Consider the following 55,715-nt stretch of genomic DNA (forward strand, 5'->3'; position numbering starts at 1 on the left):
GACCGGCTGGACGGGCCGGTCTCCCATTGCCATTGCCACACCTGCCGCAAGGCGCATGCCAGCGCCTTCGTCACCACGGCGGGGGTGGAGCGCGCGCATTTCCGCTGGACCGCCGGCGAGGAACTCCTGCGCAGCTTCGAATCCTCGTCCGGCAAGCAGCGCCATTTCTGTTCCGGCTGCGGCACCCATCTGGTGGCCGAGCGCGCCGGGCAGGCCGTCCTCATCCTGCGGGTCGCCACGCTCGACGACGACCCGGCGGCGCGCCCGTCCTTCCACATCTGGACCAGGCACGACGTGCCCTGGCTTGCCGAGGAGGACGAGGCGCCGCGCTACCCGGAATGGCAGCCCGGCCGCTGACGCCGCGCGAATAACCTTGGGTCACTTGCTCGCCACCACACCCGCCGGCTATCATCCCCTCCGGCTGGTGCGGCCGGCCGCTCGCGTCCCGTCCGGGGCATGGTGAACGCACCGATTGACGACCTGTCGACATCCTCCGTCACCCGGCGGTGCCGTCAGCAAGGCGAGCCCTGACACCACGCATCGCCGCAGACGCAGGATCGACCATGTCCGCTCCGTCCGTTCTCCACACACGCCTGGAATCCCTCGCCGACGCCAAGTTCCTGGCGAAGGCGCTGCGCACCGCCCTTGCCGCGCGCGGCATCGATATCCCCCATGGCCACGCGCTCGATCTGGTCGCCACCCAGTTCGGCGCGCGCGACTGGAACGTGCTCGCCGCGCAGGTGCCGGAGGAGCGCGCCGCCGGCCCGCTCTCGTTCCGCACCACCGCGCCCATCATGCGCATCTTCGACGAGCCGAAGGCGCTCGACTTCTATGTCGGCTTCCTCGGCTTCACGCTGGATTGGGAGCACCGCTTCGCGCCCGGCCTGCCGCTCTATGCGCAGGTGTCGCGCGCCGGGCTGGTGCTGCACCTGTCCGGCCACCACGGCGATTCCACGCCCGGCTCCACCGTCTTCGTCGCGATGGAGGGCATCTCCGCCTACAACGCCGAGCTGCTGGCCAAGGAGAACCCGAACATGCGACCGGGCGTCGAGACCCTGCCATGGGGCCGGCAGATGGAGGTCATCGACCCGTTCGGCAACCGCATCCGCTTCTGTGAGCAGCGCGGCGGCGGCTGATCCGGCGCGGCGTCCCCGCCCCTCACGGCCTCACTGCACCGAGATCAGCGCATAGGGGCATTGCAGGGTCGGGGAATCCGCGCCTTCGCGCCAGCACACCACATTGTGGCTGAGATCGACGATCAGCTGGGTCGGGTCTTCCTCGCCATTCGCGCCGGGCCGGCGCACGAACAGCATGCGGTCCGGCTCGATGGTGCGGACGAGGTGGTAGTACTCGGCATTGCCGTCCGGCCGCTCCTGGAACTCGCGCCACACCTTGTCGCCGAGATTGATCACGCTGGCGTCGAGCAGGCGCATCGTCTTGGTCTGCTCGTTGTAATAGGGCGTCTTGAACTGGATCAGCCGGGCGTCGGCCAGCGCCAGCGGCCGCTTGGCGCCGGTATAGAGCGCCACCACGGCGAGGCTCATCGTGCCCAGCATGAACAGCGCGAAGGTGAGGAAGCCGATCCAGGGATGGCTGCTCTGGGTGCGGGCGAGATAGATCACCCCGCCGCAGCCGATGATGATGCACACCAGCGCGACGATGCCGAGCCCGGTCTCGCTAGCGGCCCGGATGATCGCCGGGCCGTTCTGGAACAGTGCGTTCAACCACTCCATGCCACGCCTCCCCCTTCGGCACGGCACGGCGCGCCCCCCGCGCGCCATGGGTCTGGGCGGGAGAGTGCGCCGGAATGCGCGGCGGCGCAACGGTTTCAATGTCTTGCGGCAGATCAAGGCCGGCGGGGACGGCCTGCGTCAGGCTGCCCGGCGCAGATGAGGAGGCGACAGATGCGCATCGACACCATCGACGAACGGCTCGCTTTGTTCCGGCACATGGCCGGCCATATGGGCCTGCACGAGCTCGATCCGGCGGCGATTCCGCTCGGCGAGCTGCGGGCCGGCGCCCAGCGTTGCCTCGGCTGCCGCACCGGCGAGGCCTGCCGCGACTTCCTCGCCCGCGAGCCGGAGAACGCGCCGCCGCCGGAGTTCTGCCGCAACGCCGATACGTTCCGCCGCTGGGTCGAGGCCGCGATCGAGGGCGCCCCCTCGCGTTGATCCGCGCTCAGCGCAGGCTGATCAGCGCCGTGCCGAGGATCGCCACCATGGCGCCGATCCAGGCGGCGGGCGACGGCGCGACGCGGGTGCGCAGCCACACCATCGGCAGGATCGCCACCGGCGCCATCGAGGACAGCGTCGAGACCACGCCGACATCGCCGCCGGCCAGCGCCGCCATCAGGAGCGCCATACCGAGCACGGTGCCGAAGAAGGCCGACGTCACCGCCGTGGCGACGTTGCGCGCGGTGGCGGGAGCGGTGTCGCGCCGCGCGAAGGGAAACGCCATCAGCGCCAGGAAGAACGCCGCCGCGAGGCCGGAGCGCACCGCCATCGCCGCGAACGGCTCCACCCCCGCCGCCATGGCCGGGCGGGCGAACAGATTGCCCAGCGCCTGGCCCATCGCCGTCACCACGCCGAGCCCGATGCCGGCCCAGCCCGGCCCGGCTCCCCAGCGGGCCTTCGGACGCGGCGCGCCTTCCGGCGCCGGCACCACGAGGCTTTCGGCCTTCGTCCCCCGTCCGCGCGGCTGCCCGACCGCCAGCGCCACCCCGGCCAGCACCAGCGCGACGCCGAGCCCCTGCCGGGCGGTGATCGTCTCGCCGAAGACGAGATAGCCGAGCGCCAGCGCGAAGGGCGAGGTGAGCGCGAACAGCAGCGCGGTGACGCGCGGCCCGGCGGTGTAGATGGCGGCGAAATAGGTGGTGCTGGCGATGACGATGCCGAACAGGCCGGAAGCCGCCAGCTGCATCAGCTGGGTGCCGCCGAGGCTGCTCCAGCCGCCGAGCGCGGTGGCGACGGCCGCGTTCATCAGGAAGGCGGCGCTCATCTGCCAGCGGGTGAGGCGGAACAGGCCGACGCGCCCGTTCAGCTCGCTGATGAACATGGCGCTCAGCGCGATGCAGCTAGCCGCGCCGACGGCCATGAGTTCGGAGAGGAACACGGATCAAGGTCCTCGGCGGCCCGCCGCCGTTCGGAAGCCCGCCGACCGGAGGGAGCCGGCTGCGGTCACGCACGATGCGGCATGCTCAAAGCATGGCGACGCCGCCAAGACCATTAGACCTTTACCAGTCGACCTTCGCGGCAGATCTCCGCGCGGCAGATCCTCGCGCCCGACCGGCTGAGGGGCATCCGATCCAGCGATGACCGGAGGAGCGACCCGCCCCCTCTCCCCACGCAGAACTCGGCTGTTGCCGGGTTCTGTGGGAGGCAGAATCAAAGCCGGGCATTTCCGACTTTGACGGGAGAGGGTTGGGGTGAGGGGTCTTCGACGCTTCCCGATCGCGCCTCCCCTCGCCCACCCGCCGCGCGGCCACCTCTCCGCCGAAGCCGGATGTTTCCGACCCCGGCCCTGCCGCGACCGAACACAGCAATAGCCGGGTTCGGGTGGCCGGATGTTTCCGACTTCGGCCCTGCCCGAACCGAACGCGGCAACCGCCGGATTCAAACGACCAGACGTTTCCGCCCTCGGCCCCGCCGGAACCGAACGCGGCAACCGCCGCGTTCGGTTCCGGCGGGAAGAGCGCCGCCGAGAGCAACCCCTGCCCCGCCGCCCGCGTTAGCCGAGCCGCTCGTTCTCGTAGTCGACCACCCACTGGATCAGCACCCGCCACAGCTTCTCGGCGAGTTCGGGCGGCACGCCCTTGGTCTCGGCGCTGGCGGTCACCTTCTCCACCACGTCCTCAACCCGCTCGGGCAGCAGCGCCGCGAGCCCCTCGGCCCGCTTCACCGCGATGACGTGCTTGACCACCTCGAAGCGCCTGGCGAGCAGCTCCACCATCTGCGCGTCGAGGGCGTCGATCTCCGCCCGGAAGGGCGCGAGGGCACTCTCGTTCTCGGGGAGCAGGCGCGCCATCACCGCCACCAGTCTTCCGGGCAGGGGAAGCGGCCGGCGGCCTCCTCGATCACCTGGCCGAGCGAGAACAGCGCCTCCTCGCCGAACGGCCGGCCGATCAGCTGCAGCCCGAGCGGCAGCCCCTCGCCCGACAGCCCGGCCGGCACCGCGATGCCCGGCAGGCCGGCCATGTTCAGCGTCACGGTGAACACGTCCTGCAGGTACATCTCCACCGGGTCGGCACCGGACTTCTCGCCGATGCCGAAGGCCGGCGACGGGGTGGCCGGGGCCAGCACCGCGTCGACGCCGGCGGCGAAGGCGTTCTCGAAGTCGCGCTTGATCAGCGTGCGCACCTTCTGCGCCCGCACGTAATAGGCGTCGTAATAGCCGGCGGAGAGCACATAGGTGCCGATCATGATGCGCCGGCGGACCTCGGCGCCGAAGCCGCTGGCGCGGGTCTTCTCGTACATCTCGATGATGTCGCGGCCGGGCACCCGCTCGCCATAGCGCACGCCGTCATAGCGGGCGAGGTTGGAGGAGGCCTCGGCCAGCGCGACGATGTAATAGGCCGGCAGCGCGTATTTGCTGTGCGGCAGGCTGATCTCGACCACCTCGGCGCCGGCGTCGCGCAGCCATTGCGCGCCCTCGTCCCACAGGGCGGCGATCTCGTCCGACATGCCGTCGACGCGATACTCCCTGGGGATGCCGATGCGCATGCCCTTCACCGAGGCGCCGACCGCCTGCTGATAATCCGGCACCGGCAGCTTGGCCGAGGTCGAATCCTTCGGGTCGTGGCCGGCCATGGAGCGCAGCAGCAGCGCCGCGTCGTTCACCGAGCGGGCGATCGGCCCGGCCTGGTCGAGCGAGGAGGCATAGGCGATGATGCCCCAGCGCGAGCAGCGGCCATAGGTCGGCTTGATGCCAACCGTGCCGGTGAACGCCGCCGGCTGGCGGATCGAGCCGCCGGTGTCGGTGCCGGCCGCGCCGGCGCACAGATGCGCCGCCACCGCCGCCGCCGAGCCGCCGGAGGAGCCGCCCGGCACCAGCGGCTGGGACGAGCCCTCGCGCCGCCAGGGGTTCACCGTGGCGCCGAAGGCGCTGGTCTCGGTGGACGAGCCCATGGCGAACTCGTCCTGGTTCAGCTTGCCGAGCATCACCGCGCCGTCGCGCCACAGATTGGCGGTGACGGTGGATTCGTACTGCGGCACGAAGTGCTTGAGGATGTTGGAGCCAGCGGTGGTGCGCACGCCGTCCACCGCGTAATTGTCCTTCACGCCGAGCGGGATACCCTCCAACGGTCCCGCCTCGCCGCTGGCGAGGCGCGCGTCGCTGGCCTTGGCCATGTCGAGCGCCTTTTCCGGCGTGGTCAGCACGAAGGCGTTGAGGTCGCCGGCCGGCTCGATGGCATCGAGATAGGCCTGGGTCAGCTCGGTGGCGGAGAAATGGCCCTGCGCCAGCCCTTCGCGGGCGGCGGTGAGGGTGAGACGGGTCAGTTCGCTCATGGGGCTCACTCCACCACCTTGGGCACGGCGAAGAAGCCGTCCTCGGTCACCGGGGCGTTGGCGAGCACCCGCTCGGGATAGAACCCGTCGGTCACCACGTCCGCGCGCAGCGGCAGCGTCATCGGGGTGACGCTGGTCATCGGCTCGACGCCGGTGACGTCGACCTCGGCCAGCTCGTCCACGAAGGCCAGGATAGCGTTGAGCTCGCCCTGGAGATGGACCACTTCTTCCTCGGTGACGGCGATGCGCGCGAGATGCGCGACCCGCCGGACCGTCGCCTGATCGACCGACATGAGATTACCCGACACGACATGAATTGCTGCCGCGCCGTATAGCAGGCCGGCGGCGCGTCCCGCAACGCGCCACCGGCCCTTCCCCCGCACTCCGGCGCCGCAATCCTGTTCCCGGGCGGGAAAGGAGTGAGGCGCGGCAACGGGCGACAGAAACCCGCCGGACAAATCCCGCCCGTGGGAGACCGCCTGCGGGCGGCTCCCGGGCGGTCTCCCACCGGCTTGCTGCCCACCGGCGGCGACGGCCGCGTCACCCCCGCGCTTCCCTGTCGAGAGAGGAACCGCGGATCGGCCGGTGAACCCCGGCCCGCGGGTTCAACCCGCCGGCCTTGTTCGTCGATCTCAGCTCTTCACCATCGCCAGGCACTGGCCGGCGGCCTCGGCATTGGTGCGCGCGGCGCCGCGATCGATCTTGCCGCCCATGGCGAGCGAGCGGGTCTTGTCGGTCACCACGTCGCGGACATCGCCGCCCGAGCTGATGCCCGGCAGCGAGGCGACATAGATCGCCTTGCCGTCGGCATTGAGCCCAGCGGCGCAGGAATCGGCGGCGGCCTTGTCGGCGAGCGCCGGGGCCGAGGCGGCGATGAGCGCCCCGAGGCACAATGCGGCGGCCGTGCCCCGGCGGAGCCCGGTAGGGGAAATGGACATGCGACTCTCCTGTTACAAAACGGCTCAGCGCAGGCCGGGATGATTGACCGGCCCGCCCATATTCACCCCCGGTCCCGGCCGCGCGACGGCACGGGCATTCGGGTTGGCGACACATCCGACCGGGTAGCCCGGGCGGGTGCAATAAATGGCCGCGCGTACGGCGGGCGCCGGCGCGGGGCGCACCACGCAACCGCGCGGATAGCCTGGCCCGGTGCAGTACACCACCGCGGCGGCGGGGGAGGCGCCGGCGATCAGCGCGCCGGCCGCCAGCAGGGCGCCGGCGGCAAACGCCCCGGCCGCATGGCGGAGTGACGGGATTCCCTTGCAGCGCATGACACGTCCTCGCTCGGGACGGTTGTCCCTCCGGGCGCGGAGTGAACGCCCGGCGCTGCCCTTGCGCAATGCCGAATTTTGATCGCGTCCGATCCCGATACCGCCGGGCAGCATCCGCCACGGGATTTTCCGGTCGCCCGGCCGGTTCCGGCGGGTTGAAGCGGTGGCGCACACAATGTCATAACGCTGCGAAATTCGGATCGATGGAAGCCCATGCTCGATACGGCCACATGGCGCGCGCCCGCGGCGGAACGCCGGCCAGACCTTGAGGCCCTGCGCGCCCATCCCGGCTTTCCGCAGGCGGCGCGACAGGCGGCGGCCGGCATCGTCGAGACCTATCGCGGCAGCGCGATCATGAACCGGCTGCTCAATGATCGCGGGCGCTTCATCCTCTCCATGCTGGCGCTCGCCCTGCATCTCGAATCGCCCGGCAAAGGCAATGCCGGCGCCGGCAGCGGTCTCAGCGCCGGGCGGCTGAAGGCCGAGGCCGCCGCCCTGAAGGTGTGCAGCCCCGGCCGCGTCGTCGCGGTGCTCGGCGCCTTCCGGCTGCTCGGCCTCGTCGAATCCGTCCCCGGCCCGGACCGCCGTCTGAAGCGGCTGGCGCCGACCGACCGCCTCCTCGGCATGCACCGCGCCCGCTGGCGGCATCTGCTGGCCGCCATGGCACCCATCATGCCGGAGGGCGAGGCCGGTCTCGCCCGCCTCGGCGATCCGGCATTCCTGCCGCCCTATGTCGACGCCCTGCTCCAGCCGTTCCGCGACGGCTGGCGGCTGCTCGACGACGTGCCGGAACTCGCCCCCTTCGCCGACCGCGACGCCGGCATCGTCATCGCCCTGTCGCTGATGGAGACCGAGTTCGACCGGCCGGCGCTGCCGATCACCCATCTGGCCGGCCGGTTCGGCGTTTCGCGCTCGCACGTGCTCGACCTGCTGCGCGCCGGCGAGGAAACCGGCCTGCTGCGCCGTCCCGATCCGCGTGGCGGCGCACTCGCCGAGCCGGCGCTGGTGGAAGCGCTCAACGATTTCGTCGCCGTCGCCTTCCTGATGCAGGCGCAGGCCGTGCGCCGGGCCTGCGCGGCGCACGGCTAGAGACGCGTCGCCCCTCCCTCTCCCTCCGGGGAAATGGATCGGGGAGAAGGTCGGCGCGGCCCCGCGCCGCTCCCCTTCACCGCCGCGGCCGAGAAGCGATCTCTGCGCGATGGAAGAAGAGGAGGCGTTTGAGGGCCGGCCGTTCGCGTTGCGCCCGCCTCAGCCCTTGGCGAATTCCTTCGGCGTGCCGCTTTCCAGCACATGCACGCTCGCCTCGTCGCCGACGAAGCTGACGAAGCGGTCGGCCGTGGGCTCCAGCGGGGGGAAGGAACCGTAATGGCAGGGGATGATGGTCAGCCCCGGCAGGAAGCGCTTCACCGCCAGCGCCGCCGTCTCCGGCCCCATGGTGAAGCGGTTGCCGATCGGCACGATGACGATCTCCGGCCGGTGGATCTCCGCGATCAGCTCCATGTCGGAGAAGATGTCGGTATCGCCCATGTGCCAGATGGTCGGCTCGCCGGGAGCATGCACGATCAGCCCGTTGGCGTTGCCGAGATAGGCGGTGGCGCCGTCGACCACCATGCCGGAGGAATGATCGGCCCGCACCATGCTCACCGAGAAGCCGTCAAGGCCGATGGTGCCGCCGGTGTTCATCATCTCCAGCTTCTTCACCCCCTGCAGCCCCAGCCAGGAGGCGAGGTCGGCATTGGCGACCACCGTCGCCCCGGTCGAGTCCGCGATCGCGACGGTGTCGCCGACATGGTCGCCATGGCCATGGGTCAGCAGCACATGGGTGGTGCCGAGCACCGCCACGTCGCGGCCGGTCGCGAAGCTGGGGTTGCCGGACAGGAAGGGGTCGATCAGCACCACCTTCCCGGCGAAGTCGAGGCGGAAGGCTGCGTGTCCGAACCACGTGATCTTCATGGAGTATCTCTCTGGCTGCCGACGATGAGCGCAACATAGGGCGCCCGCCGGCGGGCTCAAGCTGGACTTTTCGGCCTCATCGGCCATCCCGCAGCGGAAATCGGCCGCATCGTCCACCTCACTGCACTGACCGGACGCTCTGGCGCGCCCCCTCCCGGCGTGGTAGCGCAAGGGCATGAGCGCCCCCATTCTCCGCATCGAGGAAGCCGCCGGCCAGCTGCCCCCGCGCGGCGGGCTGCTCGGCCTCGATCTCGGCACCAAGACCATCGGCATCGCCAGCTGCGACCCCGACCGGCGTCTCGCTGCGGCGGTGGAAACCATTGCACGCAAACAGTTTACTCCCGACGCGGCGCGCGTCCTCAAGCTGGCCGGCGAGCGCGGCGCGGTCGGCTTCGTGCTCGGCCTGCCCGTCAACATGGATGGCAGCGAGGGCCCCCGCGCCCAGTCCACCCGCGCCTTCGCCCGCAACTTCGCCAAGCTGACCGAATTACCGATTATGCTGTGGGACGAACGGCTTAGCACCGCCGCCGTCGAGCGGGACCTGATCGGTGCCGATGTCAGCCGGGCGAAACGGGCCGCCGTGGTGGACCAGCACGCCGCCGCCTTCATCCTTCAGGGCGCGCTCGACCGCCTGCGGTTCCTCGCGAGCGCCTGACCATGGCCGGCGTCCTCAGCGCGCTCGTCCCGGTGTTCTTGGTGATCGCCCTCGGGGCCGCGCTGAAGCGGGGCCTCCTCACCGAGGACAGCCACTGGATCGCGTTGGAAAAGCTCACTTATTTCATTCTTTTCCCGGCGCTGATCATCGTCTCCATCGCCCGCGCCGACCTTGGCGGGGTGGCGGTGCTGGAGGTCGGCGCCGCGCTGCTGCTGGCGATTCTGGGCCTCAGCGCCGCGCTGGCGCTGCTGCGCCGCCCGCTCAGCCGGGCGCTCGGACTGACAAGTCCTTCCTACACCTCGCTTTTCCAGGGATCGGTGCGCTGGAACTCCTATGTGGCGCTGGCGGTGTCCGGGGCTCTGGCGGGTCCGAAGGGGCTGGCCGTCGCCGCCGTGGCGCTGGCGGTGATGATTCCCGCGCTCAACGTGCTGTCGGTCGCGGTACTCGCCCGCCACGGCGCCCGCTCCAGCGCCGCGCCGCCGCGCATGCTCGCCCAGATCGCCCGCAACCCCTATGTCTGGTCGTGCGCCATCGGGGCATTGCTCAACGAAATCAACGTCATACTTCCCGCCGTGCTGATGACGTTCGTCGACATTCTCGGCCGTTCCTCGCTGGCGCTCGGCCTGCTGGTGGTCGGTGCCGGGCTACGGATCGACAGCCTGCGCCGCCCGCACGCGGCGACGCTGGTGTCCTGCTTCTTCAAGCTGGCGCTGCTTCCCGCCATCGCCATCGCCCTCGGCGTGGCGCTGGGGCTGCACGGCGTCGACCTCCTGGTGGTCGCCATCGCCTCCTCGGTGCCCTCGGCGCCGAACGGCTATGTGCTGGCGCGGCAGATGGGCGGCGACGCGCCGCTGCTGGCGGAGATGCTGACCGTGCAGATGATCGTCGCCACCGTCACCATGTCGGCGGCAGTCGCCACGGCGACCTATCTGTCCTAACAAGGCCTTAGGCAGAAAAACTCATGCAAAACGCGAACGGCAGGCCAGCGGCCCGCCGTCCGGCGATGGCGTGAGGCGCGAAACTCGGCAACGGCCGGCGCCGTGCACGTCAATTGTCGTAGCGCGGCCCGTAGTAGCGCTCCCGCCCGTAATAGCCATAGCGCGGCCCAGCGTAGTAGCGCGGCCCATAATAGGCGCGCGGGGCGTAATAGCGGTAGCGGGCTCCGTAATAGCGCGGACCATAATAACCATCATAGCCATAGCGCGGCCCGTAATAGTAACCGCGATTGGCATTGGCGATGGCCGCTCCGGCGACCACCCCGGCCGCGACGCCGCCGGCCACCCAGCAGCCGGTGCAGTCCACCCGTTCGACCGGCACGCCGTCAGCCCCGGCGAGTGCCGGATCGAAGCGGAGCGGGGCCGCGGAAGCCGGCACTGCGGCGAGCGAGGCGGCAAGCACGAGTCCGACCACGCCGAGACGGGCCTTCCGGCTCGACATCCCTGTCATGGCATCCTCCTGTCCTTTGAGCCCCCAGATCCTCGACGGAATAACGTCGGCGAACGGCACCGGGTTCCGGCGGTGCCGCGACGCGATTTCCGGGACAGGTGCCGATAAGCGCTTGCGAGGAGCCACATCAGCGTCTATCCAGCCGACTTCGATATGACATCGAACCCGACTGCCTCCTTCACGCTTGCCCGCCGGCACCTTCTCGGCATCGAGGGCCTCGCCCCCGACGAGATCACCGGCCTGCTCGACCTCGCCGAGGAATTCGTGACCCTCAACCGGCAGGTCGAGAAAAAGCGCGCGACCCTGCGCGGCCGCACGCAAATCAACCTGTTCTTCGAGGCTTCCACCCGCACGCAGTCGTCCTTCGAACTGGCCGGCAAGCGCCTCGGGGCGGATGTGATGAACATGGCGGTGGCCAATTCCTCGCTGAAGAAGGGCGAGACGCTGATCGATACCGCCGCCACCCTCAACGCCATGCACCCGGACGTACTGATCGTGCGCCACAGTGCCTCCGGCGCGGTGGAACTGCTCGCCCGTAAGGTCGACTGCTCGGTGGTGAATGCCGGCGACGGCGCGCATGAGCACCCTACCCAGGCGCTGCTCGACGCGCTGACCATCCGCCGCAATAAGGGGCGCATCGAAGGGCTGACCGTCGCCATCTGCGGCGACATCACCCATTCGCGGGTCGCCCGCTCGAATATCCTTCTGCTCCAGGCACTTGGCGCGACGGTGCGCGTGGTGGCGCCGCGCACGCTGCTGCCGCGCGACATCGATCGCTTCGGCGTCGAGGTGCATAACGACATGCGCAGCGGCCTCGCCGACGTCGACATCGTCATGATGCTGCGCCTGCAGCGCGAGCGGATGAACGGCTCCTTCGTGCCGTCGGTGAAGGAGTATTTCCACTTCTGGGGTCTCGACGAGGCGAAGCTGCGCTACGCCAAGCCGGACGCGCTGGTGATGCATCCCGGCCCGATGAATCGCGGCGTCGAGATCGATTCGGCGGTGGCCGACGGTGCGCAGTCGCTTATCCGCGAGCAGGTGGAAATGGGCGTGGCGGTCCGCATGGCCGTCCTCGATGCGCTGTCGCGGAATCTGCCAAATGCCTGATATTCGTCCGGTTCTTCTGGCGGGAGCCCGCATTCTCGACCCCTCGCGCGACCTCGACATCGTCGGCGACATCCTCGTCGCCGACGGCATCGTCAAGGATCTCGCACCCGGCCTCGCCGCCGCCGGCCTGCCGGAAGGCACCGAGCGGGTGGACTGCCGCGGCAGGATCGTGGTTCCCGGCCTCGTCGACATGCGCGCCTTCATCGGCGAGCCGGGTGCCGAGCACCGCGAGACGCTTGCCTCCGCCAGCCAGGCGGCAGCGGCGGGCGGCGTGACCACCATCATCTGCCAGCCCGATACCGATCCGATGATCGACGAGCCGGCCATCGTCGATTTCGTGCAGCGCCGCGCCCGCGATACCGCGATCGTGCGGGTGCACCCGATGGCGGCGCTCACCAAGCGCCTCGAAGGCCGCGAGATGACCGAGATCGGCCTGTTGCAGGCCGCCGGCGCGGTCGCCTTCACCGATGGCGCCCGCTCGGTGCGCTCGGCGCAGGTGCTGCGACGCGCCCTCACCTATTCCCGCATGTTCGACGCGCTGATCGTCCACCACACCGAGGATGCCGACCTCACCGGCGAAGGGGTGATGAACGAGGGCGAGCTCGCCGCCCGGCTCGGCCTCGCCGGCAGCCCCAAGGCAGCGGAAGCCATCGTGCTGGAGCGCGACGTCCGCCTCGCCGCCATGACCGGCGGGCGCTACCACGCCGCCTCGCTCACCTGCGCCGAATCGCTCGAGGTGCTGCGCCGGGCCAAGGACGCCGGGCTGAACGTCAGCGCCTCGGCCTCGATCAACCACCTGACCCTGAACGAGCGCGACGTCGTCGGCTACCGCACCTTCTTCAAGCTGGCGCCGCCGCTGCGCGCCGAGGACGACCGCCTCGCCTTGGTCGCGGCCGTGGACGAGGGACTGATCGACGTCGTCGTCTCCGATCACAACCCGCAGGACGTCGAGGTGAAGCGCCTGCCCTTCTCCGAGGCCGCCTTCGGCGCCATCGGGCTGGAGACCATGCTGGCCGCCGGCCTGCGGCTGGTGAATGACGGCACGCTGGGGCTGATGCCGCTGATCCGTTCGCTCTCCACCCGGCCCGCCGAGCTGCTCGGCCTCGAGTCCGGCACGCTGCGGCCGGGCCGGCCGGCGGATATCGCCGTGATCGCCCCGGACGAGGCGTGGATCCTCGATGCGACGGCGCTGAAGTCGCGCTGCCTCAACACGCCCTTTGACGAGGCGCGCTTCGAGGGACGGGTGGTGCGCACGCTGGTCGGCGGCCGCACCGTGTACGAATACGTGTGAATTGCCGCCACCGCGCGCCGTGGTCGCCATCGCCATGGCGCGCAGCGGCCTCTAAGGTCAACGCATGACGTGGTCGCTGCCTCCCCTCACGGGCCTTCTGGCCCTGGCGCTTGGCTATCTGCTGGGCTCGATCCCGTTCGGGCTGATTCTCACCCGTCTCGCCGGCACGCAGGACATCCGCTCCATCGGCTCCGGCAATATCGGCGCCACCAATGTGCTGCGCACCGGCCGTAAGGGACTCGCCGCCGCCACTCTGCTCGGCGATGCGCTGAAGGGTACGGTGGCGGTGCTGCTCGCCGCACGGCTGTTCGGCTTCGAGGCCTCGCTGGTCGCGGCGCTCGGCGCCTTTCTCGGCCATCTCTTCCCGGTGTGGCTCGGCTTTCGCGGCGGCAAGGGCGTGGCGACCTTCCTCGGCGTGACGCTCGGCCTCTACTGGCCGCTGGCGCTGGTGTTCGCGGTAGTCTGGCTCGGCGTCGCCCGGCTGTTCCGCTACTCCTCGCTGGCCGCACTCTGCGCCACCGCCGCCACCGTGCTCGCCGCCCTTGTGCTGGCGAGTACGGCGCTCGCCTTGCTGCTGGCGCTGCTGGCCGTGCTGCTGTGGTTCATGCACCGCGCCAATATCCGCCGCCTGCTCGCCGGGACCGAAAGTCGCATCGGCGCGAAAGGCTGACCATGGCGGGCCCGGGCGTGCGCCTCGACGACGGGCAGCGCCGCGACTGGCTGCGGCTGATCCGCACCGAGAATGTCGGCCCGCGCGCCTTCCGCAACCTCGTCAACCGCTTCGGCGGCGCCCGCGCCGCGCTGGAGGCGCTGCCGAGCCTTGCCCGGCGCGGCGGTAGCCTGATTCCACCCCGTATCCCCTCGCCGGCCGAGGCGGAGGACGAGATCGCCGCCCTCGCCCGGCTGAACGGGCGTTTCATCGCCATCGGCGAGCCGGATTATCCGCCGCCGCTGCGGGCGATCGACGACCCGCCACCGCTGATCGCCATCCGCGGCCGGGCAGAATTGCTGACGGAACCGACGGTAGCCATCGTCGGCTCGCGCAATGCCTCAGGCGCCGGCCGGACCATGACCGCGCGTCTCGCGCGCGGCCTCGGCGAGGCCGGCTGGGTGGTCGCCTCCGGCCTCGCCCGCGGCATCGACACCACGGCCCATGAGGCGAGCCTCGCCAGCGGCACCATCGCGGTGGTCGCCGGCGGTCACGATCGCCCCTATCCGCGCGAGAACGAGGCGCTGCAGGCGCGAATCGCCGAGCAGGGCGTGGTGCTGTCGGAGATGCCGATGGGCTGGGAGGCGCGCGCCCGCGATTTTCCTCGCCGTAACCGTCTGGTCTCCGGCCTGTCGCTCGGTGTGGTGGTGGTGGAGGCGGCCGAGCGCTCCGGCTCGCTCATCACTGCCCGCATGGCCGGCGAGCAGGGGCGGGAAGTGTTCGCCGTGCCGGGATCGCCGCTCGATCCGCGTGCCGGCGGCACCAATGCGCTGATCAAGCAAGGCGCGGCGCTGGTGACGGAGGTCGCCGACATCGTCGACGTGCTGCGGCCGCTGGTCGGGCGCATGGAGCCGCCCGCCGGCACGCATGAGGACGGCGAGGAGGCTGACTACGGCGAACCGGCCGACGATGCCCGCGGCCGGATACTGGCCCTGCTCAGCCCTGCCCCGGTCGGCATCGACGAACTGGTGGTGCTGTCGGGTCGACCGGCGGGCGAGGTGCAGGTCGTCCTGCTCGAGCTCGAACTCGCCGGCCGGTTGGAACGTCACGCCGGCAACGCGGTGTCGCTTATCTGAGCGAGCGTCCGGCCGCCGGATTGTCGCGGCGCGCGACGTTGGCGGCTTCCTCGCGGGCCATTTGAAGCAGGTAATGCAGCATGTGCAGCCGGTTCGCGGCGGCGATCCGCGCCAGCTCGGCAACGAGCGCTTCGATATAGGCGGCCGTCTCGTTCGGCCCCCCAGGTTGATTGCAATCTTCGTCCGTCACGGTCTTCTCATCGGCTATGAGACGACAGCCTAACATCGAAGGTGGAGGTATTTCTATCCCTGATTATATAATCAATTTGATACCACCTATACGCGTACCTGAGTAATGACGATGGGACACCGCCGACACCCACCTCGCTGTTTTCCTCCATCGTCCATTTGACAGCTTGGACCGCCTACCCCATTTTCCCGGCCGTTTTCTGGGCTGGACACTGAACCGAAGGACGTCACGGGCGCATGCAGGTCGTCATCGTCGAATCCCCTGCCAAGGCGAAGACGATCAACAAATATCTCGGACCGGGATATGAAGTGATCGCCTCCTATGGCCATGTGCGCGATCTGCCCGCCAAGGACGGCTCGGTCGACCCCGAAGCGGATTTCCGCATGCTGTGGGACGTCGACCCCAAGGCGCAGAAGCGCCTGTCCGACATCGCTCGCGCGGTGAAGGGGTCCGATGGCCTCATCCTCGCCACCGACCCGGATCGCGAGGGCGAAGCGATTTCCTGGCATGTCCTTGAAATCCTCAAGGAAAAGAGGGCACTCAAGGACCAGCCGATCTCCCGCGTGGTCTTCAACGCCATCACCAAGCAGGCGGTGCTCGACGCCATGCGCCATCCGCGCATGATCGATGCAGCGCTGGTGGACGCCTATCTCGCCCGCCGCGCCCTCGATTATCTCGTCGGCTTCACCCTGTCGCCGGTGCTGTGGCGCAAGCTGCCGGGCGCCCGCTCGGCGGGCCGGGTGCAGTCGGTGGCGCTGCGCCTCGTCTGCGACCGCGAGCGCGAGATCGAGACCTTCGTCAAGCGCGAGTACTGGTCCATCGCCGCCAAGCTGGCGACGCCGCGCAACGATGTGTTCGAGGCACGCCTCGTCGGCGCCGACGGCAAGAAGATCGGGCGCCTCGACGTCGGCACCGCCGAGGAGGCCGCCGCCTTCCGCGCCGCGCTGGACAAGGCGGATTTCACCGTCCGCTCGGTCGAGGCGAAGCCCGCCCGCCGGCATCCCTATCCGCCCTTCACCACCTCGACCCTGCAGCAGGAGGCGAGCCGCAAGCTCGGCCTTGCCCCGGCGATCACCATGCGCATCGCGCAGAGGTTGTATGAGGGCGTCGATATCGGCGGCGAGACCGTCGGCCTCATCACCTATATGCGTACCGACGGCGTCGACATGGCGCCGGAGGCGGTCTCCGCCGCGCGCTCGGTGATCGGCCGCGACTATGGCGACCGCTACGTACCGTCCGCCCCGCGCAAATACACCGCCAAGGCGAAGAACGCCCAGGAAGCGCACGAAGCCGTGCGCCCCACCGACCTCGACCGCCGGCCAAAGGACGTCCTGCGCTATTTGGAGGGCGACCAGGCGAAGCTCTACGAGCTGATCTGGCTGCGTACCATCGCCAGCCAGATGGAATCGGCCGAGCTGGAGCGCACCACCGTCGACATCGACGCGACGGCCGCCGGCCGCAACATCGAGCTGCGCGCCACCGGCCAGGTGGTCAAGTTCGACGGCTTCCTCACCCTCTATCGCGAGGGGCGTGACGACGACGAGGAGGACGACGAGAACCGTCGCCTTCCCGCCATGTCGGCGCAGGAGAAGCTCGCCAACAAGGGCATCGCCACCGATCAGCACTTCACCGAGCCGCCGCCGCGCTATTCGGAAGCCTCGCTGGTCAAGCGCATGGAAGAGCTCGGCATCGGCCGACCTTCGACCTATGCCTCGGTGCTCGCCGTGCTGCGCGAGCGCGAATATGTGAAGCTCGACAAGCGCCGGCTCGTGCCGGAGGACAAGGGCCGGCTGGTTACCGCCTTCCTGGAGAGCTTCTTCGACCGCTATGTCGAGTACGACTTCACCGCCGATCTCGAGGAGAAGCTCGACCAGATCTCGGCCGGCGACCTCGACTGGAAGCAGGTCCTGCGCGACTTCTGGCGCGATTTCTCCGCCGCCGTGGGCGAGACCAAGGATCTGCGCGTCTCCGAGGTGATCGAGCGGCTCGACGATTTGCTCACCGCCCACATCTTCCCGCCCAAGGAAGATGGCAGCGATCCGCGCCTGTGCCCCACCTGCGGCACCGGGCACCTGTCGCTCAAGGTCGGCAAGTTCGGCGCCTTCATCGGCTGCTCGAACTATCCCGAATGCAAGTACACCCGCCCGCTGGCCGCCCAGAACGGTGAGAATGGCGAGGCCGAGACCAACGGCACCCGCGTGCTCGGCACCGATCCGGTCACCGGGCTGGAAGTCACGCTGCGGGACGGGCGCTTCGGCGTCTATCTCCAGCTCGGCGAGGGCAAGGACGGCGAGAAGCCCAAGCGCTCCAGCCTGCCCAAGGGACTCGCGCCGGCCGATGTCGACCTCGAGACCGCGCTCGCACTGCTGTCGCTGCCGCGCGAGATCGGCCGTCATCCCGATGATGGCACGGCGATTCTCGCCGGCATCGGCAAGTTCGGCCCCTATGTGCAGCATGGTCGAATCTACGCCAATCTCGACGCCGGCGACGACGTGCTGGCCATCGGGCTCAATCGGGCGGTGTCGCTGATCGCCGATAAGCAGAACAAGGGTCCCCGGCGCGGCGGCGCGGCGGCGGGCGGACGCGAGCTCGGCGAGCACCCGACGCTCGGCGGGCCGGTAACGGTGCGCCCCGGCCGCTTCGGGCCCTATGTCAATCATGGCAAGGTCAATGCGACGCTGCCCAAAAGCCTCGATCCGGACAGCGTGACGATGGAGCAGGCCGTCGAATTGCTGACCGCCAAGGCTGGCTCGGCTCCGGCCAAACCGGCGCGTCGAAGCGCGGCCAAGACCACCAAGGCCGCCGCCGCGGATACCGAGGGCGGCGCCAAGAAGACTGCCGCCCGGAAGGCTCCCGCGAAAGCCAAGAGTACGGCGGCCAAGGCTCCCGCCAAGCGCAAGGCGGCCGCTAAGGCCGACTGACGCCGCAGGGCGCGGCGCCGGTCACTCGATCGGCGCCGGCCCGCTATGGCTGCGCAGCGGCCGCTCCTCCATGAAGATCAGCCCGACGAGGCCGATCGCCAGCGCCAGCGACGCCCCGGCGAAGACGAAGCGGAACGCCTGCGTCAGCGCGCCAGCGTCGACCGTGCCCTGCCGGAAACCGTCCAGCAGCTGATGCCCGGTCAGGCCGGAGGCGCCGAGCACGATGGCGCCGAACACCGCGGCCAGCACCACGCCGCCCAGCGAGCGGAAGAAATTCTGCACCCCCGTCGCGGTGCCGATCTGCGGCAGCGGCACCGCGTTCTGCACGCTCACCGTCACCACCGGCAGCACGGTGCCGAGGCCGGCGCCGGTGACGGCCATCAGCACCGCCAGGCCGGCGAAGCTCACGTCGCGGGGAAACAGCGCCAGGATCGCCAGCGCGACCACCGCGCTCGACATGCCCACCAGCGGCACCCGCTTGTAGTGCTGCACGCGCCCCATCATCCGGCCGGTGCTGGTGGCGCCGACCACCACGCCGGCCAGCAGCGGAATGAGCGCCGAGCCGGACTGGCTGGCGGTGAAGCCCAGCACGCCCTCGAAATAGAAGGGCAGTTCGACCGACAGGCCGATCATCGAGCCGATCGCCATCGCCGCCGCCAGCACGCCCGGCCCGACGACGCGATTGAACAGGATGGAAAGCGGGATCAGCGGCTCACGCGCTGTCGCGAGCCGCAGGCCGAGCAGGCACCACAGCAGCAGCGAGCCGGCGAGCAGGCCCAGCACCTGCATCGATACCCACGGATAGACCTGGCCGCCCCAGCTCAGCGCCAGCATCAGCGCCATCGCCGCCGCGCAGAGCAGCAGCGCGCCGATGATGTCGAGCCGGTGCGGATGGTGGTGCGCCGGCAGGCGGTGCAGCACGCTGTCGCTCATATAGGCGGCGGCGAGGCCGAGCGGCACGTTGAGCCAGAAGATCAGCGACCAGTGCAGGTGCTCGGCGAAGAAGCCGCCCAGCACCGGCCCGGCGACGCTGGAGGTGATGAACACCACGGCGAAGAACGCCTGGTAGCGGCCGCGCTCCTTCGGCGCCACGATCAGGCCGATGATAGTCTGGGCGAGCGCGATCAGCCCGCCGCCGCCAAAGCCCTGCGCCGCGCGGCCCAGTATCAGCCAGATCATGCTCGGCGCCAGCGCGCACAGGATCGACCCGCCGATGAACAGGCCGATGCTGCCCAGAAGGATCGGTCGCGGCCCATGGATGTCGGCCAGCTTGCCGACCAGCGGCGTCACCGCCGTGCCAGTCAGCAGGTAGGAGGTGACGATCCACGGCACGTTTTCCATGTCGCCAAAGGCGAGGCCGATGGTCGGCAGCGCCGAGGCGACGATGGTCTGTTCCAGCGCGCTGAGGAACATGGCCAGCATGACGCCGATCAGGATGCTCCTTATTTCGGCGTGCGAGAGCTGTCCCGGCTCCGAAGCGGACGAGCGGGCATCCATTGATGCGGTTCCTTCCCGGCCCCCCGGGTGATGGCGGCGCAAATTGGCTCCCTCGCCACCGATTGGCAAGGGTTGGACCGCCTTCGGCGCCATCACGAAGCGGAAAAAGCGGTCGGGTGATAAATAGCGTCCCGCGCGGAAAGGTCGACGCGGCGGGACGTAACGTTTAGCGTCGGCGGAACTCTTCGAGGAATGCGAGAATCGTGCGCAAGCCCATCAAGCCGAAAGTCCGCAAGCCCGCCGCCCCCCGCCTGCCGAAGGGGCTACCGAGCAAGGACGACCTCACCGCCTTCATCGCCTCCCATGGCGGCGAGGTCGGCAAGCGCGAGATTTCGCGCGCCTTCGGGCTCGACGGCGGCGACCGCATCGCGCTGAAGGCGATGCTGCGCGAGTTGTCCGAGGAAGGCCTCGTCGGCCGCAAGCACAAGAAGCTGCACCTCGCCGGCGCCCTGCCCGCCGTGGTGATGGCCGAAGTGGTGGAGCGCGACGAGGACGGCGAACTGATCGCTGAACCCATCGACTGGGATACGGAAGAGCATGGCAAGGCGCCGCGCATCCTGGTGAAGCTGGCACGTCGCGGCCGTCTCGCCGGCCCGGCCCCTACCATCGGCGACCGGGTGCTGCTCAAGACCGAGGAAATTCCCGAGGCGGATGGCCGCATCCGCCACACCGGCCGGGTGCTGAAGCTCATCGAGAAGGCGCGCGCGCAGGTGCTCGGCATCTACCGCGCCGACAAGAGCAGGCCGGATGCCGGCGGGCGCATCATTCCGGTCGACAAGCGCCATATGGGCCGCGAGCTCGCCGTGCCCCCCGGCGCCGAGGGCGAGGCGGAGGACGGCGATCTGGTGGCGGTGGAGATCACCCGCCACCACGCCTACGGCCTACCGACCGCCAAGGTGAGGGAGCGGCTCGGCTCGATCTCGACCGAGAAGGCGATCAGCCTCATCGCCATCCACGCGCACGGCATTCCCAACGTGTTCCGTCGCGAGGCGCTGGCCGAGGCGGAGAAGGCGCGGCCAGCCACGCTGCGGGGCCGCGAGGACTGGCGCGAGCTGCCGCTGATCACCATCGACCCGCCCGACGCCAAGGACCATGACGACGCCGTCCACGCCGCGCCGGACGAGGATCCGGCCAATGAAGGCGGCTATATCGTCACCGTTGCCATCGCCGACGTGGCGCATTACGTCCATCCCGGCAGCGGGCTCGACAAGGAAGCGCTGGCGCGTGGCAACTCGGTCTACTTCCCCGACCGCGTAGTGCCGATGTTGCCCGAGCGCATCTCCAACGATCTATGCTCGCTACGTCCACTGGAAGACCGGCCGGCCATGGCGGTGCGGCTGGTCATCGGCGCCAATGGCCGCAAGAAGAGCCATACCTTCCACCGGGTGATGATGCGCTCGGCCGCCAAGCTCGCCTATGCGCAGGCGCAGGCCGCCATCGATGGCCGGACGGACGACATCACCGACACCATCGTCGAGCCGATCCTCAAGCCGCTCTACGCCGCCTATGCGCTGGTGAAGAAGGCGCGCGACGCCCGCAACCCGCTGGAGCTCGACCTGCCGGAGCGCAAGATCCTGCTGAAGCCGGACGGCACGGTCGACAGGGTGGTGGTGCCCGAGCGGCTCGCCGCGCACAAGCTGATCGAGGAATTCATGATCCTCGCCAATGTCGCCGCCGCCGAGACGTTGGAGGAGAAGCACATCCCCCTCGTCTACCGCGTGCACGACCAGCCTTCCATGGAGAAGGTGTCGGCGCTGCGCGACTTCCTGAAGACGCTCGACATCGCTCTGCCCAAGACCGAGACGGTGCGCCCGGCGCATTTCAACGACATCCTCGCCCGCGTCGACGGCACCGAGCTGGCGCCGCTGGTCAACCAGGTGATCCTGCGCAGCCAGGCACAAGCGGAATACGCCAACGAGAATTACGGCCATTTCGGCCTGCATCTGCGCCGCTACGCGCATTTTACCTCGCCGATCCGCCGCTATGCCGACCTCATCGTGCATCGCGCGCTGATCCGCGCCCTCGACCTCGGCCCGGACGGGCTGCCGGAGAACACCACGCCGGAGCAGCTCGCCGAGATCGCCGCCCGCATCTCGGCCAGCGAGCGCCGCGCCATGACCGCAGAGCGCGAAACCATCGACCGGCTGATCGCCCATCATATGGCTGAGCAGATCGGCGCCACCTTCAAGGGGCGCATAGCCGGCGTCACCAAGGCGGGGCTTTTCGTCGCGCTCGACGACACCGGTGCCGACGGCTTCATCCCGGCGGCGACGCTCGGGCAGGACTATTACTGGTACGACGAGAGCCGGCACGCGCTGATAGGCGAACGGACCGGCGAGATGCACCGGCTCGGCGACCGGGTGGAGGTGAAGCTGGTCGAGGCGGCGCCGGTGGCGGGCGCCTTGCGGTTTGAGCTTCTGAGCGAGGGCGACTATGTAAAGGCCGGTAGGGGCGCGCCGCCGCGCAAGGGACCGCGCGGCATCCGTCGGGACGCCGGCCCTGCACGGCGCGGCCCGCCCAAGATCGGCAAGCGCCGCTGATCGCGCTGAGAACCGGAAGCCCGGCAAGGAGTGCCGTCCGCATGAGCATTCAGCCGCACCGGCCGGTCGGCCCGGCGATGAAGAACGGCTTCCGCCTGCGCTGCCCGAAATGCGGCGAAGGCCCGCTGTTCAGCTCCTATCTGAAGGTCAATGAGCGCTGCGCCGCCTGCGGCGAGGAGCTGTGGCATCACCGCGCCGACGACGCGCCGCCCTACATGGTGATCACCATTGTCGGCCACATCATCGTGCCGTCGGTGCTGGCGGTCGAGATCGCCTGGCATCCCTCGCAATGGGTGCACATGGCCGTATGGCTGCCACTCACGCTCATCCTCAGCCTGCTGCTATTGCCGCCGGTAAAGGGGGCGTTGATCGGCTACCAGTGGGCGCTGCGCATGCACGGCTTCGACCCCGCCAGCGAAGAGCACGACCCCGTTCCCCCCAGCCGCCGCACGCCAGGACTCGCTCGTCCCACATGACCGCCATCGACGTTTCCGCCCGCTTCGCCGTCGCCCGCCCCGACACCTCCCACCCCTATCGCCGCCCGGTAGATGCCGCGACGCTGATCCTGGTTGATCGCTCGGCGCGCACCCCGCGCGTGCTGCTCGGCCGCCGCAACCCGGCGCAGAAATTCATGCCTGGCAAGCTGGTGTTTCCCGGTGGCCGCGTCGACCCGCAGGATCGCAACGTGCCGGTCTATGGCATGCTCGACAGCGTGTCGGAGCGTCGGCTGCAGGAGCGCGTGGTGCGCCCCAGCCTCGCGCGCGCCCGTGCGCTGGCGCTCGCCGCCATTCGCGAGACCTGCGAGGAGACCGGCCTCGTCATCGGCTCGCGCGAGGCCGGCGCGCCCGACGCGATGCCCGCCGGCTGGGAGGCCTTCGCGCAGGCCGGCGCCTTCCCCAATCTGGAGGCGCTGAGCTTCGTCGCCCGCGCGGTTACCCCGCCGGGACTGTCGCGCCGCTTCGATACCCGCTTCTTCATGGCGGACGCCTCCGAGATCGCCCACCGCCTGCCCGACGTGGTCGGACCGCAGTCGGAGTTCGTCGAGCTCGCCTGGCTGACCCTCGCTGAAGCCAAGAAGGCCGAGGTACCGACCATCACCCACGCCATCCTCGAAGAGGTGGAGACCCGCCTCGCCGGCGGCAACAAGCCCTGGCTGCCGGTGCCGTACTACGTTACCCGGCATGGTCGCATGATGCGCGAGGCGCTGGAGTGACCGCAGGTCGCAACCGGCGAATGTGATCACAATAGTCATTCAGTTTTCGCCGGACATGTTCTAAAGCCGACGGCCTGTCCCTTGGTGAGCCGTCGCGTCCCATGCATGCCGATCTATCCGTCGAACGCACCAACATCGCCTCGCTCGCGGCGGCGATCGCCGCGATCTCGGTCGTGGGGCTCGGCCTTGCCCTCTCGATCCCGCTGCTCGCCTTGGAGCTCGACGCGCGCGGCATCTCCAGCACCTGGATCGGCCTGAACACCGCCATTGGCGGCATCGCCACCATCGTCACGGCGCCGTTCCTGCCGGATCTGGTGCGCCGCTTCGGCGCCGGGCCGATGATGATGGGCGCGGTGGCGCTCGGGGCCGCCAGCCTCATCGCCTTCAAGGTCACCGACGCCTTCGTGCTGTGGTTTCCGCTGCGCTTCCTGTTCGGTGCCTCGCTCTGCGTGCTGTTCGTGGTCAGCGAGTTCTGGATCAACGCCGCCGCCCCGGCCAACCGCCGCGGCCTCGTCATCGGCATCTACGCGACGACGCTGGCCTTCGGGTTTGCCGGTGGGCCGGCCATCCTCTCGCTGGTCGGCACCAGCGGCTGGGCCCCTTATCTCGTCGGTGCCACCTTCTTCGTCCTCGCCTCCATACCGGTGATGATCGGCGCCTCGCAGGCCCCGGTGATCGAGAAGGAAGGCTCGCGCGGCGTGCTGAGCCTGATGCGGCTCGCCCCCGCCGCGACGCTCGCGGCCTTCGTCTTCGGCGCGGTGGAAACCGGCCTCGTCAACTTCCTGCCGCTCTACGGGCTGCGGCGCGGGCTCGGCGAGGGCGAGGCGGCGCTGCTGCTGACCATCGCCGAACTCGGCAATGTCGCTTTCCAGATCCCGCTCGGCCTCATCAGCGATCGCATGGACCGGCGCAAGGTGCTGCTCGCCTGCGCGCTGGTCGGATTCGGCGGCGCGGCGCTGATTCCCTTCCTCGCCATCGGCAGCGTCGCGCTAATGGCGACGATGTTCACCATGACCGGAATCGTCTGCGGCATGTACACGGTCGGCCTGGCGCTGCTGGGGGAGCGGTTCCATGGTGGCGCCCTCGCCACCGCCAATGCGGCCTTCGTGATGCTGTATTCCATCGGCCTCATCGCCGGCCCGGTGACGGTGGGCACCGGCATGGGCCTGATGGGACCGGACGGCTTCGCCTTCACCCTCGCGGCGATGCTGGCCTTCTACGTGCTGGTGGTCGCGATCCAGCTGGTCCGCGACCGTTCCACCGCACGCATTCCTTGACAATTGGGCGCCGATCAAGGATACGGACGCTCAACGAGCGGCATCGCTGCCGCGCGACCCCGATGATTTCGACGCGATCCCGACACTGGGTCGCGTGCCACTTTCAGGAGGCCGGTCATGGCCAAGGCAACGACCATCAAGATCAGGCTCAATTCGAGCGCCGACACCGGCTTCTTCTACGTGACGAAGAAGAACTCCCGCACGATGACCGACAAGCTGGTCGTGAAGAAGTACGACCCGGTCGCGAAGAAGCACGTCGAGTTCCGCGAAGGCAAGATCAAGTGATCCTGCCGCTTCTGCGGAAATGACAAAGGGCGCCTCGCGGCGCCCTTTTCTTTTGTATCTCAGACGGTTGATTCGGCTTCTTCGATTCGCGCCTGAAGCGCGGCCCACCACAAGGGCGGGCCGCCTCGTCGCTCAGTTCAGCCGCTGGCCGGTCGCCTCGTCGAAGATGTGCAGCTTGGCCGCGTTGCCGCGCACATGCACCTTGTCGCCGACATGGATCTCGGCGTCACGCGGGCATTCGATGGTCAGCATGCGGGTGTGGCCGATATCGACATAGGCGTAGGTCTGGCTGCCCAGCCGCTCGGCGACGGCGATCTCGCCGGCGAACCACGCCTCGCCGCCTCCGCAGAGCGAAAGATCCTCCGGCCGCACGCCGAGCACGATCGGTTGGCCGTCACGAATCGACGCCTCCTGCTCGAGCGCGATCGTGCCCCGGAGCACCTCCAGCGCCCTGCCGTCCGCCGACACCGACGCCACGCCCGGCAGCGTGTTCATGGTCGGGCTGCCGATGAAGCGGGCGACGAACAGGGTCTCCGGCTTGTGATAGAGCTGTAGCGGCGCGCCGATCTGCTCCACATGGCCGGCATTCATCACCACGATGCGGTCGGCGAGCGTCATCGCCTCCACCTGGTCGTGGGTGACATAGACGGTGGTCGCCTTCATGCGGCTGTGCAGCTTGGCGATCTCCAGCCGCATCTCCACCCGCAGCGCCGCGTCGAGATTGGACAGCGGCTCGTCGAACAGGAAGGCCGCCGGCTCGCGCACGATGGCGCGGCCCATGGCGACGCGCTGGCGCTGGCCGCCGGAGAGCTGCGACGGGCGGCGCTTCAGATAGTCCCGCAGCTTGAGGATGTCGGCCGCCTGCCCGACGCGCCGCTCCACCTCATTCTCATTGGCGCCGCGCATCTTGAGGCCGAAGGACATGTTGTCCTCCACACTCATATGCGGATAGAGCGCGTAGTCCTGGAACACCATGGCGATGTCCCGCTGGGCCGGTGGCAGCGCATTCACCCGCGTGCCGGCGATGACCAGATCGCCGCCGGTGATCTCCTCGAGACCGGCGATCATGCGCAGCAGGGTCGACTTGCCGCAGCCGGACGGCCCCACCAGCACCAGGAACTCGCCGCTCTCGATCTCGATGTCGATGCTGCGGATCACCTGCACGTCGCCATAGGACTTACGCACACCCTTCAGGGCTATGGCCGACATCGTTTTCCTCCTCGACTTGCCGTTTCGTGCTTGACTGAATTATCGTTATCATTATCGATAATGATAATCTGCCCCTGAGGCAACACGGAACCGGCACGCCCGATGGTGTATTTTTCCACCAAATCCCCGAGCAGAGGCGCCAGCAGGCCGCCCAAGGCCAGCGCGGCGTTCAACGCGCTGAAGCGCGACATCATGCTCGGCACGCTGCCGGCCGGCACAGGCCTCACCGAGCTCGACCTCGCCGCCCACTTCCAGTGCAGCCAGGGCACGGTGCGCGAGGCCCTGCTGCAGTTGCAGGAGGAGGGACTGGTGCGCCGTCAGGGGCATCGCGGCACCCAGGTGTCCGACTGCACCGAGGACGAGGCGGTCGAAATGTTCCGACTGCGCGACCACATCGAATGCGCCGGCCTGCCGCGCGTCATGCGCTCGCCCAGTGCATCGCTGATCGATGATCTCAACGCCATGATGGCGCAGATGCTCCAAGCCGCCGATGCCGATGACGAGTTGCTGCTCGCCTCCATCGACCGCGACTTCCACCGTCGCATCCTCCAGGACGCCCGGCTGCCGGCGCTCGATCCGATCCTGCACCGCTGCTTGGTGCACAATCACCGCTTCAAGATCTCCCGCAGCCGCGGCGTCCGCGACCTGCAGGCAACGGCTCACCGCCATCGCAGCCTGATCGACGCGATCGCCAGCGGCGACATCGCCCGCGCCTCCGCCGCCATGCGCCGCCACATCGCCACCATCGTCGACTTCGGACCCGACGTGTTTCCGGAGACGCAGCAATGACCCTCGATCCCGGCGTCCTCTCCGCCGACATGCGGGCGCTGCTCGACAAGGTCGCCGCCGAAACCGGCCCGCAGCCCGACGCGACGCTGCTGCCGGCGGCGGAGGGCCGCGCCCTCGCCGCTCAGAACAACCGGCGCTGGAACGTCAACCTGCCGGAGATGGCTGGTGATCGCGAGGCGATACTCCCCGCCGATGCGGCGCTCAGTTCCGCCGAGGTCCGCCTGCGCATCCTGACGCCGCACGGAGCCGAGCCCGGCACCCTCCTGTTCGTGCATGGCGGCGGCTTCGCCTTCTGCTCGCCGGCGACGCATGAGCGCTGCGCGCGGGTACTGGCGAACGAGGCCCGCATGCGCGTCGTGCTGCCGGATTACCGTCTTGCGCCGGAGAACCCCTATCCCGCCGGCCTGCTCGACACAGTGGCGACGCTGCGAGCGGTGCTCGCCGGCGCAGTCGAGGGAGCGGAAGGGCCGGTGCTGGTTTCCGGCGATTCCGCCGGCGCCAATCTCGCCCTCGCCGCCATGCTGCACGAGCAGGCCGCCGGGCAGGATCTGCCGGACGGCGCGCTGCTGTTCTACGGCAACTACACGACCGATCTCACCGGCTCGTCCTATCGCCGCTTCGAGAACGGGCCGGGCCTCACCACCGCGCGGATGGGCCGCTACTGGGACTGGTATGTCGCCGGGCGCGATCTGGTCGGCGATCCCCTCGCCTGCCCCCTCGCCGCCTCCGATGCCGCGCTGGCCGCGTTGCCGCCGCTCTATCTGATGGCGGCGGGCGTCGACCCGCTATTTTCCGACACGGTCGCGCTCGATGCCCGGCTGAAGGCGCTGGGCCGCGCCGACCGTTTCGACGTCGTGCCCGGCGTCACCCACGGATTCCTGCAGAACACGAACGAACTCGCCGCGGCGCGTGAGGCGCTGAAGGTGGCGGGCGAGGTCGCAACAACAATCAAGAACCAAGCAAAAATCTGAACCAATGGAGGAAGCGCATCATGGGACTTCTAAAGAAATTTGCGGCCGGCCTCGCCGTCGCCGCCACATTCGCCGCCGCGATGGCAACCGGCTCGGCCAACGCTGAGACGGTCCGCTTCTGGTACCACTTCGACAATCCGGCCAATCCGATGTCGGAGCTGGTGGCGAAGTTCGAGAAGGCCAATCCGGGGATCAAGGTCGAGGCCGAGAACGTTCCCTGGAACAGCTATTACGACAATCTCTACACCGCGCTGATCGGCGGCAACGCGCCGGACGCGGCGATGGTGAAGCTGTTCGCGCAGCCGCGTCTCGTCGAGATGGGCGCGCTCGAGCCGCTGGGCGATCGCATCAATGCCTGGCCCGGCAAGGCCGACCTGCTCGACAACCTGCTGGAGCTGAACAAGGGCCCGGACGGCACGCAGTACTACCTGCCTGTCCAGTATGTCGTCCTGTACCTCTACTACCGCACCGACATGTTCGCCGCCGCCGGCCTCAAGCCACCAGCGACCTGCGAAGATTTCCGCGACGCGGCGATCAAGCTGACCAAGGCGCCGGATGTCTATGGCTTCGGCCTGCGCGGCGGCAAGGGCGGCTGGGACCAGTGGGGCGCCTTCGTGTTCTCGCAGGGCGGCGCGCTCAAGCCGGGCGGGCTGACCAACCCGCAGGCGGTCGCCGCCAACCAGTGGGTGATCGACCTGTTCCGCAAGGACAAGGTGATCCCGCCCTCGGCGCCGAATGACGGCTTCCAGGAGATCATCGGCGCCTTCAAGGCCGGCAAGACCGCGATGACCATCCACCACATCGGCTCGTCCAAGGATCTCGTGGCGGCGCTCGGCGACAAGGTGTCGGCGGTGCCGGTGCCGAAATGCGGCGACGGTCGCTGGACCTCCTATGGCGATGAATCGCTGGCGGTGTTCTCCGCCTCGCCGCACAAGGACGCGGCGTGGAAGTGGATCTCCTTCCTTGCGGAAGGGCAGAACAACGTCGCCTTCAACAGCGCCACCGGTCAGATGACGGTGACCAAGAGCGGCGCCAAGGACTGGAAGCTGCATGAGCGCCGTTTCGTCGACGCCACGGTAGAGTCCCTGCCCTTTGCGCATGTGCTGCCGCAGAACGCCGCCACCTCGGAGTTCGTGAACACCGCCTGGCAGACCGCCATGCAGCGGGCCCTGACCGGGCAGATCTCCTCGCAGCAGATGATGGAAGAGCTGAACGCACTCGTCGCGCAGTGATCCCCCGGGTTCGGCCCCACGCCGACGCCCCGTGATGCATCAGGTTCCGGCCGGTGGCCGGAACCTCTCTCCACGCGCGACAGCCACGGAATTCAGTATGTCGATCGTCACCCCCACACGCGCTGCCGAAAGCCCCGGCCCCTTCTGGCGCCGGGCGCATCTCACCCCCTATTGGCTGCTGGCGCCGGCCGTGGTGGTGACCGCCGTCATCGTCTTCCTGCCGATGGCGCAAGCCGTGATCACCAGCTTCTACGACCTGATCCTGTTCCGGCCGAATGCCAGCCGCTTCGTCGGGTTCGGCAACTACATCAAGCTGTTCAGCGACCCGGTGTTCTGGACCGCGCTGTGGAACACCGTGATCTGGATCGGCCTCACCGTGCCGCTGCAGATGGGGCTCGGCCTCGTCACCGCTATCCTGCTGAACCGCGAATTCCCCTGGCGCAGCGTCGCCCGCGCGCTGATCATCATTCCCTGGGCGCTGCCCAGCGTGGTGATCGCGCTGATGTGGCGCTGGATCTACGATCCCAATACCGGCGTGCTCAACGATCTGCTGATCTATCTCTCGGTCGTGCAGGGCGCCGTGCCGTGGCTGGCCGACCCGCATCTCGCGCTCTATGCGGTGATCGCCACGCTCACCTGGCAGGGTTTCCCCTTCTTCGCGGTGATGATCCTCGCCGGTCTGCAGGGCATCCCCAAGAGCCAGTATGAAGCCGCTTCGCTCGACGGCGCCTCGTCCTGGCGGCAGTTCCTGCACATCACCCTGCCCGGCATCATGCCGGTGCTCGCCACCGCCGGCCTGCTGCGGGTGATCTGGGTAGCGAACTCGATGGACGTCATCTTCGTGATGACCGGCGGCGGGCCCGGCTACTCCACCCACACTCTGCCGCTCTACGCCTTCATCAAGGCGCGGCAGAACCTCGATTTCGGCTACGGCACCGCCATCGCCGTCACCTTCACCATCCTGCTCGGCAGCTTCGTCGCCGTCTATCTGGCCCGCACCATGCGCGAGGTGGAGAAATGAACAAGCCCTCGACGCTGCGCCGCATTCTCACCACCGACCTGCCGGTGGCGCTGATCGTGCTGTTCGCCATGGCGCCCTTCGCCTGGATGATCCTGACCTCGCTGACCCCCTCGGCGCAGATCGTCTCCAGTGGTGTCTCGCTGTCGCCGGCCGGCTGGAGCCTCGACAATTACTGGCGGCTGCTCGGGCAGACCTCCTTCCTCACCAACATGCTGCACAGCCTGATCATCGCCACCGGCACCATGGTGCTCGGCCTGGTGGTGGCGGTCGCCGCCGCCTATGCCTTCTCGCGCTTCCGCTTCCCCGGCCGGCGGTTGCTGATGCTGCAATTCCTGCTCATCAACATGTTCCCGGTGGTGCTGCTGATCCTGCCGCTCTTCGTGCTGATGCGGCGCTTCGGGCTGCTCGACACCCATTTCGCGCTGATCCTCGCCAATTCGACTGTCGCCATTCCGTTCGCGGTGTGGATGCTGACCAGCTATGTCGGCGCCATCCCGAAGAGCCTCGACGAGGCGGCGATGACCGATGGCTGCTCGCGGCTCACCACGCTGCGCCGGATCGTGCTGCCGCTGATGGTGCCGGGCATCATCTCCACCGGCATCTACATCTTCATCACCGCCTGGAACGAATATCTCTACGCGCTGACGCTGGGCGGGCGGAACGTGCGCCCGGTCACCGTCGCGATCCAGACGCTGATCGGTGAGTACCAGATTGAATGGGGCCTGCTCGCCGCCGGCGCGGTGGTCGGCGCCCTCCCCGCCACCTTGCTCTTCCTCTTCGTCCAGCGCCACCTCATCGGCGGCATGACCCAGGGCGCCGTGAAGGGCTGACGCAACACCCCCGCCGCCGCAATCTCGCGACGCGGGCTCGACCGAGGACGTCTGCAATGAACCCGATAGGGTTGATCTCCATGCAATATGCCCGGCCCTTCACGGCCGAGCATTTCCCGCTCTTCGCCCGCATGCGCGACCACGGCTACGATTTCGTCGAGCTGCTGGTGCCCGAGGTCGGCGAGATCGATGCCAAGGTGGCCCGCAAGGCGCTCGACGAGGCCGGGCTCGATGTGGTGCTCGCCGCGCGTGTCAATCTCCAGCGCAACCTCTCCTCCGCCGAGGCGGACGCGCACCGGGCCGGCATCGACTACCTGAAATACACCGTCGACCAGGCGGTGGCGCTCGGCGCGAAGATCGTCGGTGGCCCGCTCACCGGCAACCCGCTGGTGTTCGCCGGCCGGCCGCCGCAGCCGGTGGCGGAGGAGGAACGCCTCGCCCGCAAGCAGCGCTGCGTCGACGGACTGCGCGAGGCCGGCGACTACGCAGCGAAGCACGGCATCCTGCTCGCCGTCGAGCCGCTGAACCGCTTCGAAAGCGACGTGCTGTGCACCACCCAGCAGGCGATCGAGCTACTGGATGCCGTCGATCACCCCGCCATCCAGCTGATGCTCGACACCTTCCACATGCACATGGAAGAGAGCTCGATCCCGGAAGCGATCCGCCTCGCCGCCGGCCGTGTGGTGCATTTCCAGGCCAACGAGAACCATCGCGGCTTCCCCGGCACCGGCGCCACCGACTGGGTGGCGGTGTGCCGCGCGCTGCACGAGATCGGCTATGCCGGCCCGATCTCGCTGGAGCCGTTCCGCCGCCGCGACGACCGCTTCGGCGTGCCCTTCGCGCAGTGGCGCGCCCCGCATGAGGACGAGAGCGACCGCCTCTCGGCCAGCGTCGCCTTCATGAAGTCCCACATCACCCTCACGGAATACCGTCGATGACCCTCAATATCGGTTGGATCGGCTGCGGCATCCACGCCACCCAGATGCTGCTGCCGCAACTCGTCCGCCATGACGTGAAGCTCACCGCGCTGTGCGACATCGACGGCGCCCGCCTCACCGATGCCGGCCGGCAGTTCGGCGTGACGAACCTCACCAGCGATGTCGAGACGCTGCTGGCCACCCCCGGCCTCGACGCTGTGGGCATGGCTGTTGGTCCCGACCAGCACCTCGCCTTCGGCAAGAAGGCGCTGGAGCGCGGGCTCGGCGTCTTCATGGAGAAGCCGCCGTCGGGCACCGCCGCCGGCGCGCGCGAGCTGCTCGCCGCCTCGGAGAAGGCGAAGAAGCCGCTGCTGGTCGGCTTCATGAAGCGCTATTCGGTCGGCAACAAGATGGCCGCGAACATCGTGCGGTCCGGCCGCTTCGGCGACGTGCTGGGCATTACCGGCTACTACATGACCGCGCCGGGATACTTCGTCGGTAACGTCGACTATACCGGCTTCTTCCTGCACCACTGCGTGCATTACATGGATCTCGTCTCCTTCCTGGTCTCGCCGGTGAAGACGATTTCCGCACGGAAGGTCGAGAAGACCCCCGGCCGGGTGCTGTTCCATGTCGGCTTCGAGTTCGAATGCGGGGCGATCGGCAACATTGCCATGGGTACCATCCAGTCGCGCGGCACGCCGGTGGAGCGGATCGAACTGATGGGCGACCATCAGCGCATCGAGGTCGAGGACGTCATCGAGATCCGCTGGCACCGCAACCCGCCCTTCAAGATCGCCGATCCGGCCGCCACCCTCGCCGACGACGTGGATTCCCTCACCTGGAAGCCGAACTTCACCGCCGCGGCGAATGAGGATCCGAAGGGCTATCACTCGCTGCTCGCCGACGTGGTGCCGGCACTGGCGGGGATTGAGACGGCGGCGCCGACCATCGCCGACGGCGTCATCGCCATGGAGCGGCTGGAGACGCTGCGGCGCGAGCTGGCGCTCTGAGAGGAGCGGAGCGCTCCCGTTCGGGGGCGCTCCTTCCGGCCTGCCGGCAGATTACCTAGCGTCAGATCACTTGAGACATGCGACAAAGACGGCGCGCCGGCCGGCACCTGAAGGCGAGACCGCGCCCGGGCAATCGTGCCTGGGCAAAATCGCGGCCGCCACCGTCCCGAGCCGAGAGTGAACGTCGCTCATGCCGGCAGTACGAAACTCGCCGGCGGCATTGGAAGCTCGGGTCCAGTGTTCAGTCCCGGCATCTGGTGGATCGGATCGAGGATGAAACGATCCGGCTCTGAGGTTCGGACTTTGCAGATGTATTCCTAGGGCGTCAGGCCAGCGAAAGAGCCGCAAGATCGCCTTGCGTGGCGAGATGTACCCGTTGCTCCCGCCAGCAAGGGAGTATCTGGAGCCTCCGGCCGGCAAAAAGCGGTCAGGATGCCGGCCATTTGATCGACTTGGCGATTGAAGCCAAATGCAAAAAGCCCAGCGAGGGAGAGACATCGCGTCTTCCTCGCCGGGCTTTTGTCGTTCTGGGTACAAGGAGGACGGCCGCCTGGGCAGCGGCCATCCTCGGAACTGGCGCGGCGGCGCCATTACGCTCCGCCGCCCATGTGCTCCGGTCCGATCAGGCCGCGACGTTCCGGGCCGGGGCCAGACGCTCGGCCGCGTCCTGCACCCGGGCGCGGATCGAGGCCGGCAGCTGGCGGGCGCTCTTCACGCGCGGCAGGTCGAGCTCGGCAATGGAGGCCGGCGACGTGCCGAACAGCGCCTCGAACTCGGCGTAGTTGTCGAAGTGCTTGCGCGCGACGTTGTCCACGAAGGTCTCGGCGTCCACGCCTTCGGCGACCACGAGCTCATGGTTCTCGAGCTCGATGTGGTAGACGACGAAGCGTTCGCCGAGCTCGGCCGCGGTCATGCGGCGGATGGTCGTGCCGTTGACCAGCGCGCCGGCCTGCACCAGCGCGCCGTCGAGCAGCAGCGCATGGTCGGGGGTGACGCGCAGGTCGCACGCGGGCAGGTTCTCACCCAGTGCACCGGCGGCGATGACAACCGGACGGCGGGCTTCCGACATGCCGAACATCGACACGATGGTCTGCCGGCCCATCCACTTCACCGGAACGGTGCGGCCTTCGCTGGTCAGCACGAGATCGCCGATGGCGAGGTCCTCGACCGCCACGAGACCTTCCGGCGTCGCGATCAGCGTGCCGGCGAGGAAGCAGAACGCCTCTTCCGTATAGGCTGGGGCGTTGCTGGCGCCGTTCGTATATTCCGTGCTGGAGCCGAAATAATATTGCCCTGAAACGGTGAAATACGGGTCTCCAGCGTCCGAAATACCCTGATAAACTCCGGTAACGGTGCCCGAGCCCACCGTAAGCGTGATGGATTCACCAACCTCGAGCGTATCGCCATCATCGATGGTGAACGATACAGGACCTTCGTTCGAGGTATTGATGTTCGTCCCGTGCTCGCCGCTCACGCCATAATAGTATTCGTAAGTATACGTAGCCATGATTTCCCCTTATCAATAGCCGAACGACGGTGGGGCCCGCAGGCTCCAACCAACATGTGGAAACGAGAAACGAACGCACTCGCGGCTCGCCGGCCACAACCCTCGCTCGGCAAGCCGTCTCTCTCCACCCATCCGAAACAGATTAAATTCGAAATTACTTCGAATATGCTGCTTTAGATGGTCATTCTCGTTGGTCGTAGACGCTCCCCCATATCGAGCATAGATCCACGATACAACAAAACGGAGACTCGGCAATATAGTAAGGCTCGCGGAGCGTTACACGACCGCGACAAGCCCGCCGAACTGTATCCCAAAAGCTGCATCCTCCACCCGCCACCACTTCTGACGGCATAATGTCACCGCAGAACGGGACCGTCGTAACGGAGGCAGCTTCCGCCCCCCGAGTAATCTGCGGGCCCGGAGGCCGGCGCCGCCGGGCATCCCTCCGCGCGCCACAAGCGCTCCATCTTGCCGGGATATCTCCAAGCGGTCTTTATGGGGGCCGTGAAACAGGAGTCGTCGATGTCACCTCGCGCGCGTTCCCTCCTCGCCGCCGCCCTCGCCACCGGCCTGGCGATCGCGCCGGCAGCGTCCTTCGCCTGCACGCGGCTCGTCTATCTCGGCACCGACGACAACGTCATCACCGCCCGCTCCATGGACTGGTCGCAGGATATACTGACCAATCTCTGGATCTTTCCGCGCGGCATGGAGCGTGACGGCGCGGGGGGGCCGAACTCTCTGCACTGGACCTCGAAATATGGCAGCGTGATCGCTTCCGGCTACGACATCTCCACCACGGACGGCGTCAACGAGGCCGGGCTGATGGCCAATATGCTGTGGCTGACGGAATCCCAGTACCCGCCGGCCGATCCGAACAAGCCGGGCCTCTCCATCGCCGCCTGGGCGCAATATGTGCTCGACAATTTCGCCACCGTGGCGGAAGCGGTCACGGCGCTTGAGGCCGAGCCCTTCGTGCTGGTCAGCGACACCCTGCCCGACGGCAGCCGCATGGCGACGCTGCACCTGTCGATCTCCGACCCCACCGGCGACAGCGCCATCGTCGAATATATCGACGGCAAGCAGGTCATCCACCACGACCGGCAATATCAGGTGATGACCAACTCGCCGACCTACGATCAGCAGCTGGCGCTCAACGCCTATTGGAAGCAGATCGGCGGGCTGAACCAATTGCCCGGCACCAATCGCGCCGCGGACCGCTTCGCCCGCGCCTCCTTCTACGTCAACGCCATCCCGAAATGGCCAGACCCGAACCGCGCGCTCGCCAGCGTGTTCAGCGTGATCCGCAACGCGTCGGTGCCCTATGGGCTGACGACGCCGGACCAGCCCTTCGTCTCCTCCACACGCTGGCGCACCGTGTTCGACCACAAGCGCAAGCTGTATTTCTTCGAATCCGCGCTGACGCCCAACACGTTCTGGGTCGATCTCAAGGCCATCGACTTCTCGCCCACTACCGGCGCGGTGAAGAAGCTCGATCTCGGCCCGGTCCAGGATCACGTATTCTCCGGCAACGCGACGGCCGAATTCAAGCCGGCCAAGCCCTTCGATTTCGAGCCCCCCAAATAGGCCCGCCGCACAGCGGCCTCCCTCTGATCTCAGAACGAACCATGAGCGAACTTCGCACTCTCTACCCGGTCATCGAGCCCTACGAGACCGGCTGGCTCGATGTCGGCGACGGACATTCCATCTATTATGAGCGGGTGGGCACGCCGGGCGGCACGCCGGCCGTGTTCCTGCATGGCGGCCCCGGCGCCGGCATCAGCGAGAACCATCGCCGCCAGTTCGATCCCGCCCGCTACGACCTCACCCTGTTCGACCAGCGCGGCTGCGGCCGCTCGACGCCGCATGCCGGGCTGGAGGCCAACACCACCTGGCACCTCGTCGCCGACATCGAAAGGCTGCGCGAAAAATTCGGCCACGAGCAATGGCTGGTATTCGGCGGCTCCTGGGGCTCGACGCTCGCCCTCGCCTATGCCGAGACCCATCCCAAGCGCGTGTCGGCGCTGATCCTGCGCGGCATCTACACCGTCACCCGCGCGGAGATCGACTGGTATTACCGCTTCGGCGTCTCGGAGATGTTCCCCGACAAATGGGAGCGCTTCCTCGCGCCCCTGAAGACCCCGGCGGAGCGTGCCGATCCGGTTCGCGCCTATCGCGCGCTGCTTACCGGCACCGACGAAACGGCCAGGCTCGAGGCGGCCAAGGCCTGGACGATCTGGGAAGGCGAGACCATCACGCTGCTGCCCAACCCCGAGCTGACCGCCCCCTATCACGACGGCCACTACGCGCTCGCCTTCGCACGAGTAGAGAATCACTATTTCTATCACGACGCCTGGATGGAGGACGGCCAGCTGCTGCGCGACGCCCACAAGCTCGCCGGCATTCCCGGCGTGATCGTGCATGGCCGCTACGACATGCCCTGCCCGGCGAAATATGCCTGGGCCTTGCACAAGGCCTGGCCGGACGCCGACTTCCACCTCATCGAAGGCGCCGGCCACGCCTATACCGAGCCCGGCATCCTCGACCAGTTGATCCGCGCCACCGACCGCTTCGCCGGCTAGCCACGCGCCGCGACTTGAGGTGAGCCACACATCCGGCTCTCGCAGCAGGTCTTGCCGCGAGAGCCGGCTGCGCGCCGCGACCGACCATCAACACCGGCCGCCGACCCGTGCCCTCCCCCGCCCCGCGACAGTTCTATCTCGACGCCGCCGGCAGATCCCAGCCGGGCCGGTGGCGCTCCCTTGCGATCGACCATCCACTCGTCGGAATGGCGGGCTTCGATTCAGGCCGGCATCGGGAGCTTGTCAGAAATATCAATAGTTTCCGGTATTTATAACATTAATCCGTATAAATAACGGACTAATGCCTATTATTTCGTATAAATCGTCATATTGGATGATTTATTACGTCTTACTCTACGGTTCCGCGCTCGATAATCTGCCAAAACAAGTCAAGCGACAGGAACCTCCATGGACAATAAGCTTCTATCCCTCGCGGGCGTGCTCGCGCTTGGCGCGCTGTTCCATGCTGTGCCGGCAGTTGCCGCGGATGAGTTCACCCTTGGAGCGATCATTCCCCTCTCGGGAGCCAGCGCCACCACTGGCGAGGATCAGCGCCGCGGCATCGAGCTCGCCGTCAAGGACGTCAACGCCAAAGGCGGCGTCCTCGGCAAGCCGCTGAAGGTCATCATCGAGGATTCCGGCGGCAAGCCGCAGACCGCGATCGACGCAGCCAAGAAACTGGTCTCGGTCGACAAGGTTCCGCTGGTGATCGGCGAGTACAGCTCGGGTATCACCATTCCGCTCGGCCAGTATCTGGTGCAGGAAGGCATCCCGCACATCAATCCGGCGTCGACCTCGGGCCTCGTGCGGAAGATCGGCGCGACCTCCCATTCCATGGTCGGCCTCGACAATGTCTCGACGGAGTTCGCCGCCCGGGACGTACTCGGCCATGGCTGGAAGAACGTCACCATCCTCGCCATGAACAACGCCTTCGGCCAGGGCGTCGCCGAGGAGTTCAGGAAGCACTTCGAAGCCAAGGGCGGCAAGGTACTGAGCACGGTGATGTATACGCTCGGCCAGCCGAGCTATCGCCGCGAGCTCCAGCAGATCGAGGCGGCCAAGCCCGACGCCTACGTCTTCACCGCCTATGGCACCGAAGGCGCGCTCATCATGCAGGAGGCCTTCGAGCTCGGCCTGCAGCAGGAAAAGCCGTTCTACTCGATCCTGATCACCATGATGAACAAGGACACCCCGGCCGAGTTCAAGAAGGGCCTGATCGGCATGGATGTCGGCTATCTCGGCGCCGGCGGCGAGAGCTACAGGAAGGACTACGAGGCCGCCTACAAGGAAGGCTTCCTCTCGGCCTATGGCGGCTATGCCCATGACGCGGTCGAATTCGCCGCCGCCGCCATCAACAAGGCCGGCTCGACCGATCATGCCGCCGTGCTCAAGGCCATCGACGAGCTCGGCAAGCAGGGCTTCGACGGTGCTACCGGGGAGATCAAGCTCGACGCCGATCGTCAGCGCACCTCCCAGCCCTATCTGAAGTTCAAGGTCGAGGGCGCCAAGCTCGTTCCCTACGAGTGATCGCCCGGGCGCCGGCAGGAACTGCCGGCGCCGCTTGCCACGGATACCCCATGTTTCAGTTCTTCTCCGATGCCCTGCTCAGGGCAGCCGATCTCGCCTTGATCGCCGTAGCGCTCAGCGCGGTCTATTCGCTGATCCGCTTCCCCAATGTCGCCCTCGTCCAATATGCGGTGGTCGGCGCCTTCCTCGCGATCTCGCTGCAATCGGCGGGACTTGGCCTCGTCGCGGCGGCGGCCCTGTCGACGCTGGCCGTCGGCGCGCTGGCCGTGCTGTTCAATCTCGCGATCTTCGAACGCCTGCTGAAGGTCGAATCCTCGATCGCGCTGATCGGCTCACTGGCCCTGTCCATGATCCTCTCGGCTGTGTTCCTGCTGGTTTACGGCCCGACCGCCTACCGCTTGCAACTTCCGGTGCTGGCGCCGATCCGTCTCATGGGCGTGCGGCTGACGACATGGCAGCTCTGGACGCTGGGGTTGTCCGTCGTGGTGCTGGCGCTGTTCGCGCTGCTGCTGCTGCGCACCCGGCTCGGCGCCGAGATGCGCGCGGTCGCCACCAACGCGCCGCTTGCCGCCGCGACCGGGATCGAGACCCGGCGCGTCACCAACATTGTCGTCTTCCTGTCCGGCATGATGGCGGCCATCGGCGGCATCACGCTGGCGCTGCGCGGCTCGGTGAGCATCGACATGGGCACCAATTTGCTGCTGCCGGTCTTTGCCGCCGCCATCCTTGGCGGCCTCGGCAATGCACTCAGCGCCATCGTCGGCGCCATCGTCATCGCCCTTGCCGAAACGGTGATCACCAACACCAATCTCGGCCCGCTCATGGGCGAGGCGGTGTGGTTCCTGCCGGCGAGCTACGCCCCGGTCGCCTCCTTCGCCATCCTCGTGCTGTTCCTGCTGTTCCGACCGCGCGGCCTGTTCGTTTCCGAGGTGACGCGTGTCTGACTTCCTGATCCACGTCGCCTCCATCGCCTGCATCTACGGCATGCTCGCCCTCAGCCTCAATCTGCAGATGGGCTTCACCGGGCTGGTGAATTTCGGCCTGATCGCGCTGTTCGGCTGCGGCATCTACGGCGCGGCCCTGGCCCATGTGATGGGCTGGCCGCTGATCGCCGGGCTCGCCGCGGCGCTGGTCATGGCCGGGCTGCTCGGCCTGTTCTTCGCCCGCCTCGGACGGCGGCTGTCGTCCGACTATTGGGGCATCGCCACGCTGTCGATCGCCGAGGTGATCCGCATCACCGTGATGAACGAAAGCTGGACCGGCGGCGCCCAGGGCATTTCCGGCCTCACCCTGCTGTTCGGCGACCTGCGCCCCTGGGACGGGCTCGCTCGCCTCGGGCTGTTCGCGCTCGCGCTCTTCGCCACCTACCTGCTGTGCGAGAAACTCGTGCGCAGCCGCTTCGGCCTCGCGATGAAGCTGATGCGCGAGGAGCCGCAACTGGCCCGCGCCCTCGGCCATGACATCAACGGCATACGGGCGCGGGTGATGCTGATCTCGGCGGCGATCGCCGCGGTGGCGGGGGTGCTCTACGCCCACTACCTGACCTTCGTCGGCCCCGATCAGCTGGTCTCGGCCGATACCTTCCTCATCTGGTCGATGGTCATCGTCGGCGGCATCGCCAATAATCGCGGCGTGGTGGTCGGCGCGGTGCTGATGCAGTTCGCCATGGCCTTCGTGCCCTTCGCGAAGGATTTGCTGGGATTGCCGACCGATTTCGTCGCGGCGGCGCGGCTGATCCTCGTCGGCGGCGGCATCCTGCTTTTCCTGCTGCTGAAACCCCAGGGCCTGCTGCCCGAGCGCGTGGGAGCCGGCAAATGAGCGGAACCGCCGAAACCCTGCTGGAGGTCCGCAACCTGTCGCGCCATTTCGGCGCGCATCAGGTGCTGGGCGACGTCAGCTTCGATCTCCGCCGGGGCGAGATCCTCGGCCTGCTCGGGCCGAACGGCTCGGGCAAGAGCACGGTTCTCAACATCGTCTCCGGTTTTCTCGCCGCCAATGGCGGCTCCATCGGCCTCAACGGCCGGCCGATCGTCAATGCCGGACCGGAAAACGTCACCGCTGCCGGCCTCGTGCGCACCTTCCAGCTGCCGTCGATGCCCCGCCGTATGACGGTGCGCGAGGTGGTGCAGGCCGGGGACGCGACGACCGCCACCCTTGCGAGTGCCACCCGACCCTTGCGCTTCGACAACGAGGTCGACGAACTGATCGCCGCCTTCAACCTCGGTCCTGTCGCCGGCCTGCCGGCGTCGTCGCTGTCCGGCGGCCAGAAGAAGCTGCTGTCGGTGGCGGTCGCCCTGCGCTGCCGGCCGAGGATCCTGTGCCTCGACGAGCCGACGGCCGGCGTGCACCCCAATCTGCGCGCCGAGATGGTGCGCATCCTACGTCGCTACAATGCCGAGGGCGTCGCGATGCTGGTCGTCGAGCACGACATGCTGTTCATCCGCGACCTGTGCCATCGCTGCGTGGTGCTCGACCGCGGCGAGATCATCGCCGATTGCGCGCCCGCGAGCCTGGAAGACAATCCCCGCGTGGTCGAAGCCTATCTCGGCAAGGCGGTGGAGAAGGGAAAGCTTGCCTCATGATCGAAGCGAAGGAGCTGCGGGCCGGCTATGGCGACGGCGCCGACATCCTGCACGGCGTCAGCCTCAACGCCCATGCCCGCGAGATCGTCACCATCCTCGGGCCGAATGGCTGCGGGAAATCGACACTGCTCAAGACCATTGCCGGCTACGTCATCCCGCGTGCGGGGCAGGTGCTGATCGATGGCATGGACGCCGGTCATATCCCCATCCAGCGGAAGGTGCGGCACAACCGGGTCGGCTATGTGCCGCAGACCGACAATGTGTTCGGCACCCTGACGGTCGCGGAAAATCTCCGCCTCGGCGCGGCGCTGCTGCCGCGCGCGGAACGCACCGCGCGCTTCGAGGAACTGCTCGCGGCCTATCCCGCGCTGGCCGGCAAGCTCAACCGCAAGGCCTCGGCGCTATCGGGCGGCGAGCGGCAGGTACTGTCGCTGGTGCGCGCTCTGATGCCGCGCCCGCAGATCCTGCTGCTCGACGAGCCGTCAGCCGGCCTGTCGCCGCTGATGATGCACGAGGTGTTCGACGCCATCGCCGAGGTGCGCGACAAGCACGACCTCTGCATCCTGATGGTCGAGCAGAATGCCTTCGAGGCGCTCGGCGTCGCCGACCGCGCCTATGTGCTCGCGCTCGGCAAGGTGGCGCTGACCGCGCCGGCCAAGGACCTGCTGAAGGATCCGGCGATGCGGCAGCTCTATCTCGGCGGCGAGATCGAGGCGGCCTGAAGCGACCGGCCTCGGCGGGCACACGGTCAGGGCAGGATCTGCAGCACGTTGTCGGTCTTGATCTCTTCCATCACCACATAGGTGCGGGTTTCCTGCACCCCGGTCCAGGACAGCATGACCTCGCCGAGGAAGCGGCGAAACTCCTCCATGCTGCGCTGGCGGGTCTTGATCAGGTAGTCGAACCCGCCGGCCACCATGTGGCACTCCAGCACCTCGGGGGCGGCCCGCACCTCTCGCGCGAATTTCGCGAACACGTCCGTCGTCGTCTTGTCGAGCAGCACCTCGACGAAGACCAAGAGGTCGAAGCCCAGCAGGCGAGGCTCCAGCCGGGCGGAGAACCCGGTGACGTAGCCGTTCGCGACCAGCCGCCGGATCCGGTCGCTCATCGAGGTGGGAGGCAGCCCCACCCGCTGGGCCAGCTCGTTGTTGGTGATACGGCCCTCGACCTGCAGGATGGACAGGATCTTGCGATCGATCGCGTCAAGGGGATGATGCGTCAGCGACTTTCTGGCCATGGGAACCCCGGGTGGCGATGGGCACATAGATACCACCCATGCGATAGCCACATCGACGCCAGGCACACAACGGTACTGGCAGGGCTTTCGACACAATGGACCGGCGGACCGTACCAAAGGATAGGCTCGGCGACGCTCCGCCGAGTCGGCCGCCTCATCCCTCCGCCGCCGCCTGCTTCATCTTCTCGCTGAGCTTCAGCGACAGCGGCGACGCCTCGTAACGCCCCGTGACGACCTCGACATAGACGCCGGAATTCGCCTCGCCGGCGGCCTGAAGCGCGGCATCGAACGCGGCGCAGGTCGTGACGCGAGCGACCATCCAGCCCTCGCAGCCGAAGGCATGCGGCAACTCGGTGTACCGCCAGGGCGCGATGTCGTTGTAGCTGATCTCCGGATCCTTGCAGAGCAGCCGCTCGATCAGATAACCGTCATTGTTCAGCACGAAGACGACGGGCTTCAGGTCCAGCTGCCCGAACAGCCCCAGTTCCTGCACGGTGAGCTGGTGCGAGCCCTCGCCGGTGATCAGCACGGTGCGGCGCGACGGATCGGCCAGTGCCGTGCCGACCGCCGCCGGCGTCGCCCAGCCGATCGCCCCCCAGAGCGTCTGGTTGTAGAAATTGGCGCCCGACGGCATGCGGGCGAAGCCGAGCCCCATCGAGGCGGTACCGGTCTCCGCCACCACGATGTCACCGGGGCGGATGAACGCCGCCCAGCGCGGATAGAGCGCCTCGGCGGTAATCGGATCGTCGCCGGTGCCCTCCATCGGCCCGAGCGAGCCGGCGGTGAGACGCGGCCAGTCGCGCATCGGCAGCACCCGTGTCAGCGCCTCGATGACGTCGCCCAGCTCGACGCTGGAATAGGTGCGGCCATCGACGCTGACGCTGTGGTGGTCGATCACGATGGTGCGCTTCGGATCGAGATTGGCGGTGAAGGAGCCGGTGTTGAAATCGGTCATCAGCGTGCCGACGGTGACGATGCGGTCGCGACCCTCGACGAAGGCCTGCACCTCGCGGTTCATCAGCGCACCGTCATACATGCCGGCATAGGCCGGCTGCTGTTCGTCGAGCACGGTCTTGTCGTGGAACATGGTGGCGAAGGGCAGGCCCGAGGCATCGACCAGCCGCTGCAACCTGTCGCCCAACCCGCGACGGGCGACCAGCAGCCCCGGCAGCAGGCAGGCGGTCTGCGCCTGCTCCAGCGCGGCCGCCACCGCCTTCGTGGCGGCGGCCAGCTGGGCGGGGTCGCTCTGCGGCGCCGGGATCGGCGCCGCGCGGCTCACCACTGGCTGGTTGGCGAGGTCGGCGGGGAACGCCATGTAGACCGGCCGCAAATGATAGAGCGCCTCGGCGATCAGCCGCTCGGTCTCATAGGCGACATTCTGCGGCGTCATCACCGCATGGGCACACACCACCGGCTCGCTCATCCGGCGAAACAGATCATATTCGCCGGTGCCCAATGTGTGATGGACGATGGCACGGGCCCGCTGCACCGCCATGCGCGGCGTGCCGACCAGATGAAAGATCGGCAGGTGCTCGGCATAGGCCCCCGCCACGCCGGCCAGCGCGCTGAGCTCGCCGACGCCATAGGTGGTGCTGAGCGCCGCCACGCCCTTGATGCGGGCATAGCCATCGGCGGCATAGGCCGCGTTGAGCTCGTTCGCGCAACCGACCCAGCGCATCCCCGCCTGCCGGCAAATCGCGTCGTTGACCGGAAAGGCGAAGTCGCCGGGCACGCCGAAGACGTCGGAGATGCCTATCTCCTGCAACCGGGTGAGGACGTGCTGAATGACCGTGAGTGTCATGGGGGGAGCTCCGGTGATGAACAGGCCGATCGCTGCCGCGCGAGAGAGACGCGGCCAAGACCGGCGACACGACAAGAGAACAGCAGGAGAATCGTCCTGGTTCCCGTCACCCGACACCGGTCGGTTTCCTCATGCGCGACACCACCTGTCGCGTGTCGTCGACACCGCTTCGGCTGGGCGGCCGTCATCGTCATCGGGGCCGGTTCGACGAGGCCCAGGGAATCGGCATATCGCGGGCGAGCCTCTATCGCCTCTTCGAGCCGATCGGCAGAGTCGCCCGCGCCATACGCGAAGTGAGGTTGCGCGAGGCCCAGCGCGATCTGCAAAGCCGGTCCGCGACGCGGGGCGAGATCGGCTTGGGCCTGTGCTTTTCCAGCGGGTCGCAGTTCAGCCACGCCTTCAAGGCCTATTATGGCTGCTCGCCTCGCTGGCTCGCCTCGCTCCGACGACGACCCCGCGGTCAGCGAGGTCCACCGGCCGGCTCCGCCGCCAAGGCATCCCCGCCATATCCGCCGGCATGCCGTTCCGCCTTGCCGCGGAACACCCAATAGGCATGTGCCTGATAAGCGAGGACGATCGGCAGGATGATGACAAGCCCTACGGCAATGAATCCAAGGGTTTGCGGGTCGGCCGCGCCGTCCCAGACGGTCACGTGGCGCGGCACCACATAGGGCCACAGGCTGACGACGAGACCCACGAGGCCGAGGGCGAACACCACCAACGACAGCAGGAAAGTGCGCGGTTCGGCCCCCTCCCAGATGCCGCGCCAGATGGCGACGAGCACGACGAGCGTCGCCAGCGGCACCGGCGCGAGCAACAGCAGGTTCGGCAGGGCGAACCAGCGGGCCGCCACCTCAGGCACGGTCAGCGCGCTCCACAGGCTGACCAGCGCCATCATCACGGCGGTGAGGATCAATGCGGCGTGGGCGATCTCGCGGGCAAAAACCTGCGTGGTGCCGTCGGTTTTCCAGATCAGCCAGCCGGCGCCGATCAGCGCGTAGCCGCCGAGAAGGCCGACGCCGCACATGAGGCCGAGCAGGGAGAAGAAGCTGAATGGACCGCCGGAGAACATGCCGTCCTGCATCGGCACGCCACCGATCAGCCCGCCGAGAATCAAGCCCTGGCAAAGGGTTGCCAGGATGGAGCCGGCGGCGAAGGCGATGTCCCAGACGAAGCGGAAGCGGGTCGCCTGCAGGCGGAACTCAAAGGCGATGCCGCGGAAGATCAGCGCGAACAGCATGAACATGATCGGCAGATAAAACGCAGGCAGAAGAACGTAGTAGCCGGCCGGGAAGGCGGCGATGAGCAGTGTGCCGCCCATCACCAGCCAGGTCTCGTTGGCGTCCCAGACCGGCTCGATCGAGGCCATCATCAGGTCGCGCTGGTCGTCACGGGGGGCGGCGAGGAAGAGGATGCCTACCCCGAGGTCGAGACCGTCAGCCAGCACGTAGACGCTGACGCAGAACGCTGCGAGGGCGGCGAAGGCCAGCGGCACATGGGGATTCTGCATGAGCTCGATCATCTCAGGCTCCTGCCTGTTCGAGGGTGGCGGGCGACGTCGATGAGGACGACAGCGAGGCCGGTGAGGTGGACGATGCGGCCAACAGGCCGGCATTGGTGCGATCGAGGCCGGGATGCTCGTGGGACGGCGGGGAAGTGTCGGCCGGCCCCTTCAGTGCCAGCCGCCCGGCGAACCAGACGAAGCTCAGCAGCAGCACGTTGTAGACGGCGAAGAAGATGATCAGGCTGGTGGTCACCGCCCCGGCGGTGACGGGGGCGACCGCGTCGGCGGTGCGCAGATGGCCGTAGACGATCCAGGGCTGGCGCCCGGCCTCGGTCACCGTCCAGCCGGCGAGCACGCCGAGGAAACCAAGCGGGGTGGTCGCCATGGCGAGGAGCTGGAACCAGCGGGCATAGAAGAGCCGCCCGCGCAGCCGCAGCACCAGTCCGGTGACGGCGGTGGCCAGCAGCGCGAGGCCGATGCCCACCATGATGCGGAAGGCGAAGAACACCACCGGCACGTTGGGCTGGTCGGAAGGCGGCACCGTCTTCAGGCCCGCCACCTCGCCGTCCCAGCTATGGGTGAGGTAGAGGCTGGCGAGATGCGGGATGTCGAGGGCGTAGAGGTTCTTCTGTTCCGCCATGTCCGGCCAGGCGATGACGGTCATCGCCGAGCCCTTCGTCGTGTCCCACAGCCCTTCCATGGCGGCGAGCTTCACCGGCTGGTGCTCCAGCGTGTTGCGGCCGTGCAGGTCGCCCAGCGCAATCTGGGTGGGGGCGAGCACCAGCGCCAGCCACATCGCCATGGAGAAGGCGGTGCGCGAGGCGACGAGATGCTGGCGCCGCCACAGATGGAAGGCGGAGACGCCCGCCACCACGAAGGCGCCGGTGAGGAAGCTGGCGCAGACCATGTGGGCGAGGCGATAGGGGAAGGAGGCGGTGAAGATCGCCTGCCACCAGTCGGTGACATGGAAGATGCCGTTTGCATCGGCCACCGCGCCGGCCGGGGTCTGCATCCAGCTATTGGCGGCGATGATCCAGGTGGCGCTGAACAGCGCGCCGGTCGACACCATCAGGCAGGCGAACAGGTGCGTGCCCTTCGATACCCTCCCCTCGCCGAACAGCATGATGCCGATGAAGCCGGCCTCCAGGAAGAAGGCGGTCAGCGTCTCGTACATGAACATCGGGCCGAGCACGTTCGACACCGAGCGGGAGAAGCCGGCCCAGTTGGTGCCGATCTCGTAGCTGAGCACGATGCCGGTGATGACCCCCATGCCGAAGCTGAGGGCGAACAGGCGGATCCAGAACCGCATCAGGTCGCGATAGACCGGCCGGCCGGTACGCCACCACAGGAAGCTGAGCAGGGTGCAGAACCAGGCGAGGCCGATGGACAAGGTCGGCCAGAGAATGTGGAAGCCGATGGTGAAGGCGAATTGCGCCCGGGCGAGTTCGACCGCGTCCATCCTCAGTGCGCTCCCTGCCCGGCGACCTTCACCAGCCGCACCGGCACGCCCTTGTAGGACGGGGTGAAGCTCAGCGGATCGTGCGCGTAGAGCGGCACCAGCGGGTTCATCTCCGGGTAGTAGGCGGCGCAGCCGCCATCCGGGAACGCATAGGGCACCACGCGGAAGCCGCGTACGGCACGTTCCACGCCATCGGTCGCCACGGTGACGATGTCGACGCGGTCGTCGGCCTTCAGGCCGCGCTTCTCCATCTCGCCTTGATTGAGGAAGAGGACGTCTCGCTGGTTGTAGACGCCGCGATAGCGGTCGGAGTTCGAATAGAGCGTGGTGTTGTACTGGTCGTGGCTGCGCAGCGAGGTGAGCCACAGCGCCTCGGCGTCCTTGATGCTGGTGTCCTCGCATAGCCCGTCGACGACGAGGAAATTCGCCTTGCCGGAGGCCGTCGCCCAGATGCGCTCACGCGCCAGCGAGGTGAGGTGGAAGCCGCCGGGCTCCTTGATGCGGGCATTGTAGCCGGCGAAGATCGGGAACACCGCCTCGATATCCTCGCGGATCAGCGCGTAATCGCCGGCGAGCTTCTCCCAGCCGACCTTGGAGCCGGCGCCGAGTGTGGCGCGGGCCATACCGGCGATGATCGCCGGCTCGCTGCGCAGATGTTCCGAGGCCGGCGGCCGCACGCCCGCCGAGGCGTGCACCATCGACATGGAATCCTCCACCGTGACCGATTGCGGCCCGGTGGCCTGGAGGTCCACCTCGGTGCGGCCGAGGCAGGGCAGGATCAGCGCGTCCTTGCCGTGCACGAGATGGCTGCGGTTGAGCTTGGTGGCGATGTGGACGGTGAGGTCGAGCCGGCGCATCGCCGCCTGCGTCGCCTCCCAATCCGGGATGGCGGCGGCGAAATTACCGCCTAGCCCGATGAACACCTTCGCTTCCCCGCGCACCATGGATTCCAGCGCGGTGACGACGTTGTGGCCGTGCGCGCGCGGCGGAGCGAAGCCGAAGCGGGCCTCCAGTCGGTCGAGGAATTCCGGCGTCGGGATCTCGGTGATGCCGACGGTGCGGTCGCCCTGCACGTTGGAATGGCCGCGCACCGGGCACATGCCGGCGCCCTCGCGGCCGATATTGCCCTTGAGCAGCGCGAGATTGGTCAGCTGCTGGACGTTGCGCGCGCCGTGGCGGTGCTGAGTGATGCCCATGCCGTAGACGAAGATGGTGCGCTCGGCCTTCATATAGGCGTTGGCGGCCTCGGTGAGGTCGGCCTGGGACAGGCCGGACTTGCGGATGATGGCGTCCCACGGCGTCGCCTCGAGGTCGGCGACCAGCGCCTCGATGCCCACCGTGTGGCCGCGGATGAAATCCCAGTCGAGCACCGGGGCGGCCTCGGCGCGCCGGGCCGCCGCGTCGGCATCGATCAGGCATTTCATGATGCCCTTGATCGCCGCCACGTCGCCGCCGACCTTCACCTGGAACAGGCGGGAGGAGATCGGCGTCGAGGTGAGGGTCGCCATCTCCACCGGGTTCTGCGGCGCCTGGAAGCGCTCCAGCGCCCGTTCGCGCAGCGGGTTGAACGACATGATGGTGGCGCCGCGCCGCGAGGCGTTGCGCAAATCGGTCATCATGCGCGGCGAATTGGTGCCGGGGTTCTGGCCGAAGATGAAGATGCAGTCGGCCTTCTCGAAATCCTCCAAGAGCACCGTGCCCTTGCCGACCCCGATCGATTCCGGCAGCCCGACACTGGTGGCCTCGTGGCACATGTTCGAGCAATCGGGGAAATTGTTGGTGCCGAACTCGCGGGCGAACAGCTGGTAGAGGAAGGCGGCCTCGTTGGAGGCGCGGCCGGAGGTGTAGAACTCCGCCATGTTCGGATCGGGCAGCGCGTTGAGGTGGCGGGCGACCAGGGCGAAGGCCTCTTCCCAGCTCACCGGCTCATATTTGTCGCCGACGGAATCGTAGCGCATCGGATGGGTGAGGCGACCTTCCATCTCCAGCTCGAAATCGGACTTGCGTTCGAGTTCGGCAACCGTGTGGGCGGCGAAGAACTCCGGCGTGCAGCGCTTGGCGGTGGCTTCCCAGGCGACCGCCTTGCCGCCATTCTCGCAATATTCGAACGGCGAGGTGTGCTTGGGGTCGGCCCAGCCGCAGCCCGGGCAATCGAAGCCGCCCGGCTGGTTCATGTGCGACAACAGTTCCATGCCGGAGATCGGGATCTCCTGCTCGACGAGGGCGGCCCCCATCGCCTTGAGGGCGCCCCAGCCGCCGGCGGGGCTGTGATAGGGGCGAATGGTTTTCGCGATGCCCATGGCCGATCTCCTGTCGTGCAAAGAAGGGGTTCGCCGCGGTTGGCGCTCGATCGAAGGGCGTTCGATCCAGGCAACTGCCGGCGACGACACGAGAATAGGGATGGGGCGGAAACGCTCCATTCTACGTGGGTTTCGCCGGTTATATGAAGAGTTTGCCCCTCCCATACCGACGTATGGCTAGCCCCGGCGGCGAGCCGATCGGGGGCCGGCGGACCAGAAAGCATGGCGGCGTTCGCGAAAGAAACCGGCGCGGGGCCGGCGCAGTGAAGAGGCTGGATTCACTGCCGCAAGGAGGGCCGGGCCATGCCGGTCTCCCGTTTCCGCCGGGGATTTCTCTCCTCGTCGCTGCTGCTGGTGGCGCTGGCCGCCGGCTACGCACTCTGGAAAATCGAGGAACGCCCGTCCGGGCCGCCACCCACGCCCGCCCCGGTGCCGGTCGAGGTGAGCACGGCGGCGCGGCGCGACGTGCCGGTGGTGCTGACCGGGATCGGTACGGTCGAGCCGTTCAACACCGTCACCGTGCAATCGCGCGTCGACGGGCAATTGCAGCAGGTGCTGTTCAAGGAGGGGCAGGACATCCGGCAGGGCGATCTGCTCGCGGTGATCGACCCGCGCACCTTCGAGGCGGCGTTGCAGAACGCGCAGGCGAAGCTGCAGCAGGACGAGGCCTCGCTCGCCAATGCGCAGCTGATCCTCAACCGTGACGTCGCGCTCGGCAAGGATGAGTTCGCCAGCACGCAGGTGGTGGACACCCAGCGCAGCACCGTGCAGCAGTTGGAGGCGCAGATCGCGCAGGACAAGGCGGCGATCTCCAACGCGCAGACCGAGCTGTCCTATACCCACATCACCGCGCCGATCGACGGGCGGGCGGGGCTGCGGCTGGTCGACCAGGGCAACATCGTGCATGCCAGCGACGCCGGCGGGCTGGTGGTGCTGAACCAGTTGCACCCGATCTCGGTGATCTCGACGCTGCCGCAGGCCGACGTCGCGGCGATCCGCGCCGCGCTCGCCGATGGCAGCGCGCAGGCGCAGGCGACGTCTCGCGACGACGGCCAGGTGCTGGCGACCGGCACCGTCGAGCTGATCGACAACAAGATCGACCCGCAAAGCGGCACGCTGCAGGTGAAGTCGGTGTTCGCCAACACCGACGACGCGTTGTGGCCCGGCCAGTTCGTCGAAATCGGCGTGCGGGTGAGGACGCTGCCGGGCGTGGTCACCGTGCCCGCCGATGCCGTGCAGCGCGGGCCGTCCGGCGAGTTCGTCTTCGTCGTCGGGGCGGACAAGCGGGTATCGGTGGCGCCGGTGACGGTCGGGCCGATCGACCGCGGCATCGCGGTGATCGAGACCGGGCTCGAGGCCGGGCAGACGGTGGTGGTGCGCGGGCAGTACCGCCTCGCGCCGGGCACCCTGGTGGCGGCGACGCCGGCCGGCAACGGGAGCTGAGACATGTCGCTCTCATCCTGGTTCATCCGCCACCCCATCGGCACCTCGCTGCTGATGGCGGGCCTTCTGATGGTCGGCGTGGTCGCGTTTCCGCGCCTGCCGGTGGCGCCGCTGCCGGAGGTGGACTTCCCCACCCTCTCGGTCTCGACGCAGCTGCCCGGCGCCAGCCCGGAAATCATCGCCTCCTCGGTGACGCAGCCGCTGGAGCGGCAGTTCGGCGAGATACCCGGCCTGGCGCAGATGACCTCGATCTCGACGCTGGGCAATTCGTCGATCACGCTGCAGTTCAATCTCGACGTCGACATCAACGCGGCGGCGCAGGACGTGCAGACGGCGATCAACGCCGCCGGCGGGCAATTGCCGACCGACCTGCCGGCGCCGCCGACCTATCGCAAGGTGAACCCCGCCGATCCGCCGATCCTGGTGCTGGCGCTGACCTCGAAGACACTGCCGATCACGCAGGTGGACGACTTCGCCGAGAACGTGCTGGAGCAGCACATCAGCCAGATCGGCGGCGTCGGGCAGGTGACGATCTACGGCCAGCAGAAGCCCTCGGTGCGCATCCAGGTCGATCCGGCCAAGGTGGCCAATCTCGGCCTGTCGCTGGAGGATCTGCGCCAAGCCATCGTCTCGCTGACCGTCAACGACCCCAAGGGGACGGTGCAGGGCAAGGCGCGCACCTTCACGCTGTTCGACAACGACCAGATCACCTCGGCCGCGCCGTGGCGCGACGCCATCCTCGCCTGGCGCGACGGCGCGCCGGTGCGGGTGCGCGACATCGGCACCGCCGTCGACGCGCCGGAGAACGACCAGCTGGCGGCATGGGCCAATGGCGAGCCGGCGATCCTGCTGCCGGTGTTCAAGCTGCCGGGCGCCAACGTCATCGACACGGTGGAGGAGATCAAGGCGCAACTGCCGTCGCTGATGGCGACCGCGCCGGCGGGGATCACGCTCTCCGTCGTGAGCGACCGCACCGAGACCATCCGCGCCTCGGTGGCCGATGTCGAGAAGACGCTGGTGATCACCATCGTGCTGGTGGTGGCGGTGATCTTCGTGTTCCTGCGCAACCTCTGGGCGACGGTGATCCCCTCCATCGCCGTGCCGCTGGCGATCATCGGCACCTTCGCGGCGATGTACGCGCTCGGCTACAGCCTCGACAATTTGTCGCTGATGGGACTGTCCATCGCGGTGGGCTTCGTGGTCGACGACGCCATCGTCATGCTGGAGAACATCGAGCGGCATCTGGAGATGGGCAAGACGCCCTTGCAGGCGGCGCTCGACGGCTCGGCGGAGATCGGCTTCACCATCCTGTCGATCAGCCTGTCGCTGATCGCGGTGTTCATCCCGCTGCTGCTGATGGGCGGGCTGGTCGGGCGGCTGTTCCGCGAATTCGCGGTGACGGTGACCATCACCATCGCCATCTCGGCCTTCGTGTCGCTGACGCTGACGCCGATGCTGTGCGCGCTGTTCCTGAAGCCCAAGGGCAAGGAGGCGGCGCATGGGCGACTCTATCTGTGGTCCGAGCGCGGCTTCGAGGCGCTGCTGGCAGGCTATCGCGTCACGCTCGATCTGGCGCTTGACCATCGCCGCACCACGCTCGGCGTGTTCTTCGCGGCGCTGGCAGCGACCGGGGTGCTGTTCTACGAGGTGCCCAAGGGCTTCTTCCCGCTGCAGGACACCGGCCTGATCATCGGCGTGTCGGAAGCGGCGCAGGACGTGTCCTTCGCCGATATGGTGACGCACCAATTGGAGCTCGGCCGCATCGTCGCCGCCGACCCGGACGTGCTCAATGTCGGCATGGGCGTCGGTGCCGGCGCCGGGCAGACGGTGAACAATGGCCGGATGTTCATCGTGCTCAAGCCGCGTGACCAGCGCAGCGCCTCCGCCTTCCAGATCATCGACCGGCTCAACGCCAGGCTCGCCAAGGTGCAGGGCGCGGCGCTGTTCCTACAGGCGGCGCAGGACCTCAATGTCGGCGGCCGGGTGTCGCGCACGCAGTTCCAGTACACGCTACAGGATGGCGACATAGCCGAGCTGAACGAGTGGGCGCCGAAGATGCTCGCCAAGCTGCGGACGCTGCCGCAGCTAACCAGCCTCGCTTCCGACCAGCAGACCGGCGGGGCAACGCTGACGCTGGCCGTCGACCGCGACCAGGCCTCACGGCTCGGCATCAGCCCGGCCGACATCGACAACACGCTCTACGACGCGTTCGGCCAGCGGCAGGTGACGCAGTACTTCACCCAGCTGAACTCCTACCACGTCATCCTCGAGCTGGAGCCGCAGTTGCAGAACTCGCCGCACGCGCTGGACGACATCTACCTGACCGCGCCGGCGACCGGGGCGAAGGTGCCGCTCTCGGTGCTGGCCAAATGGACCAGCGAGCCGGTGAGCTTCCTGTCGATCAACCACCAGTCGCAGTTTCCCTCGGTGACGCTGTCCTTCAATCTCGCGCCCGGCGTGGCGCTGGGCGACGCGGTGGCGGCGATCCACAAGGCGGAGACGGAGATCGGCAAGCCGCCGACGCTGACTGGGGTTTTCCAGGGCAATGCCCAGGCCTTCCAGTCCTCGCTGGCGAGCGAGCCGGCGCTGGTGCTGGCGGCGCTGGTGGTGATCTACCTGATCCTCGGCGTGCTCTATGAGAGCTATGTCCACCCGATCACCATCCTCTCCACTCTGCCCTCGGCGGGGCTGGGGGCGCTGATCATGCTCTGGCTGTTCGGCTTCGACTTCACCGTCATCGCGCTGATCGGCATCATCCTGCTGATCGGCATCGTGAAGAAGAACGGCATCATGATCGTCGACTTCGCCATCGAGCGCGAGCGCGGGGAAGGCATGTCGGCGCATGACGCGATCCGCGAGGCCTGCCTGCTGCGCTTCCGGCCGATCCTGATGACCACCTTCGCGGCGCTGCTGGCCGGCGTGCCGCTGATGATCGGCCACGGCACCGGATCGGAACTGCGCCAGCCGCTCGGCTACGCCATCGTCGGCGGCCTCGCGGTCAGCCAGTTGCTGACGCTCTACACCACGCCGGTGATCTATCTCGCCCTCGACGGGCTGGCGGCGCGCTTCGCGCGGCGGCGGACAGCCAAGCCGGCGCCGGACATGCCGGCGGCCTGAAAAGGCGCCACGGGACGGCGACGGGCCGTCCGCGGCCCGCCGATGCTACCGGCAATCGAACACGTCGCGATTGTCGGTGGCGAAGGTGATGAACCGGTGGATCAGCGCGATCTTGGCGAACTCGCTGCGCCAGATCATCCACGCCTTGCGGGCGAAAGGCGTGCCGTCGGCATAGTATAGCGGCGTCGAATACAGCTCGTTCGAGCGGTCGACGAATTTCGGCGACAGGAAGATGCCGTAGCCGAGGCCGTTGGCGATCATCTCCAGGCAGGTGTCGCCGTGATTGGCCCGCATGCCGACCAGCATCGGCGCGGCGAAATGGCTGTGCCACCAATCATGCAGCAGCCGCTTGGCGAACGGGTCGCTGAGATAGGAGATCTGCGGCGTCGCCGGCAGCTCCGCCAGCTCGATCTTCTCGCGATTGACCAGGCAGGCCTGCTCCTGGCCGATCAGCATGCGCTCGAAATGGCCGTCGAAGTCGCCATAGATGAAGCCGACATGCACGCGCCCGTCCTCGACGAGCTTGACGATGTCGGCGCTGACGCCGGTCGAGATGTCGAAGGACACATGCGGGCTGCTCGCCTGGTAGCGCTTCAGGCAGGGCGGCAGCGTGTAACGGGCAATGGAATTGGTGACGCCGAGCCGGATAGTGCCGGCGCGATCGCCGAAGCTCATCAGCTGCGTGCGGATCTCGCCGAAATGCGCCAGCACCTTGCCGGCCTCGCGAGCGAGATATTCACCCTCCGGCGTGAAGGCGACGCCCTTCTGCGTGCGCACCACCAGCTGCACGCCGTAATCGCGCTCGATCGCCTGCAACCGCTTGGAGAGCGCCGGCTGGGTCATGGCGAGCCGGTCCGCCGCCCTTGTGATGTTGGCGGTGCGGTGCAGCTCCAGAATGATCTTGCAGGTGCTCTCGTCCATCGTTCCGACCGCGACGCCGCTGCGTCAGCCATTCCATTTTGGAATGGAGGATCATGAGAGATCGCAATTTTACAGGCCCGTCAAGCTCGCTTACGACTGAACGGAATAACAAGACATCGGCGCCGCGTGCGACCGAGCAGGCGACGGCCTTTCAGGCATTCGCCAACGGGAGATGGCAGTAGCGCCAATATCCGTTTCGAGCGTTGAACTATATGCCGTGCCCCTTGGGCGCGGATGGGCCCTTATTGTTAAAGCAGAGCCGACGTCGCCATGATCTATCATCATCTGTACTCCAAGTTCGCCAAGAAGGACGAGGTGCGCGTCGGCGTGATCGGCGCCGGCAATTACGGCACCGCCATCGTCACCCAGGACCCCTACACGCCGCGCATGACCGTCGTCGCGGTGGCGGACCTGTCGCTGGAAGCCGCGCGCGGCGCCTATGAGAAGGCCGGCTTCGCGCCCGACACCCTCGCCTATTGCGCGACGGCCGCCGAGGCCGAGGCGGCCATCGCCGCCGGCAAGCGGGTCTATACCGACCAGCCGGCGCTGGTGGGCGACATCCCGGCGGTGGACATCGTGTGCGAGAGCACCGGCGTGCCGGAGGCCAGCACCACCTACGCGCTGCAGGCGATCGGCAACGGCAAGCACGTCGCCATGATCACCAAGGACTGCGACGTCACCGTCGGGCCGATGCTGAAGAAGCTCGCCACCGAGGCGGGCGTGGTCTACACGCCGGTCGACGGCGACCAGCACGGCCTCCTCATCCAGTTCTACGAATGGGCGAAGTCGATCGGCCTCACCGTGCTCAGCGGCGGCAAGGC

General features: G+C 67.9%; 53 protein-coding genes (2 of these 53 running past the window's edge). 34 read left to right on the plus strand and 19 right to left on the minus strand.

The window, feature by feature from the left end; genetic code table 11:
* Nucleotides 1–357, plus strand: partial view of a GFA family protein gene (locus LGR54_RS07775; protein ID WP_230361366.1) — the 3' portion only. Its footprint begins 48 nt before the window's first position; the window shows 357 of its 405 coding nt (coding positions 49–405); its start codon lies beyond the left edge, outside the window; the stop codon is at nt 355–357.
* A 206-nt stretch (nt 358–563) separates the two neighbouring features.
* The gene (locus LGR54_RS07780) at nt 564–1,136 is read left to right on the plus strand and encodes a glyoxalase superfamily protein (RefSeq protein WP_230361367.1); all 573 of its coding nucleotides are present in this window, start codon (nt 564–566) and stop codon (nt 1,134–1,136) included.
* Nucleotides 1,137–1,166: 30 nt separating this feature from the next.
* Here LGR54_RS07780 and LGR54_RS07785 read toward each other — a convergent pair whose 3' ends face one another.
* Nucleotides 1,167–1,733 carry a hypothetical protein gene (locus LGR54_RS07785; RefSeq protein WP_230361368.1) on the minus strand — a complete coding sequence of 189 codons (567 nt, stop codon included), beginning with the start codon at nt 1,731–1,733 and terminating at the stop codon, nt 1,167–1,169.
* A 171-nt stretch (nt 1,734–1,904) separates the two neighbouring features.
* Here LGR54_RS07785 and LGR54_RS07790 point away from each other — a divergent pair, with 171 nt between their 5' ends.
* Nucleotides 1,905–2,171, plus strand: coding sequence for a DUF6455 family protein (locus tag LGR54_RS07790; RefSeq protein ID WP_230361369.1), 267 nt, complete (start codon nt 1,905–1,907; stop codon nt 2,169–2,171).
* Between the two features lie 7 nt (nt 2,172–2,178).
* Here LGR54_RS07790 and LGR54_RS07795 read toward each other — a convergent pair whose 3' ends face one another.
* The 6 genes from LGR54_RS07795 to LGR54_RS07820 all read right to left on the minus strand — a co-directional run bounded on the left by LGR54_RS07795 (nt 2,179) and on the right by LGR54_RS07820 (nt 6,775).
* Nucleotides 2,179–3,111, minus strand: a complete 933-nt coding sequence (locus tag LGR54_RS07795) for a DMT family transporter (RefSeq protein WP_230361370.1) — start codon at nt 3,109–3,111, stop codon at nt 2,179–2,181.
* A gap of 615 nt (nt 3,112–3,726) precedes the next feature.
* A complete protein-coding gene (locus tag LGR54_RS07800) occupies nt 3,727–4,023 on the minus strand; it encodes a chorismate mutase (RefSeq protein WP_214006786.1) in 297 nt (98 codons plus the stop codon).
* Nucleotides 4,023–5,504, minus strand: coding sequence for an Asp-tRNA(Asn)/Glu-tRNA(Gln) amidotransferase subunit GatA (gene gatA / locus LGR54_RS07805; protein WP_230361371.1), 1,482 nt, complete (start codon nt 5,502–5,504; stop codon nt 4,023–4,025). Before gatA ends, LGR54_RS07800 begins: the two co-directional genes overlap by 1 nt.
* Nucleotides 5,505–5,509: 5 nt before the next feature.
* Nucleotides 5,510–5,797, minus strand: a complete 288-nt coding sequence (gene gatC / locus LGR54_RS07810; RefSeq protein ID WP_230361372.1) for an Asp-tRNA(Asn)/Glu-tRNA(Gln) amidotransferase subunit GatC — start codon at nt 5,795–5,797, stop codon at nt 5,510–5,512.
* Nucleotides 5,798–6,136: 339 nt separating this feature from the next.
* Nucleotides 6,137–6,442: a hypothetical protein gene (locus LGR54_RS07815; protein ID WP_230361373.1), complete on the minus strand. Its 306-nt coding sequence runs from the start codon at nt 6,440–6,442 to the stop codon at nt 6,137–6,139.
* 24 nt (nt 6,443–6,466) lie between these two features.
* A complete protein-coding gene (locus tag LGR54_RS07820; protein ID WP_230361374.1) occupies nt 6,467–6,775 on the minus strand; it encodes a hypothetical protein in 309 nt (102 codons plus the stop codon).
* 213 nt (nt 6,776–6,988) lie between these two features.
* Here LGR54_RS07820 and LGR54_RS07825 point away from each other — a divergent pair, with 213 nt between their 5' ends.
* The gene (locus LGR54_RS07825) at nt 6,989–7,864 is read left to right on the plus strand and encodes a hypothetical protein (RefSeq protein WP_230361375.1); all 876 of its coding nucleotides are present in this window, start codon (nt 6,989–6,991) and stop codon (nt 7,862–7,864) included.
* A gap of 159 nt (nt 7,865–8,023) precedes the next feature.
* Here the strand turns inward: LGR54_RS07825 and LGR54_RS07830 are convergent, their stop codons facing one another.
* Nucleotides 8,024–8,728, minus strand: a complete 705-nt coding sequence (locus LGR54_RS07830; protein ID WP_230361376.1) for a metal-dependent hydrolase — start codon at nt 8,726–8,728, stop codon at nt 8,024–8,026.
* Nucleotides 8,729–8,903: 175 nt separating this feature from the next.
* Here LGR54_RS07830 and ruvX point away from each other — a divergent pair, with 175 nt between their 5' ends.
* Entirely contained in the window at nt 8,904–9,383 is a 480-nt protein-coding gene (gene ruvX / locus LGR54_RS07835) for a Holliday junction resolvase RuvX (RefSeq protein ID WP_230361377.1), read from the plus strand.
* A gap of 2 nt (nt 9,384–9,385) precedes the next feature.
* Entirely contained in the window at nt 9,386–10,321 is a 936-nt protein-coding gene (locus LGR54_RS07840; protein WP_230361378.1) for an AEC family transporter, read from the plus strand.
* Nucleotides 10,322–10,430: 109 nt separating this feature from the next.
* Here LGR54_RS07840 and LGR54_RS07845 read toward each other — a convergent pair whose 3' ends face one another.
* Complete coding sequence (locus tag LGR54_RS07845; RefSeq protein WP_230361379.1) at nt 10,431–10,829, minus strand: hypothetical protein; 399 nt, start codon at nt 10,827–10,829, stop codon at nt 10,431–10,433.
* A 153-nt stretch (nt 10,830–10,982) separates the two neighbouring features.
* Here LGR54_RS07845 and LGR54_RS07850 point away from each other — a divergent pair, with 153 nt between their 5' ends.
* From LGR54_RS07850 to dprA, 4 genes are all read left to right on the plus strand, one after another.
* On the plus strand, nt 10,983–11,936 hold the full coding sequence (locus LGR54_RS07850; protein ID WP_214006777.1) for an aspartate carbamoyltransferase catalytic subunit: 954 nt from the start codon (nt 10,983–10,985) through the stop codon (nt 11,934–11,936).
* Entirely contained in the window at nt 11,929–13,227 is a 1,299-nt protein-coding gene (locus tag LGR54_RS07855) for a dihydroorotase (RefSeq protein ID WP_230361380.1), read from the plus strand. The genes LGR54_RS07850 and LGR54_RS07855 overlap by 8 nt, the downstream gene beginning before the upstream one ends.
* A 64-nt stretch (nt 13,228–13,291) precedes the next feature.
* Entirely contained in the window at nt 13,292–13,897 is a 606-nt protein-coding gene (gene plsY, locus LGR54_RS07860) for a glycerol-3-phosphate 1-O-acyltransferase PlsY (RefSeq protein ID WP_230361381.1), read from the plus strand.
* A gap of 2 nt (nt 13,898–13,899) precedes the next feature.
* Nucleotides 13,900–15,012 carry a DNA-processing protein DprA gene (gene dprA, locus LGR54_RS07865; RefSeq protein WP_230361382.1) on the plus strand — a complete coding sequence of 371 codons (1,113 nt, stop codon included), beginning with the start codon at nt 13,900–13,902 and terminating at the stop codon, nt 15,010–15,012.
* On the opposite strand, the gene LGR54_RS07870 is transcribed toward dprA, so the two are convergent.
* Nucleotides 15,005–15,202, minus strand: a complete 198-nt coding sequence (locus tag LGR54_RS07870; protein WP_230361383.1) for a hypothetical protein — start codon at nt 15,200–15,202, stop codon at nt 15,005–15,007. The genes dprA and LGR54_RS07870 overlap by 8 nt on opposite strands.
* Before the next feature lie 236 nt (nt 15,203–15,438).
* On the opposite strand from LGR54_RS07870, the gene topA reads away from it, so the two are divergent.
* A complete protein-coding gene (gene topA / locus LGR54_RS07875; protein WP_230361384.1) occupies nt 15,439–18,123 on the plus strand; it encodes a type I DNA topoisomerase in 2,685 nt (894 codons plus the stop codon).
* Nucleotides 18,124–18,144: 21 nt separating this feature from the next.
* Here the strand turns inward: topA and LGR54_RS07880 are convergent, their stop codons facing one another.
* On the minus strand, nt 18,145–19,620 hold the full coding sequence (locus tag LGR54_RS07880) for an MDR family MFS transporter (protein WP_214006771.1): 1,476 nt from the start codon (nt 19,618–19,620) through the stop codon (nt 18,145–18,147).
* Nucleotides 19,621–19,823: 203 nt separating this feature from the next.
* On the opposite strand from LGR54_RS07880, the gene rnr reads away from it, so the two are divergent.
* The 5 genes from rnr (at nt 19,824) to rpmG (ending at nt 24,935) form a co-directional block, all read left to right on the plus strand.
* Nucleotides 19,824–22,160 carry a ribonuclease R gene (gene rnr / locus LGR54_RS07885; RefSeq protein ID WP_230361385.1) on the plus strand — a complete coding sequence of 779 codons (2,337 nt, stop codon included), beginning with the start codon at nt 19,824–19,826 and terminating at the stop codon, nt 22,158–22,160.
* Nucleotides 22,161–22,201: 41 nt separating this feature from the next.
* On the plus strand, nt 22,202–22,636 hold the full coding sequence (locus tag LGR54_RS07890) for a DUF983 domain-containing protein (protein WP_230361386.1): 435 nt from the start codon (nt 22,202–22,204) through the stop codon (nt 22,634–22,636).
* On the plus strand, nt 22,633–23,373 hold the full coding sequence (locus tag LGR54_RS07895; protein ID WP_230361387.1) for an NUDIX domain-containing protein: 741 nt from the start codon (nt 22,633–22,635) through the stop codon (nt 23,371–23,373). Before LGR54_RS07890 ends, LGR54_RS07895 begins: the two co-directional genes overlap by 4 nt.
* Before the next feature lie 101 nt (nt 23,374–23,474).
* Nucleotides 23,475–24,650: an MFS transporter gene (locus tag LGR54_RS07900; RefSeq protein WP_230361388.1), complete on the plus strand. Its 1,176-nt coding sequence runs from the start codon at nt 23,475–23,477 to the stop codon at nt 24,648–24,650.
* A 117-nt stretch (nt 24,651–24,767) separates the two neighbouring features.
* The gene (rpmG, locus tag LGR54_RS07905) at nt 24,768–24,935 is read left to right on the plus strand and encodes a 50S ribosomal protein L33 (RefSeq protein WP_214006766.1); all 168 of its coding nucleotides are present in this window, start codon (nt 24,768–24,770) and stop codon (nt 24,933–24,935) included.
* A gap of 132 nt (nt 24,936–25,067) precedes the next feature.
* On the opposite strand, the gene LGR54_RS07910 is transcribed toward rpmG, so the two are convergent.
* The gene (locus LGR54_RS07910) at nt 25,068–26,144 is read right to left on the minus strand and encodes an ABC transporter ATP-binding protein (RefSeq protein WP_230361389.1); all 1,077 of its coding nucleotides are present in this window, start codon (nt 26,142–26,144) and stop codon (nt 25,068–25,070) included.
* A 102-nt stretch (nt 26,145–26,246) separates the two neighbouring features.
* Here LGR54_RS07910 and LGR54_RS07915 point away from each other — a divergent pair, with 102 nt between their 5' ends.
* The 7 genes from LGR54_RS07915 to LGR54_RS07945 all read left to right on the plus strand — a co-directional run bounded on the left by LGR54_RS07915 (nt 26,247) and on the right by LGR54_RS07945 (nt 32,917).
* On the plus strand, nt 26,247–26,933 hold the full coding sequence (locus tag LGR54_RS07915) for a GntR family transcriptional regulator (protein ID WP_230361390.1): 687 nt from the start codon (nt 26,247–26,249) through the stop codon (nt 26,931–26,933).
* Nucleotides 26,930–27,904 (plus strand): alpha/beta hydrolase, encoded by a 975-nt coding sequence (locus tag LGR54_RS07920; protein WP_230361391.1) that lies wholly within the window; start codon nt 26,930–26,932, stop codon nt 27,902–27,904. The genes LGR54_RS07915 and LGR54_RS07920 overlap by 4 nt, the downstream gene beginning before the upstream one ends.
* A 20-nt stretch (nt 27,905–27,924) precedes the next feature.
* A complete protein-coding gene (locus LGR54_RS07925) occupies nt 27,925–29,136 on the plus strand; it encodes a sugar ABC transporter substrate-binding protein (protein ID WP_230361392.1) in 1,212 nt (403 codons plus the stop codon).
* A 97-nt stretch (nt 29,137–29,233) separates the two neighbouring features.
* Nucleotides 29,234–30,157: a carbohydrate ABC transporter permease gene (locus LGR54_RS07930; RefSeq protein WP_214006761.1), complete on the plus strand. Its 924-nt coding sequence runs from the start codon at nt 29,234–29,236 to the stop codon at nt 30,155–30,157.
* Nucleotides 30,154–30,987, plus strand: a complete 834-nt coding sequence (locus LGR54_RS07935; RefSeq protein ID WP_230361393.1) for a carbohydrate ABC transporter permease — start codon at nt 30,154–30,156, stop codon at nt 30,985–30,987. Before LGR54_RS07930 ends, LGR54_RS07935 begins: the two co-directional genes overlap by 4 nt.
* A 56-nt stretch (nt 30,988–31,043) precedes the next feature.
* The gene (locus LGR54_RS07940) at nt 31,044–31,925 is read left to right on the plus strand and encodes a sugar phosphate isomerase/epimerase (RefSeq protein WP_230361394.1); all 882 of its coding nucleotides are present in this window, start codon (nt 31,044–31,046) and stop codon (nt 31,923–31,925) included.
* Nucleotides 31,922–32,917 carry a Gfo/Idh/MocA family protein gene (locus tag LGR54_RS07945; protein WP_230361395.1) on the plus strand — a complete coding sequence of 332 codons (996 nt, stop codon included), beginning with the start codon at nt 31,922–31,924 and terminating at the stop codon, nt 32,915–32,917. The genes LGR54_RS07940 and LGR54_RS07945 overlap by 4 nt, the downstream gene beginning before the upstream one ends.
* Before the next feature lie 622 nt (nt 32,918–33,539).
* Here LGR54_RS07945 and LGR54_RS07950 read toward each other — a convergent pair.
* Complete coding sequence (locus LGR54_RS07950) at nt 33,540–34,391, minus strand: Hint domain-containing protein (RefSeq protein ID WP_230361396.1); 852 nt, start codon at nt 34,389–34,391, stop codon at nt 33,540–33,542.
* A 555-nt stretch (nt 34,392–34,946) separates the two neighbouring features.
* Here LGR54_RS07950 and LGR54_RS07955 point away from each other — a divergent pair.
* From LGR54_RS07955 to LGR54_RS07985, 7 genes are all read left to right on the plus strand, one after another.
* Nucleotides 34,947–36,008 carry a linear amide C-N hydrolase gene (locus tag LGR54_RS07955; protein ID WP_230361397.1) on the plus strand — a complete coding sequence of 354 codons (1,062 nt, stop codon included), beginning with the start codon at nt 34,947–34,949 and terminating at the stop codon, nt 36,006–36,008.
* Nucleotides 36,009–36,049: 41 nt separating this feature from the next.
* The gene (gene pip, locus LGR54_RS07960) at nt 36,050–37,003 is read left to right on the plus strand and encodes a prolyl aminopeptidase (protein WP_230361398.1); all 954 of its coding nucleotides are present in this window, start codon (nt 36,050–36,052) and stop codon (nt 37,001–37,003) included.
* Nucleotides 37,004–37,411: 408 nt separating this feature from the next.
* Entirely contained in the window at nt 37,412–38,530 is a 1,119-nt protein-coding gene (locus LGR54_RS07965) for an ABC transporter substrate-binding protein (RefSeq protein ID WP_230361399.1), read from the plus strand.
* 50 nt (nt 38,531–38,580) lie between these two features.
* Nucleotides 38,581–39,474, plus strand: coding sequence for a branched-chain amino acid ABC transporter permease (locus tag LGR54_RS07970; RefSeq protein ID WP_230361400.1), 894 nt, complete (start codon nt 38,581–38,583; stop codon nt 39,472–39,474).
* The gene (locus tag LGR54_RS07975; RefSeq protein ID WP_230361401.1) at nt 39,467–40,348 is read left to right on the plus strand and encodes a branched-chain amino acid ABC transporter permease; all 882 of its coding nucleotides are present in this window, start codon (nt 39,467–39,469) and stop codon (nt 40,346–40,348) included. Before LGR54_RS07970 ends, LGR54_RS07975 begins: the two co-directional genes overlap by 8 nt.
* A complete protein-coding gene (locus LGR54_RS07980; RefSeq protein WP_230361402.1) occupies nt 40,345–41,112 on the plus strand; it encodes an ABC transporter ATP-binding protein in 768 nt (255 codons plus the stop codon). Before LGR54_RS07975 ends, LGR54_RS07980 begins: the two co-directional genes overlap by 4 nt.
* Entirely contained in the window at nt 41,109–41,834 is a 726-nt protein-coding gene (locus tag LGR54_RS07985) for an ABC transporter ATP-binding protein (RefSeq protein WP_230361403.1), read from the plus strand. Before LGR54_RS07980 ends, LGR54_RS07985 begins: the two co-directional genes overlap by 4 nt.
* Nucleotides 41,835–41,860: 26 nt before the next feature.
* Here the strand turns inward: LGR54_RS07985 and LGR54_RS07990 are convergent, their stop codons facing one another.
* Both LGR54_RS07990 and LGR54_RS07995 read right to left on the minus strand, forming a co-directional pair.
* Entirely contained in the window at nt 41,861–42,349 is a 489-nt protein-coding gene (locus tag LGR54_RS07990; protein ID WP_230361404.1) for an Lrp/AsnC ligand binding domain-containing protein, read from the minus strand.
* A 154-nt stretch (nt 42,350–42,503) separates the two neighbouring features.
* Entirely contained in the window at nt 42,504–44,150 is a 1,647-nt protein-coding gene (locus LGR54_RS07995; RefSeq protein WP_230361405.1) for an alpha-keto acid decarboxylase family protein, read from the minus strand.
* A gap of 131 nt (nt 44,151–44,281) precedes the next feature.
* Here LGR54_RS07995 and LGR54_RS26000 point away from each other — a divergent pair, with 131 nt between their 5' ends.
* Complete coding sequence (locus LGR54_RS26000; protein WP_370638158.1) at nt 44,282–44,701, plus strand: helix-turn-helix domain-containing protein; 420 nt, start codon at nt 44,282–44,284, stop codon at nt 44,699–44,701.
* Here the strand turns inward: LGR54_RS26000 and cydB are convergent.
* From cydB to LGR54_RS08010, 3 genes are read right to left on the minus strand one after another with little or no spacing between them, the layout of a single operon-like run.
* Nucleotides 44,611–45,672 (minus strand): cytochrome d ubiquinol oxidase subunit II, encoded by a 1,062-nt coding sequence (gene cydB, locus LGR54_RS08000; protein ID WP_230361406.1) that lies wholly within the window; start codon nt 45,670–45,672, stop codon nt 44,611–44,613. The genes LGR54_RS26000 and cydB overlap by 91 nt on opposite strands.
* Nucleotide 45,673: 1 nt before the next feature.
* Nucleotides 45,674–47,113, minus strand: a complete 1,440-nt coding sequence (locus LGR54_RS08005; RefSeq protein ID WP_230361407.1) for a cytochrome ubiquinol oxidase subunit I — start codon at nt 47,111–47,113, stop codon at nt 45,674–45,676.
* A 2-nt stretch (nt 47,114–47,115) separates the two neighbouring features.
* Nucleotides 47,116–49,413, minus strand: a complete 2,298-nt coding sequence (locus LGR54_RS08010) for an FdhF/YdeP family oxidoreductase (RefSeq protein WP_230361408.1) — start codon at nt 49,411–49,413, stop codon at nt 47,116–47,118.
* A 303-nt stretch (nt 49,414–49,716) separates the two neighbouring features.
* Here LGR54_RS08010 and LGR54_RS08015 point away from each other — a divergent pair, with 303 nt between their 5' ends.
* Nucleotides 49,717–50,856, plus strand: coding sequence for an efflux RND transporter periplasmic adaptor subunit (locus LGR54_RS08015; RefSeq protein ID WP_230361409.1), 1,140 nt, complete (start codon nt 49,717–49,719; stop codon nt 50,854–50,856).
* A 3-nt stretch (nt 50,857–50,859) separates the two neighbouring features.
* Nucleotides 50,860–53,973, plus strand: coding sequence for an efflux RND transporter permease subunit (locus LGR54_RS08020; protein WP_230361410.1), 3,114 nt, complete (start codon nt 50,860–50,862; stop codon nt 53,971–53,973).
* A 45-nt stretch (nt 53,974–54,018) separates the two neighbouring features.
* Here LGR54_RS08020 and LGR54_RS08025 read toward each other — a convergent pair whose 3' ends face one another.
* On the minus strand, nt 54,019–54,894 hold the full coding sequence (locus LGR54_RS08025) for a LysR family transcriptional regulator (RefSeq protein WP_230361411.1): 876 nt from the start codon (nt 54,892–54,894) through the stop codon (nt 54,019–54,021).
* Between the two features lie 270 nt (nt 54,895–55,164).
* Between LGR54_RS08025 and LGR54_RS08030 the strand changes: the two genes are divergently transcribed.
* On the plus strand, nt 55,165–55,715 hold the beginning of the coding sequence (locus LGR54_RS08030) for an NAD(P)H-dependent oxidoreductase (protein ID WP_230361412.1). The gene runs 865 nt beyond the window's last position; the window shows 551 of its 1,416 coding nt (coding positions 1–551); its start codon is at nt 55,165–55,167; its stop codon lies beyond the right edge, outside the window.

The sequence above is a fragment of the Ancylobacter sp. Lp-2 genome, assembly GCF_020523795.1.
In the GTDB taxonomy this organism is placed as follows: domain Bacteria; phylum Pseudomonadota; class Alphaproteobacteria; order Rhizobiales; family Xanthobacteraceae; genus Ancylobacter.

What these genes read in the sequence shown, in the direction of transcription:
- LGR54_RS07965 (WP_230361399.1), top strand. Translation starts at nt 37,412, where the DNA reads ATGGACAATAAGCTTCTATCCCTCGCGGGCGTGCTCGCGCTTGGCGCG.
- LGR54_RS08025 (WP_230361411.1), bottom strand. Translation starts at nt 54,894, where the DNA reads ATGGACGAGAGCACCTGCAAGATCATTCTGGAGCTGCACCGCACCGCC.
- topA (WP_230361384.1), top strand. Translation starts at nt 15,439, where the DNA reads ATGCAGGTCGTCATCGTCGAATCCCCTGCCAAGGCGAAGACGATCAAC.
- ruvX (WP_230361377.1), top strand. Translation starts at nt 8,904, where the DNA reads ATGAGCGCCCCCATTCTCCGCATCGAGGAAGCCGCCGGCCAGCTGCCC.
- LGR54_RS07855 (WP_230361380.1), top strand. Translation starts at nt 11,929, where the DNA reads ATGCCTGATATTCGTCCGGTTCTTCTGGCGGGAGCCCGCATTCTCGAC.
- LGR54_RS07970 (WP_230361400.1), top strand. Translation starts at nt 38,581, where the DNA reads ATGTTTCAGTTCTTCTCCGATGCCCTGCTCAGGGCAGCCGATCTCGCC.
- LGR54_RS07900 (WP_230361388.1), top strand. Translation starts at nt 23,475, where the DNA reads ATGCATGCCGATCTATCCGTCGAACGCACCAACATCGCCTCGCTCGCG.
- LGR54_RS07925 (WP_230361392.1), top strand. Translation starts at nt 27,925, where the DNA reads ATGGGACTTCTAAAGAAATTTGCGGCCGGCCTCGCCGTCGCCGCCACA.
- gatC (WP_230361372.1), bottom strand. Translation starts at nt 5,797, where the DNA reads ATGTCGGTCGATCAGGCGACGGTCCGGCGGGTCGCGCATCTCGCGCGC.
- LGR54_RS07825 (WP_230361375.1), top strand. Translation starts at nt 6,989, where the DNA reads ATGCTCGATACGGCCACATGGCGCGCGCCCGCGGCGGAACGCCGGCCA.
- LGR54_RS07980 (WP_230361402.1), top strand. Translation starts at nt 40,345, where the DNA reads ATGAGCGGAACCGCCGAAACCCTGCTGGAGGTCCGCAACCTGTCGCGC.
- LGR54_RS26000 (WP_370638158.1), top strand. Translation starts at nt 44,282, where the DNA reads ATGCGCGACACCACCTGTCGCGTGTCGTCGACACCGCTTCGGCTGGGC.
- LGR54_RS07790 (WP_230361369.1), top strand. Translation starts at nt 1,905, where the DNA reads ATGCGCATCGACACCATCGACGAACGGCTCGCTTTGTTCCGGCACATG.
- pip (WP_230361398.1), top strand. Translation starts at nt 36,050, where the DNA reads ATGAGCGAACTTCGCACTCTCTACCCGGTCATCGAGCCCTACGAGACC.
- LGR54_RS07930 (WP_214006761.1), top strand. Translation starts at nt 29,234, where the DNA reads ATGTCGATCGTCACCCCCACACGCGCTGCCGAAAGCCCCGGCCCCTTC.
- dprA (WP_230361382.1), top strand. Translation starts at nt 13,900, where the DNA reads ATGGCGGGCCCGGGCGTGCGCCTCGACGACGGGCAGCGCCGCGACTGG.
- LGR54_RS08010 (WP_230361408.1), bottom strand. Translation starts at nt 49,413, where the DNA reads ATGGGCATCGCGAAAACCATTCGCCCCTATCACAGCCCCGCCGGCGGC.
- LGR54_RS07935 (WP_230361393.1), top strand. Translation starts at nt 30,154, where the DNA reads ATGAACAAGCCCTCGACGCTGCGCCGCATTCTCACCACCGACCTGCCG.
- LGR54_RS07940 (WP_230361394.1), top strand. Translation starts at nt 31,044, where the DNA reads ATGAACCCGATAGGGTTGATCTCCATGCAATATGCCCGGCCCTTCACG.
- LGR54_RS08015 (WP_230361409.1), top strand. Translation starts at nt 49,717, where the DNA reads ATGCCGGTCTCCCGTTTCCGCCGGGGATTTCTCTCCTCGTCGCTGCTG.
- LGR54_RS07845 (WP_230361379.1), bottom strand. Translation starts at nt 10,829, where the DNA reads ATGACAGGGATGTCGAGCCGGAAGGCCCGTCTCGGCGTGGTCGGACTC.
- LGR54_RS07840 (WP_230361378.1), top strand. Translation starts at nt 9,386, where the DNA reads ATGGCCGGCGTCCTCAGCGCGCTCGTCCCGGTGTTCTTGGTGATCGCC.
- LGR54_RS07990 (WP_230361404.1), bottom strand. Translation starts at nt 42,349, where the DNA reads ATGGCCAGAAAGTCGCTGACGCATCATCCCCTTGACGCGATCGATCGC.
- LGR54_RS07785 (WP_230361368.1), bottom strand. Translation starts at nt 1,733, where the DNA reads ATGGAGTGGTTGAACGCACTGTTCCAGAACGGCCCGGCGATCATCCGG.
- LGR54_RS08005 (WP_230361407.1), bottom strand. Translation starts at nt 47,113, where the DNA reads ATGGACGCGGTCGAACTCGCCCGGGCGCAATTCGCCTTCACCATCGGC.
- LGR54_RS07850 (WP_214006777.1), top strand. Translation starts at nt 10,983, where the DNA reads ATGACATCGAACCCGACTGCCTCCTTCACGCTTGCCCGCCGGCACCTT.
- LGR54_RS07995 (WP_230361405.1), bottom strand. Translation starts at nt 44,150, where the DNA reads ATGACACTCACGGTCATTCAGCACGTCCTCACCCGGTTGCAGGAGATA.
- LGR54_RS07945 (WP_230361395.1), top strand. Translation starts at nt 31,922, where the DNA reads ATGACCCTCAATATCGGTTGGATCGGCTGCGGCATCCACGCCACCCAG.
- LGR54_RS07895 (WP_230361387.1), top strand. Translation starts at nt 22,633, where the DNA reads ATGACCGCCATCGACGTTTCCGCCCGCTTCGCCGTCGCCCGCCCCGAC.
- LGR54_RS07910 (WP_230361389.1), bottom strand. Translation starts at nt 26,144, where the DNA reads ATGTCGGCCATAGCCCTGAAGGGTGTGCGTAAGTCCTATGGCGACGTG.
- LGR54_RS07800 (WP_214006786.1), bottom strand. Translation starts at nt 4,023, where the DNA reads ATGGCGCGCCTGCTCCCCGAGAACGAGAGTGCCCTCGCGCCCTTCCGG.
- LGR54_RS07955 (WP_230361397.1), top strand. Translation starts at nt 34,947, where the DNA reads ATGTCACCTCGCGCGCGTTCCCTCCTCGCCGCCGCCCTCGCCACCGGC.
- LGR54_RS07820 (WP_230361374.1), bottom strand. Translation starts at nt 6,775, where the DNA reads ATGCGCTGCAAGGGAATCCCGTCACTCCGCCATGCGGCCGGGGCGTTT.
- cydB (WP_230361406.1), bottom strand. Translation starts at nt 45,672, where the DNA reads ATGATCGAGCTCATGCAGAATCCCCATGTGCCGCTGGCCTTCGCCGCC.
- LGR54_RS07830 (WP_230361376.1), bottom strand. Translation starts at nt 8,728, where the DNA reads ATGAAGATCACGTGGTTCGGACACGCAGCCTTCCGCCTCGACTTCGCC.
- LGR54_RS07890 (WP_230361386.1), top strand. Translation starts at nt 22,202, where the DNA reads ATGAGCATTCAGCCGCACCGGCCGGTCGGCCCGGCGATGAAGAACGGC.
- LGR54_RS08020 (WP_230361410.1), top strand. Translation starts at nt 50,860, where the DNA reads ATGTCGCTCTCATCCTGGTTCATCCGCCACCCCATCGGCACCTCGCTG.
- LGR54_RS07920 (WP_230361391.1), top strand. Translation starts at nt 26,930, where the DNA reads ATGACCCTCGATCCCGGCGTCCTCTCCGCCGACATGCGGGCGCTGCTC.
- gatA (WP_230361371.1), bottom strand. Translation starts at nt 5,504, where the DNA reads ATGAGCGAACTGACCCGTCTCACCCTCACCGCCGCCCGCGAAGGGCTG.
- LGR54_RS07985 (WP_230361403.1), top strand. Translation starts at nt 41,109, where the DNA reads ATGATCGAAGCGAAGGAGCTGCGGGCCGGCTATGGCGACGGCGCCGAC.
- LGR54_RS07915 (WP_230361390.1), top strand. Translation starts at nt 26,247, where the DNA reads ATGGTGTATTTTTCCACCAAATCCCCGAGCAGAGGCGCCAGCAGGCCG.
- LGR54_RS07780 (WP_230361367.1), top strand. Translation starts at nt 564, where the DNA reads ATGTCCGCTCCGTCCGTTCTCCACACACGCCTGGAATCCCTCGCCGAC.
- rpmG (WP_214006766.1), top strand. Translation starts at nt 24,768, where the DNA reads ATGGCCAAGGCAACGACCATCAAGATCAGGCTCAATTCGAGCGCCGAC.
- LGR54_RS07815 (WP_230361373.1), bottom strand. Translation starts at nt 6,442, where the DNA reads ATGTCCATTTCCCCTACCGGGCTCCGCCGGGGCACGGCCGCCGCATTG.
- plsY (WP_230361381.1), top strand. Translation starts at nt 13,292, where the DNA reads ATGACGTGGTCGCTGCCTCCCCTCACGGGCCTTCTGGCCCTGGCGCTT.
- LGR54_RS07880 (WP_214006771.1), bottom strand. Translation starts at nt 19,620, where the DNA reads ATGGATGCCCGCTCGTCCGCTTCGGAGCCGGGACAGCTCTCGCACGCC.